This is a genomic window from Corallococcus sp. AS-1-6 (genome assembly GCF_020037015.1).
GTDB lineage: Bacteria > Myxococcota > Myxococcia > Myxococcales > Myxococcaceae > Corallococcus.
On record NZ_JAIQDE010000026.1, the window covers coordinates 111,076 to 152,277 of the forward strand.

38 protein-coding genes and 1 pseudogene are annotated in these 41,202 nt (G+C 71.8%); 18 read left to right on the forward strand and 21 right to left on the reverse strand.

The genetic code is table 11. The features are described 5' to 3' along the window. Positions 1-18 precede the first annotated feature (18 nt). The 4 genes from K8612_RS29655 to K8612_RS29670 form a co-directional block, all read right to left on the reverse strand. Entirely contained in the window at positions 19-633 is a 615-nt protein-coding gene (locus K8612_RS29655) for a glutathione S-transferase family protein (RefSeq protein WP_223744662.1), read from the reverse strand. After that, on the reverse strand, positions 630-1,505 hold the full coding sequence (locus K8612_RS29660) for an SDR family oxidoreductase (protein ID WP_223764732.1): 876 nt from the start codon (positions 1,503-1,505) through the stop codon (positions 630-632). Before K8612_RS29660 ends, K8612_RS29655 begins: the two co-directional genes overlap by 4 nt. 91 nt (positions 1,506-1,596) lie before the next feature. Beyond that, positions 1,597-2,160, reverse strand: coding sequence for a DNA starvation/stationary phase protection protein Dps (gene dps, locus K8612_RS29665; protein ID WP_223744664.1), 564 nt, complete (start codon positions 2,158-2,160; stop codon positions 1,597-1,599). Positions 2,161-2,324: 164 nt separating this feature from the next. Beyond that, a complete protein-coding gene (locus K8612_RS29670) occupies positions 2,325-3,695 on the reverse strand; it encodes an FAD-dependent oxidoreductase (protein WP_223764733.1) in 1,371 nt (456 codons plus the stop codon). A gap of 40 nt (positions 3,696-3,735) precedes the next feature. Between K8612_RS29670 and K8612_RS29675 the strand changes: the two genes are divergently transcribed. Further along, on the forward strand, positions 3,736-4,266 hold the full coding sequence (locus K8612_RS29675; protein ID WP_223764734.1) for a DUF4442 domain-containing protein: 531 nt from the start codon (positions 3,736-3,738) through the stop codon (positions 4,264-4,266). On the opposite strand, the gene K8612_RS29680 is transcribed toward K8612_RS29675, so the two are convergent. Further along, positions 4,267-5,409, reverse strand: a complete 1,143-nt coding sequence (locus K8612_RS29680) for a triacylglycerol lipase (RefSeq protein WP_223744667.1) — start codon at positions 5,407-5,409, stop codon at positions 4,267-4,269. A gap of 130 nt (positions 5,410-5,539) precedes the next feature. Between K8612_RS29680 and K8612_RS29685 the strand changes: the two genes are divergently transcribed. After that, the gene (locus K8612_RS29685; protein WP_223764735.1) at positions 5,540-7,618 is read left to right on the forward strand and encodes a S46 family peptidase; all 2,079 of its coding nucleotides are present in this window, start codon (positions 5,540-5,542) and stop codon (positions 7,616-7,618) included. Between the two features lie 3 nt (positions 7,619-7,621). On the opposite strand, the gene K8612_RS29690 is transcribed toward K8612_RS29685, so the two are convergent. Beyond that, positions 7,622-8,443 carry a hypothetical protein gene (locus K8612_RS29690; protein ID WP_223764736.1) on the reverse strand — a complete coding sequence of 274 codons (822 nt, stop codon included), beginning with the start codon at positions 8,441-8,443 and terminating at the stop codon, positions 7,622-7,624. A 306-nt stretch (positions 8,444-8,749) separates the two neighbouring features. Here K8612_RS29690 and K8612_RS29695 point away from each other — a divergent pair, with 306 nt between their 5' ends. Together K8612_RS29695 and K8612_RS29700 are read left to right on the forward strand one after the other, a co-directional pair. Next, positions 8,750-9,361: an adenylate/guanylate cyclase domain-containing protein gene (locus K8612_RS29695; RefSeq protein WP_223764737.1), complete on the forward strand. Its 612-nt coding sequence runs from the start codon at positions 8,750-8,752 to the stop codon at positions 9,359-9,361. Between the two features lie 38 nt (positions 9,362-9,399). Then, positions 9,400-10,050, forward strand: coding sequence for a glutathione S-transferase family protein (locus K8612_RS29700; protein WP_223764738.1), 651 nt, complete (start codon positions 9,400-9,402; stop codon positions 10,048-10,050). 1 nt (position 10,051) lies between these two features. Here K8612_RS29700 and K8612_RS29705 read toward each other — a convergent pair whose 3' ends face one another. The 3 genes from K8612_RS29705 to K8612_RS29715 all read right to left on the reverse strand — a co-directional run bounded on the left by K8612_RS29705 (position 10,052) and on the right by K8612_RS29715 (position 13,072). Continuing rightward, positions 10,052-10,651, reverse strand: coding sequence for an HAD family phosphatase (locus K8612_RS29705; RefSeq protein WP_223764739.1), 600 nt, complete (start codon positions 10,649-10,651; stop codon positions 10,052-10,054). A gap of 13 nt (positions 10,652-10,664) precedes the next feature. Then, a complete protein-coding gene (locus K8612_RS29710; protein ID WP_223764740.1) occupies positions 10,665-12,557 on the reverse strand; it encodes a methyl-accepting chemotaxis protein in 1,893 nt (630 codons plus the stop codon). Between the two features lie 77 nt (positions 12,558-12,634). Beyond that, the gene (locus K8612_RS29715; RefSeq protein ID WP_223744674.1) at positions 12,635-13,072 is read right to left on the reverse strand and encodes a host attachment protein; all 438 of its coding nucleotides are present in this window, start codon (positions 13,070-13,072) and stop codon (positions 12,635-12,637) included. Positions 13,073-13,479: 407 nt separating this feature from the next. Between K8612_RS29715 and K8612_RS29720 the strand changes: the two genes are divergently transcribed. Further along, complete coding sequence (locus tag K8612_RS29720) at positions 13,480-15,009, forward strand: serine/threonine-protein kinase (RefSeq protein ID WP_373692148.1); 1,530 nt, start codon at positions 13,480-13,482, stop codon at positions 15,007-15,009. Beyond that, complete coding sequence (locus K8612_RS29725; RefSeq protein ID WP_223764741.1) at positions 14,978-15,703, forward strand: tetratricopeptide repeat protein; 726 nt, start codon at positions 14,978-14,980, stop codon at positions 15,701-15,703. The genes K8612_RS29720 and K8612_RS29725 overlap by 32 nt, the downstream gene beginning before the upstream one ends. 56 nt (positions 15,704-15,759) lie before the next feature. Here K8612_RS29725 and K8612_RS29730 read toward each other — a convergent pair whose 3' ends face one another. The 3 genes from K8612_RS29730 to K8612_RS29740 form a co-directional block, all read right to left on the reverse strand. Continuing rightward, complete coding sequence (locus K8612_RS29730) at positions 15,760-16,293, reverse strand: FHA domain-containing protein (protein ID WP_223764742.1); 534 nt, start codon at positions 16,291-16,293, stop codon at positions 15,760-15,762. 89 nt (positions 16,294-16,382) lie between these two features. Continuing rightward, a complete protein-coding gene (locus K8612_RS29735) occupies positions 16,383-17,237 on the reverse strand; it encodes a RimK family alpha-L-glutamate ligase (RefSeq protein WP_223764743.1) in 855 nt (284 codons plus the stop codon). Between the two features lie 76 nt (positions 17,238-17,313). Next, complete coding sequence (locus K8612_RS29740) at positions 17,314-18,927, reverse strand: serine/threonine-protein kinase (RefSeq protein ID WP_223764744.1); 1,614 nt, start codon at positions 18,925-18,927, stop codon at positions 17,314-17,316. 239 nt (positions 18,928-19,166) lie between these two features. On the opposite strand from K8612_RS29740, the gene K8612_RS29745 reads away from it, so the two are divergent. Then, positions 19,167-23,777 carry an amidohydrolase family protein gene (locus K8612_RS29745; RefSeq protein WP_223764745.1) on the forward strand — a complete coding sequence of 1,537 codons (4,611 nt, stop codon included), beginning with the start codon at positions 19,167-19,169 and terminating at the stop codon, positions 23,775-23,777. Positions 23,778-23,914: 137 nt separating this feature from the next. Here K8612_RS29745 and K8612_RS29750 read toward each other — a convergent pair whose 3' ends face one another. The 6 genes from K8612_RS29750 to K8612_RS29775 all read right to left on the reverse strand — a co-directional run bounded on the left by K8612_RS29750 (position 23,915) and on the right by K8612_RS29775 (position 29,338). After that, entirely contained in the window at positions 23,915-24,559 is a 645-nt protein-coding gene (locus K8612_RS29750) for a TetR/AcrR family transcriptional regulator (protein ID WP_223744681.1), read from the reverse strand. A gap of 19 nt (positions 24,560-24,578) precedes the next feature. Continuing rightward, positions 24,579-25,835, reverse strand: a complete 1,257-nt coding sequence (locus K8612_RS29755; protein WP_223764746.1) for a metallophosphoesterase — start codon at positions 25,833-25,835, stop codon at positions 24,579-24,581. Between the two features lie 94 nt (positions 25,836-25,929). Next, positions 25,930-26,538, reverse strand: coding sequence for a hypothetical protein (locus tag K8612_RS29760; protein WP_223744683.1), 609 nt, complete (start codon positions 26,536-26,538; stop codon positions 25,930-25,932). A 257-nt stretch (positions 26,539-26,795) separates the two neighbouring features. Next, positions 26,796-27,848, reverse strand: coding sequence for an alpha/beta hydrolase-fold protein (locus tag K8612_RS29765; protein WP_223764747.1), 1,053 nt, complete (start codon positions 27,846-27,848; stop codon positions 26,796-26,798). 21 nt (positions 27,849-27,869) lie between these two features. Beyond that, the gene (locus tag K8612_RS29770) at positions 27,870-28,778 is read right to left on the reverse strand and encodes a TIGR01777 family oxidoreductase (RefSeq protein ID WP_223764748.1); all 909 of its coding nucleotides are present in this window, start codon (positions 28,776-28,778) and stop codon (positions 27,870-27,872) included. Then, positions 28,775-29,338 carry a peroxiredoxin gene (locus K8612_RS29775; RefSeq protein WP_223744686.1) on the reverse strand — a complete coding sequence of 188 codons (564 nt, stop codon included), beginning with the start codon at positions 29,336-29,338 and terminating at the stop codon, positions 28,775-28,777. Before K8612_RS29775 ends, K8612_RS29770 begins: the two co-directional genes overlap by 4 nt. Positions 29,339-29,463: 125 nt before the next feature. Here K8612_RS29775 and K8612_RS29780 point away from each other — a divergent pair, with 125 nt between their 5' ends. Genes K8612_RS29780 through K8612_RS29840 form a run of 11 tightly spaced genes read left to right on the forward strand, consistent with a single transcriptional unit; the run spans position 29,464 to position 39,821 of the window. Next, a complete protein-coding gene (locus K8612_RS29780; protein WP_223744687.1) occupies positions 29,464-30,552 on the forward strand; it encodes a polyprenyl synthetase family protein in 1,089 nt (362 codons plus the stop codon). 10 nt (positions 30,553-30,562) lie between these two features. Further along, the gene (locus K8612_RS29785; RefSeq protein ID WP_223764749.1) at positions 30,563-32,101 is read left to right on the forward strand and encodes an NAD(P)/FAD-dependent oxidoreductase; all 1,539 of its coding nucleotides are present in this window, start codon (positions 30,563-30,565) and stop codon (positions 32,099-32,101) included. Next, a complete protein-coding gene (locus tag K8612_RS29790; RefSeq protein ID WP_223764750.1) occupies positions 32,098-33,132 on the forward strand; it encodes a phytoene/squalene synthase family protein in 1,035 nt (344 codons plus the stop codon). The genes K8612_RS29785 and K8612_RS29790 overlap by 4 nt, the downstream gene beginning before the upstream one ends. Continuing rightward, positions 33,129-34,580, forward strand: a complete 1,452-nt coding sequence (locus tag K8612_RS29795) for an NAD(P)/FAD-dependent oxidoreductase (RefSeq protein ID WP_223764751.1) — start codon at positions 33,129-33,131, stop codon at positions 34,578-34,580. Before K8612_RS29790 ends, K8612_RS29795 begins: the two co-directional genes overlap by 4 nt. Then, the gene (locus tag K8612_RS29800) at positions 34,577-35,536 is read left to right on the forward strand and encodes a carotenoid 1,2-hydratase (RefSeq protein ID WP_223764752.1); all 960 of its coding nucleotides are present in this window, start codon (positions 34,577-34,579) and stop codon (positions 35,534-35,536) included. The genes K8612_RS29795 and K8612_RS29800 overlap by 4 nt, the downstream gene beginning before the upstream one ends. Then, the gene (locus K8612_RS29805; RefSeq protein ID WP_223764753.1) at positions 35,533-36,651 is read left to right on the forward strand and encodes a glycosyltransferase; all 1,119 of its coding nucleotides are present in this window, start codon (positions 35,533-35,535) and stop codon (positions 36,649-36,651) included. The genes K8612_RS29800 and K8612_RS29805 overlap by 4 nt, the downstream gene beginning before the upstream one ends. Next, the gene (locus K8612_RS29810; RefSeq protein WP_223764754.1) at positions 36,648-37,031 is read left to right on the forward strand and encodes a lycopene cyclase domain-containing protein; all 384 of its coding nucleotides are present in this window, start codon (positions 36,648-36,650) and stop codon (positions 37,029-37,031) included. The genes K8612_RS29805 and K8612_RS29810 overlap by 4 nt, the downstream gene beginning before the upstream one ends. Then, a complete protein-coding gene (locus K8612_RS29815) occupies positions 37,028-37,375 on the forward strand; it encodes a lycopene cyclase domain-containing protein (RefSeq protein WP_223744694.1) in 348 nt (115 codons plus the stop codon). The genes K8612_RS29810 and K8612_RS29815 overlap by 4 nt, the downstream gene beginning before the upstream one ends. Beyond that, entirely contained in the window at positions 37,372-38,049 is a 678-nt protein-coding gene (locus K8612_RS29820; protein ID WP_223764755.1) for a lysophospholipid acyltransferase family protein, read from the forward strand. Before K8612_RS29815 ends, K8612_RS29820 begins: the two co-directional genes overlap by 4 nt. Continuing rightward, a complete protein-coding gene (locus K8612_RS39040; protein ID WP_255672368.1) occupies positions 38,046-38,906 on the forward strand; it encodes a MerR family transcriptional regulator in 861 nt (286 codons plus the stop codon). The genes K8612_RS29820 and K8612_RS39040 overlap by 4 nt, the downstream gene beginning before the upstream one ends. 12 nt (positions 38,907-38,918) lie before the next feature. Then, positions 38,919-39,821 carry a MerR family transcriptional regulator gene (locus tag K8612_RS29840; RefSeq protein ID WP_223764756.1) on the forward strand — a complete coding sequence of 301 codons (903 nt, stop codon included), beginning with the start codon at positions 38,919-38,921 and terminating at the stop codon, positions 39,819-39,821. A gap of 15 nt (positions 39,822-39,836) precedes the next feature. On the opposite strand, the gene K8612_RS29845 is transcribed toward K8612_RS29840, so the two are convergent. The 3 genes and pseudogenes from K8612_RS29845 to K8612_RS29855 form a co-directional block, all read right to left on the reverse strand. Beyond that, positions 39,837-40,313 (reverse strand): hypothetical protein, encoded by a 477-nt coding sequence (locus K8612_RS29845; RefSeq protein WP_223764757.1) that lies wholly within the window; start codon positions 40,311-40,313, stop codon positions 39,837-39,839. 224 nt (positions 40,314-40,537) lie between these two features. Next, positions 40,538-40,912, reverse strand: coding sequence for a DUF2019 domain-containing protein (locus K8612_RS29850; RefSeq protein WP_223764758.1), 375 nt, complete (start codon positions 40,910-40,912; stop codon positions 40,538-40,540). Further along, a pseudogene (locus tag K8612_RS29855) lies at positions 40,909-41,202 on the reverse strand (hypothetical protein); the annotation flags it as partial. The gene K8612_RS29850 and the pseudogene K8612_RS29855, both read right to left, overlap by 4 nt.

Here is a 41,202-nt window from a genome sequence, read left to right on the forward strand (position 1 = left end):
GGATGGACACAACAGACGTCAGGGGATGTGCATGCCCCGCTGGACCGCGGGACGGCTGCCCACGCGGTGCAGGTACTGGAGGATGTGGGGCGTGTTGCTGAAGAGCTCCGGGAAGTAATCCCGCGCGCCCTTCAGCCACGGGTACGTGGCGATGTCCGCGATGGAGTACGTGGTGGCCAGGTAGTCCCGCGACGACAGTTGCTGCTCCACCACGCCCAGGATGCGCTTCGCCTCCGTCTGGAAGCGGTCGATGGCGTAGGGGACCTTCGTGGAGGCGAAGTGCCCGAAGTGGTTGAGCTGGCCGAGCATGGGGCCCAGGCCGCTCATCTGGAACATCAGCCACTGCGTCACCTCCGCCTTGCCGCGCGGATCCGTGGGCATCAGCCGGCCCGTCTTCTCCGCCAGGTAGAGCAGGATGGCGCCGGACTCGAAGAGGGTCAGCGGGCCCCCCTGCGCGTCGTGGTCCACGATGGCCGGAATCTTGTTGTTGGGGTTGATGGCCAGGTACTCGGGCTTGAACTGCTCCCCCTTCGTGATGTCCACCGAGTGCGTCTTGTAGGGGAGGCCCAGCTCCTCCAGGGCGATGGACACCTTGCGGCCGTTGGGGGTCTTGAACGTGTACAGGTCGATCATGCCTTCACTCCCGTGAGCTGCTCGCTCACCTGCCAGAGCCGCTCCGCGAGCGCGTCGTTCCGGGCGGCGGACGACGGCTTCGCCTTGCGGCATTTGATGAAGTACTCGCCGCTGACGCCCGCCACCTCCGGCGACGACGCCAGGTAGATGGACGTCCTCGCGCCCTTCTCCGGGGAGAGCATGAAGGGCCCGGCCAGCTTGACGAGGTGCTTGAAGACGCCCTGGCTGTTGTGCCCGAAGCCCGTGGCCACCACGCCGGGGTGCAGCGCGTTCGCCGTGACCTGCGTGCCGGCCAGCCGCTTCGTCAGCCCGCGCGAGAAGAGGATGTTGCTGAGCTTGGCGTTGCCGTAGACGCGGATGCCGTCGTAGCGGCGCCGCTCCGTCTGCGGGTCGTCCAGGAAGTCCGGGTACGCCAGCCGGTGGCCTTCCGAGGACACGTTGATGATGCGCGCCGGTCCGCTCGCCACCAGCAGGTCGCGCAGCAGGTGGGTGAGGAGGAAGTGGGACAGGTGGTTGGTGGCGAACGTGGCCTCGTAGCCGTCCACCGTCACCTGGCGCCGGTCGATGATGAGGCCCGCGTTGTTGATGAGCACGTCCAGCCGCGAGTGCCGGTCGCGGAACGCCTTCGCCAGGTCGCGCACGGACTGGAGCGAGGACAGGTCCGCGAGCAGCGACTCCACCGGGGCTCCGGGGGCGGCCTCGCGCACCGCGGCGACCGTGGCCGCCGTGCGGGCCTCATCCCTGCCGGAGAGCACCAGCGTGGCCCCCCGCCGCGCCAGCGCCTTCGCGGTCTCCTGGCCGATGCCACCGGTGGCCCCGGTGATGAGGCACACCTTGCCGTCGAGACGGTCTTCGGGAAGCCCTGCCGCCATGGGACGCGTCCTCCTGGAATCCGGGGACGCGTTCTATACGCTCCCCGCCCTCCCCGCGCAGGAGAACCCGCCAGGGAGGTGGGGCCGGACGTCAGGTGGTGGCCTGGCTGATGTCCTCGGCCTGACGGCCCCGGCGGCTGCCGCCCTTGGGGGGCATGGAGACCCCCGCGCGCGCGTCGCCGTTGAGGTGGCTCTCCAGGAACCAGAGGTCCTCCTCGGTCTCGCCCAGGGTCTGGGTGAGGAGGTCCGCGGTGACGGGGTCGTTCACGTCATCCGACTTGTTGATGCCGTCGCGGACGCTGGCGGCGTAGCGGCCCACGCGCTCCACGAGCGCGCGGATGTGGGCCTCGCCGTCCACGGCCTGCAGGTCGTACTCGGGCAGTTGGCTGTTGTTGGTGGCCAGGCGGATGGTGCCCTGGGCGTAGCCGCCCAGCGCGCCCGCGCGCTCGGCGTACGAGTCCGCGTGCTTGCGCGCGTGCTTGGCCACTTCGTCGAAGAGCAGGTGGCGGCTGTAGAAGTGCGTGCCCCGGATGTTCCAGTGGGCCTGCTTCACCTGCCAGTGCAGGTCGATGGCGTTGGCGAGCAGCGTGTTGAGCATGTCGATGAGCTCTTCGCGCGCGTCCTGGGGAAGGTTCACGTGGCTGGTCGTGTACATGGTCCTGCTCCCTCGTGGGTGGTGTGCGCGCGGCAGGCCGTCGGCATGACGTCGCGGCGCTTCCCACAGGGTGGGGATGGGCCGGGCCCTTGGCCATGGCGCGGCGTGCGTCGCCTGGCCGCCCGGCTGGCCCGGAGGGCGGGCTGCCGGGCGTCCTCCGGTGCTCAGCCCGCGTCGGGGGCGGTCAGTCGGGCGGCGACCTCCGTGGCCGCGCGCCCGCCGGACTCCACCGCGCCGTCCAGGTAGCCGCACCCTTCGATGGCCGTCTCCGTGCCCGCCCAGTGCACGCGGCCGAACGGCGCCCGCAGCGCGTCGCCCATGGCGGTGAGGGCGCCGGGGCGGGGCAGGCCCACGTAGCAGCCGGCGCTGAACGCCTCCTGCTTCCAGTCCAGCGCCGCGATGGCCACGGGCGACAGGGCCTGGGGGCCGAAGAAGCGCGCGAAGTCCGCGAGCGCCGCGCGATGAATCTCCTCCGAGGGGCGGCCGGTCCACGCGCGGGCGGTGTCGCCCAGGAAGAAGCCCACGAGCGCGGGGTGATGACCGTGGGGGCCGCAGTCGTCGAAGCACAGGCGCACCGGGCCCGCGTCGCTGACGGCCTCGCCGGACAGGCCCGCCTCGCGCCAGAAGGGCGTGGCGTAGGTGGCCACGACCTTGATGACGCTGCCCATGGGCATGTCCGCGTGCGCGCGGCGGCGGCCCGGCGGCAGGTCCGCGCCGAAGTCGATGCGCTCCGCGAGCGCGGGCGGCGTGGCCACCACCGCGTAGCGCGCGCGGAGGGTCCGGCCGTCCTCCGTGGTGGCGGTGACGCCGCGCGAGTCCTGGAGCAGGGCCTTCACGGGGGCGGAGAGGACGACGCGGCCCGGGGGCAGGCCCTCCGCCAGCCGCCGTGAGAGGGATTGCGCCCCGTCCACGAAGCGCTCCGCCTGGGCGCCGCCTTCAATCTCCGTCAGCGGCATGAGGCCGCCGTTGGAGTGCACGTAGGAGAGGAAGTGCAGGAAGGACAGCTCCGAGGGCTCCGCCGCGAACACCGCGCGGGTGGCGATGTCCAGCGCGGCGCGGGCGCCCCAGGTGGGCACGTGGCGCTGCTTCCAGTCCTCCACGGTGAGGGCGTCCCACTCGGCGCCCCTGGGCGCGGCGGCGGGCCTCTCCCGGGGGACGCGCTTCGCCAGGCCATCCAGCTTCCAGACGACGCGCTGCAGGTCCAACAGCGACAGGAGGGGCAGGGACGGGACCTTGCCCTGGTAGGTGCGGCGCTCGCCGCGCACCTCCAGCACCTTGGTGCCCTGGTGGTGCTGGGGGAAGCGCTGGAGGCCCAGGCCGTCCGCGAGCTTGAGCACGTGGCGCTGCCGGGGGCCCACCCACTGGCCGCCCAGGTCCACGAGCCCGCCGCCCAGCTCGCGGGTGAGGGTGCGTCCGCCCACGCGGTCGCGCGCCTCCAGCACGGCGACGGTGGCGCCGGTGCGAGCGATGTCCCGGGCCGCGGTGAGCCCCGCGACGCCCGCGCCGATGACGACCACGTCCGCGCTTTCACCCATGGTGCGGCGGACTCTACGCCGGAGGCGGCGGGTGGCTAGGATGCGCGCGGGACGTCAGACGGGAAGGGTGGAGGACCGGATGTTCGCGTTGGAGCTGGTGGAGAAGGTGCGGCAGGTGTCGCCGGGCGCGGCGAACGCGCTGACGACGTTGGCGGTGAAGAACATCGTCCCGCTGGCGAAGGCCATGGGCTACCGCGTGGACGAGGTGACGGACTCGCGCGTGAAGGCGACAGTGCCGCTGGACCGCAAGACGAAGAACCACGTGGGCAGCGTGTACCTGGGCGCCCAGGTGACGGTGATGGAGCTGACCATGGGCGTGATGCTCTTCCGCCGCTTCCCGCCCGGCCAGTACAAGATGCTGGTCAACCGCATGGAGGTCGCCTTCCACGCGAAGGCGAAGACAGCGGTGAGCGCGGTGTGCGAACCCGGAGAGGAGCTGCTCCAGAAGCTCGCGTCGGAGCTGCGCGCGACGGGCGACAAGGCGGAGGCGTGGATCCCGGTGCGCCTGTTGGGCACGGACGGCCAGTGCGTCGCCGAGTCCCGCTTCCTGGCCGTGTTCAAGCGCGGGTAGCTACCGCGGCGCTTCCTCCTCCATGAGGAAGTCGCCAATGGTCTTCCACATCGCCTCGAACTGGGGGCGGCGGAAGCCGGAGCCGGAGATGAGCCAGTCCACGTGCGGGGGCTGGTGCGCCGGCTGGTCGAAGTGGCCAATCGCATCCAGGTGGTCCGCGCGCACCGCCGCCAGCACGCGGCCGTACACCTGCGAGCGCGTGGGCACGATGCCGTCACACGCGGTGGGGCCGGGCATGGCGCCGTAGGCCTGCACCAGCGCCGCCGTCTGCGCGGGCGTGTGCAGGGGGAGCTGCGTGAGCGGCATCCGCTGCGTCTGCCCGTACACGAACGCGTAGATGGTGTGCGTGAGCTGCGCGTACGGGTCCAGGCCCGCCGCCAGCCGCGTGCGCAGGGACGGCGGCCGGGCCTGCGTCACCACGGAGCCGTAGCGCACGCCGGGCCGGTCATGCGTGCCGCCGTTGAACAGGTCGATGCCCTCCGGCGTGAGCTGGGGGATGAGCGACGTGTCACGGCCCACGTCCCACAGGAACTTCGTCACCGCGTCGCGCCGCTCGCTGGAGAAGTCCCCCAGCAACTGGTCGAAGAGCTGATCCAGCAGCGTGGCCTTCCAGCCCAACTGATCATCCGCCCGCGCCATCAGGTGCCCGAAGCGGAACACCACGCTCAGGGGCAGCCGGCCGAACCTCAGCACGTACATGGTGAACAGCGAGAGGAGCTTCAGCAGTTGCTGACCGAAGAGGCCCAGGAAGAACGTGGCCAGCGGCGTGCCCGCGTGGGGCGCGGACAGCGTCACCACGGAGCGCACGCGGCGCGCGAAGGGCTCCAGCTCCAGCGCGTCCGACACCTGCGCGCCGGGAGACACGAACAGCCGGGCGTCCAGCCCGCCGGTGGAGTGGCCCACCAGGTGGATGGGGCCGTCGTCCCCGGAGGCCGTCTCGCTCACGGCCTTGAGCAGGTCCGCGGTGCGCTGGCGGATGGAGGCCGTGGGGTGGGAGACGATCGTCACCACCTCCGCGTCGACTCCCCGGCGCGCGAGGTCCTGCTTCAGGAACTCGTACGCGTGGCCGAAGTAGAGGAGCTCGCCCAGGTTGGTGAAGCCGAAGAATCCAGGGACGAGGTAGACGTGGTGCTTCACGGACATGGGTCGCCCAGCATACCCCACGCTCCCGGGATGGGCTTGGAATACCCGGCGTCGCACGGGGTTGACGCTCGCCCGGCCGCATTGACAAAACCGGCCGCCCGTTTCCCCCAACCACGAAGGAAGACTCCCCGTGTACCGCAGACTGCTCGCGCTTGGCCTGCTGTCGTCCCTCCCCGCCGCGGCGGAGGAGGGCATGTGGACCTACGACGCCTTTCCCGCCGCCCAGGTGAAGAAGGCCTACGGCTTCGAGCCGACCCAGGCGTGGCTGGACAAGGTGCGCCTGGGCTCCGTGCGGCTCGCGGGCGGCTGCTCCGCCAGCTTCGTGTCGCCGGACGGCCTGGTGATGACCAACCACCACTGCGTGCGCGGTTGCATCGAGGAGCTGACGACCGCGAAGGACGACCTGCTGGCGAAGGGCTTCCAGGCGAAGACGGCGAAGGAGGAGCGGCGCTGTCCCAAGATTGAAGCCAACCAGTTGGTGGAGATGACGGACGTCACCGAGCGGATGAACGCGGCGACGAAGGGCCTGTCCGGCGCGGCCTTCAACACCGCGCTCAAGAAGGAGATGGCCGCGGTGGAGGGCGCGTGCACCACCGGCGCGGACGTGCGCTGCGACGTGGTGACGCTCTACAACGGCGGCAAGTACCAGCTCTACAAGTACCGCCGCTTCCAGGACGTGCGGCTCGTCTTCGCGCCGGAGTTCTCCATGGCGGCGTTCGGCGGGGACGCGGACAACTTCAACTTCCCGCGCTACGGCTACGACGTGTCCTTCGTGCGCGTGTGGCAGGACGACGCGCCGGCCAAGAGCCCGGACTACCTGCCGTGGGCGAAGGAGGGCGCGAAGGAGGGCGACCTGGTCTTCGTCTCCGGCCACCCGGGCGGCACGGAGCGCAAGAGCACGGTGGCGGAGCTGGAGTTCCAGCGCGACGTGGCGCTGCCCCAGACGCTGCTCCAGTTGGCGGAGATGCGGGGCGCGCTGCGCGAGTTCACCAGCGCGTCGCCGGAGCGCTTCCGCGTGGCGCGCTCCAGCCTGCGCGGCGTGGAGAACGGGCTCAAGGCCCTGAAGGGCCGGCAGGAGACGCTGGCGGATCCGGCGGTGCTCGCGCGCAAGCGGCAGGAGGAGGCGGAGCTCAAGAAGCGCATCGACGCGAACCCCCAGGCGAAGGCGCTGACGCAGGGCATGTGGGAGGAGACGTCGCAGGCGCTGGACGCGTGGCGCCGGATGATGAACGACCACCGCATGAAGGGCGCGGGGGACGCGTTCCGCTCCGACCTGTTCTCCTACGCCCAGGCGCTGGTGCGCGCGGCGGAGGAACTGCCCAAGGCCAACGCGGAGCGCCTGCGCGAGTACACGGACGGTCAACTGCCGGCGCTGAAGCAGCGGCTCCTGCGGGAGGCGCCCATCCCGGCGGAGCTGGAGACGCTGACGCTGACGTTCGGCTTCAACAAGCTGCGCGAGACGCTGGGCGCGGATGATCCGTTCGTGCGCCTGGTGCTGGAGAAGGAGGCCCCGGCGGACCTGGCGAAGGCGCTGGTGAAGGGCTCCCGGCTGGGCGACGTGAAGGTGCGCAAGGCGCTCTTGGAGGGCGGCAAGGCGGCGGTGGACGCGTCGAAGGATCCGATGATCATCCTGGCGCGCAAGGTGGACGCGGAGACGCGCGCGTCGCGCAAGCGCTACGAGGACACGGTGGAGGCGGTGCTCAAGCGCAACGGCGAGCGGCTGGCGAAGGCGTACCTGCTGGTGAACGGCACGGCGGGCGCCCCGGACGCGACGTTCACGCTGCGGCTCAACTACGGGCAGGTGAAGGGCTGGGATGACAACGGCAAGGCCGTGCCGGCGCTGACCACGTTCGGCGGCGCGTACGGGCGCGACACGGGCAAGGAGCCCTTCAAGCTGCCGGCGCCGTGGGTGAAGGCGAAGGGGAAGGTGCCGGACGCGACGCCGCTGGACATGGCGACGACCAACGACATCATCGGCGGCAACTCCGGCTCGCCGGTGGTGAACCGGGACGGGCAGGTGGTGGGGCTCATCTTCGACGGCAACCTCCCGTCGCTGGGAGGCCGCTACCTCTACGTGCCGGAGACGAACCGCGCGGTGGCGGTGCACGGCGACGGCATCATGGCCGCGCTGGAGCACGTCTACGGCGCGACCCGCGTGGTCCACGAGCTGAAGGGCGCGCAGGCGGCGCCCGCGGCTCCGGCGCGCTGAGGCTCAACGCGCCGAGGCGGAAGGAGACAGCAGCCCTTCCGCCTCCAGCGCGGCGCGCACCGAAGGGATGGAGCCCCGGTGCTCCTTGAAGCGCTGGAGGAACAGCCGCACCCAGTGCGCCGGCGGTTCCTGCTGTCCCCAGGTGCGGACGGCGTTGCCCCAGGGATGCCGCGTCAGGGTGTCCAGGAAGGGGAGCACGTCATGCAGGCCCAGCAGCGGCCGGTGCGGCGGAAGCCCCTGCCGGGGCCAGCACCCCTGGTTGCGCGGAGCGGATGCGGCGGTGTGGCGTCCTCGCAGGAAGCGGTTGAAGGTGCGGTGGCCCTCGGGCGCCTGGAGGAGCGCGCGCAGCAGTCGCGCCTGCTCCCCTCGATCCTCCAGGGCCCCCTTGCGCCACGCCTGCCTGCCCAGCCAGTGGCGATTGCGCCACGCCTTCTCGACGGGGTCCTCGAACGCGCTCGAGTGCTTCACGTGGCCCAGCGCGTGCTCGCCGATGACGCCCTGGGGCAGCAGGCCGCGCACGTGGCTCAGGCGGGACTCGCGCGGCAGGTGGCGCGTGCGCGCGGTGGCCCAGCGGATGAAGGGCATCACCTTGTCGCCAGCGCGCCGCCAGTCCACCTGCTGGCGGATGCGCGGCCCTTCCCACGGCGCGAGCGGCGGCACGTCCAGCTCCACGTCGCCGAACCGGCTCCACCGCGCCAGCGCCAGGCGGACCTCCTGTCGGGCCGCGCGGTGGATGTGCTCACGCGCCTCGCGTGATGGCTTCCGGTGCTTCGACGGCAGCAGCGAGCGCGCCATCTGCCGGACCTTCTCGTCTGAGTGGATCATCGCGCGTGGACCTTTCGTGGCCGCGCGGACGTGGCGCGCACCCATCACCTGACTCGCACTGGACGCACTCCCACCGCATCGCGTCGGGTGCAGGACAACCGCGGCACAGAACCTCCCGGGTGCTTGGTGCGTCGCGTCAGGAAGTCGTTACCGTGGAGTCGCGGACTTCAATCCGCCTCTGTCTTCGCACGGTTGCGTTCCCCGGAACGTCTTCCGTCCGGGCGCCTTCCCGGCGTGGTTGGGAGCCGGCGCCCGACGTGCGGTAGCATCTCGTTCGTCTCACGCCGGGGGGAGGGAGGATGCACGATGGTGGTGGAGGCCCCGGAGCCCCGGACGATGTCGGCCATCATGTTCACGGACATGGAGGCCCCCGCAGGTCAACGCTGGCGAGATGAGTCGCTACAACAAGCGCTGCATGAAGAGCACGGCCAACTGGTGCGCGGGCTGCTCGCGCGACACGGTGGCCGCGAGGTGAAGCGGATGGAGGAGGGCGGCTTCCTCCTGGAGTTCGAGTCGGGCCTGCCCGCGGTGGCCTTCGCGCTGGAGTGGCGCGCCGCCGTGGATGCCCGCAACCGGGCCGTCCCCACCGAGCGCCGGATGTCCGTCCGCGCGGGCGCGCACCTGGGCATGGTGGTGCACCGCGACGGCGACGTGTTCGGCGAGGGCGTCAACCTGGCGGCCCGCATCGAGTCCCTGGCGCGTCCGGGCACCGTCTACGTCAGCGAGACGGTGGCCGCGCAACTGGAGGGACGGCTGAAGGCGCCCCCCGTGAAGTTGGGCCGCAACGAATTGAAGAACATCCGGCTGCCGGTGGCGGTGTTCCGCATCGACTCGCCGGCGGAGGGCCGCGGCGAGCGGGCGCTCCTGTCGCGCGTGCGTTCACTGCTGGGCCGTAGGCGCGCGCGCGCGGACGGTTGAAGCTGACGGCCGGACGCGCGGCGGTATGGTGCCGCGCCATGTCCGAGCTCACCCTGGTCGTTGGTTCCAAGAACTACTCCTCGTGGTCGCTGCGTCCCTACCTGGCCCTGGCCCACACCGGCCAGCCGTTCCGGGAGGTGCTGGTGCCGCTGGACACGCCGGAGACGGCGGCGCTCATCGCCCTGCATTCGCCCAGCGGCCGGGTGCCGGTGCTCAAGCACGGCGACACGGTGGTGTGGGACTCGCTGTCCATCTGCGAGTACCTGGCGGAGGCCTTCCCGGAGGCGAAGCTGTGGCCGGAGGACCGCGCCATGCGCGCGATGGCGCGCTCGGTGACGTCGGAGATGCACTCGGGCTTCACGGCGCTGCGCACGAACCTCCCCATGGACCTCACCGCGCGCAAGACGGTGCCGGGGGTGGACGCGCCGGGCGTGCACGCGGACATCGCGCGCATCCAGGCGCTGTGGGCGGGCTGCCGCGAGCGCTACGGCAAGGGCGGGCCCTTCCTCTTCGGCGCCTTCTCCATCGCGGACGCGTTCTACGCGCCCGTCATCACCCGCTTCGTCACCTACGGCGTCCCGTTCCGCCCGGAGAACGCCGCGTACCGCGACGCGGTGCTGGGCCTGCCCGCGATGCTCAAGTGGACGGAGGTCGCCCAGGGCGAGCCGCCGCTCGCGCGCTACCGGTAGCTCACAGCCCCAGCGACTGGAGCCGCGCGTCGAACGCGGGCGCGTCCGTGAAGACGAACCCGCGCAGCCCCAGCGCGCGCGCCGCGTCCACGAACTCCGGCAGGTCGTCGAAGAAGACGGCCTCGTCCGGCGCGCAGCCCGCCTTCTGGAGCGCGAGCCGGTAGATGGCCGGCTCCGGCTTCACGTGCCCCACCTCGCAGCTCAGCACCAGCGCGTCGAAGCGCTGGAGCACGGGCAACAGCGGCTTCAGGTAGGCCACGTGCAGCGCGTTGGTGTTGGACACCAGCACCAGCTTCACGCGGCCCGCCAGCCCCTCCACGCGCGGCAGCACCGCGTCGTGCACCTGGAAGTGGCTGCTCCAGAGGGGCGCGAACTCCTCCATGGGCAGGTCCACGCCCAGCGCGCCGCAGACGTCCCGGCGGATGCCCTCCGCGTCCAGGAGGCCCCGGTTCGCCGCCGTCCAGCCCGCGCCGGTGAGCCGCCTCGCGGCCTCCTGGGGCTCCAGCCCGGCCCGCGCGGCGAGCCTCGCGAAGAGCAGCGCGTTGTCGTGGAACACCAGCACGTTGCCCAGGTCCAGCAGCACGGCCTTCACAGCGGACACGGTGGCTCCTGTTTCAGATGCGGTAGGCGCGCGCGACGCCTTCCATCTGGCTGGCGACTTCCTGCAGCCGCTTCGCCGCGCCGGTGGTGGACTTCAGGCTGGTCTGCGTCTCCGTCATCATGGAGGACAAATCCGTCACGGCGCTGAAGATCTGCGCGATGCCCGCGTTCTGCTGGTTCACCGCCCCGGCGATCTGCCGCGCCGCCGCGGCGTTGTCCTGGACGATGGTGGCCAGCTCCTTCAGGTGCTCGCCGCTGGTGCGCACCTGCTCCAGGCCCTCCGCGACGCTGGAGTGGCTCTGCTCCGTCATCTTCGCCGTGGAGATGATGGCGTGGCCCAGGTCCCCCAGGATGTCGCGCACCTTCTCCGTGGCCTGGATGGACTGGTCCGCCAGGTTGCGGATCTCGCGCGCCACCACGCTGAAGCCCTTGCCGTGCTCGCCAGAGCGCACCGCTTCGATGGCCGCGTTGAGCGCGAGCATGTTGGACTGGTCCGCCAGGTCCTTCACCGTCTGGGTGATGCCGCCAATCTGCTGCGTGCGCTCGTTGAGCTGCACGATGCGCATGGCCATCTCCCCGGACTGCTCGTGCAGCCCCTGGAAGCCGCCCAGGCTGTCGCGGATGGCGACCTCGCCCGCGCGGCCCACCTCCTCCGCGCGCGACGCCACGCCCAGCACCGTCTCCGCCTTCTCCGCGGCCAGCAGCGACGTCTGCTTGATCTCCTGCGCCGTCACCTGCGTCTCCTGGAGCGCGGCGGCCTGGCGGGCCACGTTGCGCTCCTGGACCTCGGAGGCGAGGTTCAATTCCGCCACGGTCTCGCTGAGGACGTGCGTGCCCTCCTGGAGGCTGGTGGCCGTCTCGCGCAGGTTCTTCATCATCTGCGCGAAGGCCTGCGTGAGCTCGCCCACCTCGTCCCGCCCCGCCTTCACCTCCATCTCCTGCGTGAGGTCGCCCTCCTTCACCACGCGGCGGACCACCTCGCCCAGCGCGCGCAGCGGCCGGGTGATGCCGCGCGCCAGCACCCACGAGCCCAGGCCCACCGCCGCCACGAAGAGGGCGGCCAGCCCCAGCACCAGCCGGCGCATCCCGTTGAGGGGCGCGTACGCCTCCGAGGGGTCCACCTGGGCGACGAACCTCCAACCGTCCCCCACGTCGCGCACCTCCGCGCCGTTCACCGCCGTCACGGCCACGCGGCCCGCGTCGTCATGCGCGCCCTGGCGCGTGTCGAACAGGGGGCGGCCGTCCGCGCCCTGGATCTCCAGCGAGAAGCTGGCGTGGCCGCGCAACTGGGCGCGGGCGAGCGCGGGCTTCACCAATTCCCCCACCTGGCCCCAGTCGAACGCGGCGAGCAGCACGCCCAGCCGCTGGCCGCGCTCGTCCATCACCGGCACCGCCAGCGGCAGCACGTGCACGCTGTAGATGGGGTCCTCCGCCTCCACGCCCTCCGCGGTGGTGGTGCCGGACTGCGCCTTCTGGAACCACGGCGCCTTGCGCACCGCCTCCGCGCTCCCGGCGTACGCCTCGCGCAGCGCGGGCGTGCTGGCGGAGACCGCCGCGCCGTCGTCGCTGAAGAGCACGATGCCGTTGAGGGTGAGGTAGCGCCGCTGGAGCAGCGACAGCATCGCGTCGCTCGCGGTGGGGTCCTTCGTGCGCAGCGCCTGGCGCAGGACCGGGTCCTCCGCCCAGCTATGCGCGCTCGACTCGCGCTCCGCCAGGGTGGACTCCAGCAGGTCCTTGAACCCCTCCGCCTCCATGCGGAGGGAGGCGTCGATCTGCGCCTCCGTCTGCTGGCGCATCAGCTTGTCCTGCAAGCCGGTCAGGGCCAGCAAGGGCACGCAGGACACCAGGGTCATGTACAGCAGCAGCCGCCCACGCAGCGTCAGGGACGGCAGTTTGGAAGAAGGCATGGCACGCCGGCGCGAAGAGGAGGACCCGGATTCCTATACCAGAACCCGGGCCCTGAACCCCCTGGCCGACTGGCTGCCTACAGCACGGGCACCCGGTCAGGCAGCTCGCGCGCGGGCAGGCTGGAGTAGTCCGCGTCCAGGTCCAGCCGCACCCGCTGCTTCACGCGCGTGCTCAAGAGCCCCCGGAGCATGCCCAGGAACCCCGGCGGGGCCGCGATGACCACCTGGTCGAACTGGTGCGAGTCCACGCCCCTGTCCAGGCGGGCGGACAGCTCCCGGGCGAAGCGCTCGTGCTCCAGTTGGCGCCGGCCGTCCGGCTCGTTCTCCGGCACCGGGCCGTGCAGCGTGCCCGCGTTGGGGTTGTCCGCCTGGTTGAACAGGTCGACGGGCTTGGCTCGGCTCTCGTCATGTTGGAATTGCTCGATGAGGTCCCACTTCTCCGCCTTCGCATCCGTGGCGAAGAGCCGGGCGCGACTCGCGTTGGCCACCAGGATCCAGAGCCTCTTGTCCGCCATCTTCACGCCTCCTTGTCTCTTGAGGGATGCGGAGCCCCACGGGCCCCGGCAAGCTTCCCCCAGCGAGCCGACTCCCCGTCGCGCGCAGACCAGACGGCCCGCCCGCCGCTTCCTTTGTGGAACGGGAACACTCCGCGTGCCCCCCGGTGCTGACGACCTCCGACCACGTTGACCCGCCGCATCCAAGCGGCGACCATCGTGCGCCGGGGGATTTGGACGGGAGTGGGCTGTATGGAGAAGTATTTCAATGTCCGTGGACTCACGGTGCGCGGTCGCCGCACATGCCACCTGTCCACGCGGCGCACGGCGGGTGAATCGTCACGTGCCGAAAGTTTTTCCACTTCTCGCGCGATAGATGCCCTCCCCTGGGTTGCAGGGTCGCCCCGTCATGGAAACCTGATCCCCCCATGGGCACCGACGACCTCCTCGCTCACACAGTCCTGTCCGAATCGGGTGACGCCGTGACCGACGGTGGCGGAGCGCCGCTCGTGATGTCTCCGAGCGGACAGGAGGCCCAGGAAGGGGCGGTGCTGGGCAACTACCAACTGGAGAAGCTCCTGGGCGAAGGGTCCATGGGGCGCGTGTTCCAGGCGCGGCACGTGCGGCTGGGCCGCCAGGTGGCGCTCAAGGTGCTCAAGCCGGAGCACGCGCGGGACAGCTCGTTCGTGCAGCGCTTCTTCCAGGAGGCGCGCACCGTCAATCAGATCAACCACGAGCACATCGTGGAGGTCTTCGACTTCGTGGACGAGTCGCCCGACGGGCACGTCTACTGCGTGATGGAGCTCTTGCGCGGGCAGAGCCTGGCGGCGCTCCTGAAGGAAGAGGGGCTGACGCTGGAGCGCGTGCAGCGCATGGGCGTGCAGGTGTGCGCGGCGCTGGGCGCGGCCCATCAGGTGGGCGTGGTGCACCGGGACATCAAGCCGGACAACCTCTTCATCACGCAGCGCTCCGGGCAGCAGGACTTCGTGAAGGTATTGGACTTCGGCGTGGCGAAGCTCATCACCACGCAGACGGGCGTGAGCCTCACCGGCACGCTGGACGGGACCATCATCGGCACGCCGGCGTACATGGCGCCGGAGCAGGCCGCCGGGCTGCCGGTGGACGCGCGCGCGGACATCTACGCGGTGGGCAACATCCTCTACGAGATGCTCTCCGGCCACCCGCCCTTCCAGGCGTCGGCCTTCGGGCAGTTGGTGGTGCAGATCATCACCCAGCCGCCGCCGCCGCTGCCGTCGCACCTGCCCTCGGGCGAGCGGGTGCCGCAGGAGCTGGCGCAGTTGGTGATGCGCTGCCTGGCGAAGGAGCCGGAGGGCCGGCCGCAGCAGTTGGCGGAGGTCACCACGGCGCTGCTCCTGATGCCCACCGCGCCGGATCCGGAGCCGCGCACGGAGCCGCTGGTGGAGGAGGCGGAGCGGCCCACCCTGCGCATGCGGGTGCCGGGCCTGCTGCGCTCCCGGCGGCTCCAGGTGTCCGTGGGGCTGGCGGCGCTCGCGCTGGTGTCCGGCCTCACCACGTGGACGGGGCTGCACTCGATGCGCGCGTCCCGTGCCGGTGAGGCTCCGGAGGCGGTGGCGTCCGCCTCGGAGGCGGCCGGGCAGGGGACGCCGGTGGCGGGCGCTGCGGACCCGGTGACGCTCACGGTGCACTCGTCGCCGCCGGGCGCGAAGGTGGTGCGCGTGGACACCGGCGAGGAGCTGGGCGTCACGCCGCTGACGAAGGCGCTGAGCCGGCAGGCGGTGCCGCCACAGTTGCGTGTGGAACTCGCGGGCTACGTCCCGCTGGAGCGGGCGGTGGAGCTGAAGCAGGATGCCGCCGCCGCGGAGCTGACCGTGCCGCTCGTCAAGGCGAGCGCGGGACCGCGCCGCGCCCCCGCGCGTGCGCCAGGCCGCAAGGGAGGAAGCCGGGATGCGGTCATTGATCCGTTCGCGTCGCATTGAGCCCAGGGCCCTGAGCCTGGCGCTCGCGCTCGCGCTGGGGACGCCGGTCCCGGCGGTGGCGCAGGACGCGGCGGCGAGCGCCACGGAGGACGCCGCGCGGGAGCGGTTCTCCGAGGGCAACCTGGCATACGACCTGGGCGAGTTCGACCGGGCGCTCAAGGCCTTCAGCGAGGCGTACCGCCTCAAGCCGCTGCCCGCGTTCCTCTTCAACATCGCGCAGTGCCACCGGCAGTTGAAGAACCCGTCGCGCGCGGCCTTCTTCTACCGGCGCTACCTGTCGCTGTCGCAGGAGGAGCCGGCCAACGCGGACGTGGTGCGCGAGCTCATCGCGGAGATGGACACCCAGGCCCGCGTCCAGGAGGAGCAGCGCCTTGAGCGCGAGCGCTTCGCCAGGGACCGCGAGCTGCAGAAGGCGCGGGAGCAGGCCGCGCTGGCGGAGGCGCGCGCCAACGAGGCGAGGCTCGCCGCGAATCCGCCCGTCGCGCCGGAGCACAACGGGGCCTCCCAGGCCCTGGCCATGCAGGTGCCGGACGCGTCCGTGAAGACGGCGGAGGCGGGCCCTTCCAAGCCGTGGACGCGCCGCTGGTACGTCTGGGCGGGCGCGGGCGCGGTGGCGGTGCTCGCGGGCGGCGCGGTGTGGCTCGCCACGGCGCCGAATCCCCGGGACACGACGCTCGGCACCGTGGGGCGGTAGGCGGCTTCCCGGAGCCGCCAGGGCGTTCGCGACACGCCCGGCGGAGCGGCGGGCCTTCAGCGTGACGGTGGCGTGGCGGCCTGCGCCAGCACCTGCGCGGCGATACGGCCGATGCGCGCGTGGAACGACGGGGCGTCGTGGAAGGTGAGGCGCACGTCGCCCACCTTCAGCTCGTCGCCCGTGCGCAGCAGGCGCGGCGCTTCCGCCTCCAGCGCCTCGCCGTTCACCGTCACCGGCCGGGACTGCGCCAGCCGCTCCACCTTCCAGCCGCCGTCCGGCGTGGAGTGCAGGGCGAACTGCTCGCGCGACACCGTGGCGTCGTTGACCACGAAGGTGTTGTGCGACGCGCGCCCCAGCTTCAGGGGGCCGCGGTCCGCCACCCCCATCAGCTCGAAGCACAGCGCGTCGCCCGCGGGCAGGCAGTCGCGCAGGTCCATCATGGGCAGCCGCGTGGCCGCCACGTTCTGCTCCTCGGGGACGTTCCACGCGCCCGCCTCCCACACCAGCCAGGCGTGCGGGTACTTGGCGTTGAACTTCTCCTGGAGTGCCATGTGCTGCCGGATGAGCAGCGAGAGCAACAGGGCTCGCATGGCCCAGTCATAACCCCATCCGCCGCTTCCGCGTCGCCCTGACGGCTCCACAGGTGTCCACGAGTGGGCGAATGGGCGGGCCCGGAAGGCTACAACCGGGCAACGACGGCCTTCGCCATCCGCTCCGCCGCGCCCGCGTCCATGGGCAGGAAGAGGCACGGCTCCGTCACCTCCACCTCCTGCAGCCGGGTGCGCCCCTCGTTGTCCGTGGCCACGTCCACGCGCGCGTACAGCAGCCGGGCGCCCCCGGACGCCTCCATCACCTCGTGCGCCATCCGCGCCTCCGCCGCGTCCTCCGGCGTGAAGCCGTGCGGCTCCGCGAAGCCCCGGGGCGCGGTGGTCAGCGTGGGCGGGCGGCGCACCGCGTGGCTGAAGACGCCGTTGAAGAAGATGTACGAGCGCTCGCCCTCCGTCTCGAAGGCGCGCAGGTAGGGCTGCACCATCACGTCGCCCTCCTTCGCCAGTTGGGCCACCTGCGCGCTCGCGTCGTCCCACTGCTCGCGCCGGACGATGAAGACCTTGAGCCCCCCAGCGGCCACCGCGGGCTTGAGCACCACCGCGTCCCAGCCGCGCTCGCGCGCCGTCGCCGCCACGTCCAGCGTCCCGCCGGGCGGCACCCAGACGGTGGGCGTCAAGGGCAGGCCCCGCGCCTCCAGCGTCTTCAGGTAGCCCTTGTGCGTGTTCCACCGGAGCACGTCCGCCGGGTTGAACAGCCGCGTGACGCCGCCCACGCGGTCCGCCCAGGCGATGAACTCCTCGCGGCGCAGGTGGCTGTCCCAGGCGTTGCGCACCACCGCCGCGCGCACGCGGCTCCAGTCCACGGAGGGGTCGTCCCAGATGACCGGCCGCGCGTCCAGGCCCAGCGCCCGGAGCGCGGGCACCAGCGGCGCGTCCAGCGGGTTCAACTGTGGCAGTCCGGCGTAGGTGATGACGGCGATGTCCAAGGCGGCGGGCTCCAGGTGATGGGAAGCGCGCCGCCTTCTAACGCGCTCCCGCGCCCCGCGCAGCCGCGCCCCGGGTTCAGGCCGAGCGCGCCAGCGGGGGATTCGGCTTCCCCACGGCCGCCGTCTCCACGGTCTCCTGCGTCAACTGCTCCGCCAGCGTCTTCGCCTCGCGCACCACCCGCGCCAGCTCCGCCTGCCCGTGCGGGAAGGGGGCCGCGGGGCCGTCCAGCGCCAGCAACTGCTGCCGCAGCGCCGCGCCGTTGGGCGTGCGCTTCGCCGGGTCCTTCTGGAGCAACTGCATGACGATGAGGTCCAGCGCCAGCGGCACCGCGGGGTTGAGCTGCGAGGGCGGGACGACCTCCTGGTCCACCGCCGCGCGCAGGAGCACCTCCTCCGAGTGGCCGCTCAGCGCGCGCCGGCCGGTGAGGGCCTCGTGCAGCGTGAGCCCCAGGGCGAAGAGGTCCGCCCTCCCGTCGATGTCCTTGCCCATGGCCTGCTCCGGCGCCATGTAGCCCAGCTTGCCGCGCACGCTGCCCGCCACCGTGAGGTTCGCGCGCACCGCGTCCCGCGCGATGCCGAAGTCCGACAGCTTCACCTCGCCAATGCGCGACACCAGGACGTTGGGCGGGTTCAGGTCGCGGTGGACCAGCCGCAGGGGCACGCCGTCCGCGCTGGTGCGCCGGTGCAGGTAGTCCAGCGCGGACGCCAGCTCCGCGGTCAGGAACGTCGCGGCGGCCAGGGGCAGCGGCCGGCGGTTCTGGGGCTTGAGCAGCGCGCTCAAGGGCAGCCCGTCCACGTACTCCATGGCCAGGAAGTACGTGCCGCCGTGGCGGCCCAGGTCGAACACCTGGACGATGTTGGGGTGGTAGAGCGACGAGCACAGCTCCGCCTCGCGCCGGAACATGGTCACGAACGCCGCGTCGTCCGCGTACGACGGCAGGATGCGCTTGAGCGCCACCTGCTTCTCGAAGCCGCCCTCCGGCGAGTACGTGGCCCGGTACACCTCCGCCATGCCGCCCGCGCCCACGCGCTCGTGCAGCACGTACTTGCCCATGACCTCCTGTTCGCGCAGCGCCGCGAGCGCGCTCCGCGTGCGCTCCAGGAAGTGCCGCGCCAGCGTCGCCGTCAGCGCCCCCGTGGCCACGAAGAAGAACGCGCGCACGCAGATGAACAGCGGCGCCAGCGTGACGAGCGGCTCCTCCGGCAACAGCGGCCGCACGAAGCCGAAGTAGAGCGCCAGGTACTCCGTGGCCACCAGCGCGCCCGCGGCCAGCCCCAGGCGCGGGTTGCTGCGCAGGCCCGCCAGCGTCACCAGCGTGCCCCAGATGACCAGCGTGGGCGCGGTGAGCGCGTAGACCGGGCCCTTGAAGTGCAGGTCGAACGCCAGCACCACCGCCGGGATGCTCACCTCGATGAACACGTTCAGCCACGGGATGGCCGGGTGGAACGCGCCGGAGCGCAGCACCCACCACATGCAGCCGTAATAGCCCGACAGCACCGTGGACAGCCCCATCAGCGCCAGCGTCAGGTCCCAGCCCATCGCGGGCCCCAGCGCCGCGGCCACCACCACGCAGATGGCCGACAGGATGCTCATGAAGCGCGCCACTGACAGCTCCCGCGCCTGCGCGTCACGGCGCAGGTGCGCGTCCAGGAAGCGCGACACGGTGCTGGATGGATTCCGGGTAATCATGTCCCCCCACTCTAGAACGTGGCAGGACGCGTCATCCGCCTGCTCCCCCACACGTTGGGTGTGTTCCTACCACACCTTCCGCCACACGGTAGACCCTTGGGCCCCCACGAAGTGGACTTCAGGGGTCAGGTATCGCTGAAATGTTGCACCCCCGTTCCACGCCGCATGCGAGGCACGGCGGGCTTTCCTCGTCGCACCCGTTCCTTTCTTCACGGCACTGCCTTCGGGCAGGAGGCTTCATGCGCAGCTCCCCCCGTCTATTGCTCGCCGCCCTGGGCGCGGTCCTTCTGTTGGGCAGTGCCTGTAGTTCCGATCCAGAGGTCAACGCGGTCTGCGGTGACGGAAAGAAGGAAGGCGCCGAGCAGTGCGATGACGGCAACACGGTGGGCGGGGACGGGTGCGAGGCGAACTGCACCCTGCCGGGGACGAAGTGCGGCGACGGCGTCCTGGCGCCCCCGGAGGCGTGTGACGACGGCAACACGGTGGGCGGCGACGGGTGCGAGGCGGACTGTACCGTCACGCCCACCCAGATGACGCAGTGTTGGCCCACGATTCCCGCGCCGCTTTCGAACGGCGCCACCTGCGAGGTGACGAAGGCGGGCACGGCGGGGACGCTCCTCACCGGCATCGTGCTCAAGGACGGCGAGACGCTGGCGGGCGGCCAGGTGCTGGTGGACGCCCAGGGCGTCATCACCTGCGCCGCGTGCGACTGCTCGCAGGCGGCCGGGGCCGCGGAGGCCACGGCGGTGATGTGCCCCCGGGGCGTCATCTCCCCGGGCCTCATCAACCCGCATGACCACATCACCTACCCGGGCGCGCCGCAGGCGAGCACCAGCGCGGAGCGCTACGAGCACCGCCACGACTGGCGCACGGGCAACAACAAGCACACCCGGCTGACCAACCCGTCCAACTCCAAGGCGGACGCCATCCGCTGGTCGGAGCTGCGCCAGGTGATGGCGGGCACCACCTCCATCGCGGGCGCGGGCGGACAGGCCGGCTTCCTGCGCAACCTGGACGTGGGCAACAACAGCGGCGTCCCGCTGCAGGAGGGCCTGGCGGAGCCGTGGGCGGACTCGGACACCTTCCCGCTGAGCGACAGCAGCGGCACCACGCTGACGGACTCCTGCTCCTACGCCTCGTTCCCGTCCTCGGCCACCCTCACCAGCCGCATGTCCGCGTACCTGCCGCACATCGCGGAGGGCATCGCCGCCACGGCGCAGAACGAGTTCCGCTGCCTGTCCACGGGCGCCGGCAACGTGCTGTTCCCGCGCTCGGCCATCATCCACGGCGTGGGCCTCACCGCGGCGGAGATTTCGCAGATGGTGGCGCACGGCACGGGCCTGGTCTGGTCGCCGCGCTCCAACATCTCGCTGTACGGCGACACGGCGATGGTGACGACCTACAAGCGCATGGGCGCGTCCATCTCCCTGGGCACGGACTGGATCCGCTCCGGCTCCATGAACATCCTGCGCGAGCTGCGCTGCGCGGATCACCTCAACACCACGCGCTACGCCAAGACGTTCACGGACGAGGACCTGTGGCGCATGGTGACGACCAACGCCGCGGACGTGGTGGACTTCTATGAGCGCGTGGGCCGCATCGCGCCGGGCAAGATGGCGGACCTGGCCATCTTCCGGGTGGGCACGAACATGGCCTCGCCCTTCCGCGCGGTCATCGCCGCGGAGCCGGCGGACGTGGTGCTGACGATGCGCGGCGGCAAGCCGCTCTACGGCGACCAGGCGCTGGTGGACGGCCTCAAGGGCGCGGACACCTGCGACACGCTGACGGTGTGCGGCGCCCAGAAGGCCGCGTGCGTGAAGTCGGAGATTGGCAAGACGCTGGCGGAGTTCCAGGCCTCCCCGGACACGCAGGGCCTCTACCCGCTGTTCGCGTGCGGCACCCCGGAGAACGAGCCCACCTGCGAGCCTTCGCGCAGCGCGGTGAACACCACCTTCCCGGTGGCCGCCGTCAACGGCTCCACCGTCTACACGGGCGTGGCGAGCGCGGCGGACGCGGACGCGGACGGCATCGAGGACGCCGCCGACAACTGCCCCGCCATCTTCAACCCCGTGCGCCCCATGGACAACGGGCGGCAGTTGGACACGGACGGCGACGGCGTGGGTGACGCGTGCGACCCGTGCCCCCTGGAGGCGGGCACCACCGCGTGCCAGGCCTTCCGCGGCGAGGACGACGACCACGACGGCGTGCCCACCTGGAAGGACAACTGCCCCTTCGTGGCCAACGCGGACCAGAAGGACACGGACGGCGACGGCAAGGGCGACGTGTGCGACGGCTGCCCGAATGACGCGGCCACGTGCGAGGTCGCGGACCCGTCCGACTTCGACTACGACGGCATCACCACCCCCACCGACAACTGCCCGCTGGTGGCCAACCCGGACCAGAAGGACACGGACGGCGACGGCGTGGGCGACGCGTGCGACGCGTGCGGCGGGACCATCACCGCTGGCGTGTGCGCCACCTCCGTCTACGACGTGAAGACGACGCCCCGCTTCGGCAACCTGTCGCTGGTGGGCAGCAAGGTGGCGGTGGACGACGTGGTGGTGACCGCGGTGGATGCGAAGGCGACGAACGGCTACTGGGTGCAGGTGGCGAACTACCCCTCGGGCCAGGGCGCGGACAACTCCGGGCTCTTCATCTACAGCGCCAAGGCCGCGGTCGCGGTGGGTGACAACCTCCGCGTGGAGGGCACGCTGACGGACTACTTCGGCCTGCTGGAGGTGGTCGACGCGAAGGTGACGAAGCACAGCGCGGCCAACCCGCTGCCGGCCCCGGTGGTGGTGCGCACGGAGGACGTCCGCACCAACGGCCCCCGGGCGAAGGCGCTGGAGGGCGCGCTGGTGGAGGTCCGCGACGTCTTCACCACCCGCCTGGAGAACACCAAGCGCGAGTTCATCGTGGACGAGAACAAGGCCGGTGACCCGGCGGCCTCGGGCCTGATGGTGGCGGACCAGGCCTTCGCCTACCCCACGCAGGTGCTGGGCAAGGAGTACACCGCGCTGCGCGGCGTGCTGAACTTCACCTTCAGCGACCACAAGCTGCTGCCCCGGAGCGCGGCCGACATGGTCATCCCGCTGCCGCCGCTGCCGGCGTTGACGGGCTTCACGTCCGGCGGCTTCGCGCGCGTGGGCGGCGCCCAGGCGATTCCCCAGCCCCTCACCGTGACCATGGCGAACGCCTACCCGGTGGACGTCACCGTGAACGTCACCTCCAGCGACGCGGCGGCCCTGGCCGCGGTGGGCGGGCAGGTGGTGATTCCGGCGGGCCAGACGAGCGCCACGGTGGCGCTGGACGCGAAGGCGCAGGCGGCCTCGGTGACCCTCACCGCGACGCTGGGCGCGTCCTCCCAGACGGCCACGCTGCGCGTGCTGGGTGCGACCGAGGCGGCCATCGCCACGGACCTCACCCCGGCGACGCAGGGCATCGCGCAGGGCGGGACCGCGCGCTTCACGGTGACGTTCGACCGGCCGGTGCCGGCGGGCACCACGCTGGACGTGACCGTGGCGCCCGCGGGCTTCGGCACCATCACGGCCCAGGCCGTGACGGCGGACGCGCTGACGGCCACCTTCGACGTGACCGTGGACGAGGCCAGCACCGGCTCCGGCACGGTGACGCTGGGCTCGCTGAGCGCCACGGTGAACGTCATCACGGACGTGCCGCGGCTCGTGTCGCTCACCCCGTCCACCGCCACGGTGAACGCGGGCGCGGCCCAGATGTTCACGGTGACGCTGGAGTCCGCTCCGGCGGAGCCCGTGCAGGTGCTGCTGGCCCTGGCCTCGCCGGCCACGCCCTTCGGCGCGCTGTCCGCCACGTCGGTGACGGTGGGCGTGGGCCAGACGACGGCGACGGTGACGTTCACCGCCGCCGCGGACGGGGAGGGGACGGGCGCGGTGTCCGCCTGGCTCAACGGCATCACGCGGTCGGCGGAGCTGACCGTGCTGCCTCCGCCCGCGAAGCTGGCCACCGTCACGCCGGACACGGTGACGGTGACGGTGGGCAAGACGCAGACGTTCACCGTCACGCTGGACCGCAAGGCCCCCGCGGGCGGCGCGGCCGTGGACGTGGCGTTCGCGCCCGCGGAGCTGGGCTCGCTGTCGGCCTCCTCGGTGACGGTGCCGGAAGGCCAGACGACCGCCACGGTCGTCTTCACCGCCACGGAGGCCACGGGCGCGGGCCAGCTCACCGCGTCCTACCAGGGCGTGACGAAGCAGGCGGCCGTGACGGTGGCCGCGGTGCAGGGCCACGTCGTCATCAGTGAGATCTCCGGCCAGGGCCTCACCGTGAACGCGGACGACTACATCGAGCTGTACAACCCGACGGACGCCGACGTGAACATCACCGGCTGGAAGCTGCTCTACCGCACGGCGAGCACCACCAGCACGACGACGAACTTCACGGTGCTGGCCACGCTGCCCGCCGCGACCATCAAGGCCCACGGCTACTACCTGGTCGCCGCCAGCGGCTACTCCACGTCGGCGGTGCCCGCGGACCACCTGTGGGGCAACACGGACATCTCCGGCTCCACGGGCAACGTCCGCCTGGGCACGGCGGACGTGACGGTGGACCCCACGTCCGCCACGGGCGTGGTGGACACCGTGGGCTTCGGCAATGGCCGCACGGTCGTGGAGGGCGCCGCGGCCCCCGCGCCCGCGGGCAAGGGTGGCAGCATCGAGCGCAAGGCCCGGGCGACCTCCACCGCCGCGACCATGGGCGTGGGCGGCGCGGATGAGCTCGCGGGCAACGGCCAGGACTCCGACAACAACGCGGCGGACTTCCTGCCCCGCACCGAGCGCCAGCCGCAGAACTCGTCGAGCCCCACCGAGATGCCGTAGTCCCGGCATCCCGCCCCGCTCTCCTCACCCGGGGGGAGCGGGGACGAAGGCCTCCCTGAAATGAAGACGCCCGGTCCCCCGCGTGGGGGACCGGGCGTCTGTTCTTCCGGGCCGCCCGGCCCGGTGGGCTCAGCGCCTCAGCCCAGGGGGCCGCGCACGTGGAGGCCGCCGGAGAGGATCATGTCCAGCGACGCCATCAGCGGGTCGTAGCTCACCATGCCGCGGTACAGGTTGTGGTGCAGCAGGATGCCCAGGTAGCCGCCCATCATCGTGTGGGCCATGTGCACCGGGTCCACCTCCTGCCGGAACTCATTGCGCTTCTGGCCGTAGCGGATCATCCCCGCCAGCACCGCCACGTAGAGGGAGATCTTCTCGCGCAGCGCCTCCGCCACGCGGTCGTTGGACTCCGCGGACTCGGCGGACAGCATCCCGAAGAAGATGCCGTATTCGCGGTGGTAGCGCAGGAACTGCGACGTGCGCGACACCACGAACACCAACTGCTCCCGTCCGGACAGGACGCGGCGCTCGGCGAGCAGCGGCGCGAACTCCATCAGGTAGCGCTGGTGCAGCTCATCGATGGCCGCCAGCAGCAGGTCTTCCTTGGTGGGGAAGTGCCAGTAGAGCGCGCCCGGAGTCATCCGGATGGCCTTCGCCAGGTCCGACATCGTCGTCGACAGGTAGCCCCGCCGGGCGAACAACGTGATGGCGGCCTCCAGGATTTCGACCCGCGTTCGCGCGGCCCGCTCCTGTTTGATTTCGCGCTTCGCAGGTTCCTTGCTCATTTCCAGGTAAATCTACACCTCACGCCAGGAGCGTCACCTTAACGATTTCAGACGGAGCGGCGACGCGCAGGGGCGGGCCCCAGAAACCGGTGCCCCGGCTGACATAGAGGTGCTTGTCGCCGTCCTGGAAGAGGCCGGCGTCGTGCTTCCAGATGGCGGAGACGGCCACGGTGAACGGGAAGAACTGCCCGCCGTGGGTGTGGCCGGACAACTGCAAGCCCATGCCCGCCTTCGCGGCGACATCCCAATTGGATGGTTGGTGCGCGAGCAGCACCGCGGCGCGGTCCGGCTGGCGGCCCTGGAGGGCGGCGTCCAGGTTGTAGCCCCGGGGCCCGCTGCGCATGGACCAGTCGTCCACGCCCACCAGGTCGAACGCGCCGCCCGCGTCGCCAATCGTCACGTGGCGGTTGCGCAGCACGTTGATGCCCAGCCCGGTGAGCGCGTCCGCCCAGGTGCTGGCGTTCCAGTAGTACTCGTGGTTGCCGGTGATGAAGTGCGTGCCCGCGCGGGCCTGGAGGTTCTGGAGCGCGGCGACGGAGTGGCGCAGGTCCGCCACCGTGCCGTCCACCAGGTCGCCGGTGATGGCGACCAGGTCCGGCTTGAGCGCGTTGGCCCGCCGCACCAGCTCGTCCATGAAGCGCCGCTGGATGACGGGCCCCACGTGGATGTCGCTCATGTGGACAAGGGTGAAGCCATCCAGCGCCCTGGGCAGGCCGGGCAGCCGCACCGCGATCTCGTTGACCACGGGCGGATGGAAGGCGCTCCACATGCCGTAGCCCGTGAGGCCGCCCGCCGCGAGCACCGCGCCGCCCGCGGTGGCCCGGGCGAGGAACCTGCGGCGCTCTTCATCCACGGGGGGCACGTGGGAATGCGCGGGCGGCACGGTGACGGCCAGGTCCGCCAGCGACGGCGGCGCGGCGGGGTCCGGCGCGGGCGTGGCGAGCGGCGCGGCGACGCCCCGGTGGCCTCGCGTGCGCGCCACGAGCCAGCGCACCGCGCCCATCAGCACCAGGAAGAGCAGCAGGTAGACGGCGACGCCCATCCACGTCCACGCGAACACCGCGACGATGAACGCGGAGGGGATGATGCGCGTCACCACCCAGGACAGCAGCAGCGGCACGCACAGCGCCGTCAGCAGCACCTTGCCAGTCGCGCGCCAGGCTCGGCTCGTGGACGTGTCACGGAAGAGGCGCCGGTACAGGTAGACGTGGACCCAGACCGACGCGACGCTGACGAGGAGGATGAACAGGATGATGCGCAACGGGCTTTCCACCATGGGAGGCCCATCCTCGCGCGCGCGCGCCCCGGCGCAACCGGCATGCGCGTGAAGAAGCGTGAAGCGGGCCGGGAGCCCGGCGTCCGGTACCCGGCTACTTGCGGGTGGTGCCCAGCGCGGCGCCGATCTGCTGCCACTCCTGGGCGTAGGTGCCACGGGAGAAGGCGCGCAGGTCGTCGCCGGTCACCGTGCCCCGGGAGAGCGCCGTGTCGAGCGCCTTCACGATGGCGTTCTTGTGCGGCTGCTCGACGTACGGGTTGTCCTCACGGAAGACCTCGCCGAAGAGCGTCTCCAGGCGGCCGTCCTGCTTCAGCCGCTCCACGATGCGGTTCTGCGACACGGGCGCGTCCGCGTGCGCGTGCAGCATGGCGGAGGCGATGCCGCTCTGCGCGTCCGCGTCCGGGAACTCCTCCAGCAGCCCCAGCTCCATGTCCGCCTGGGCGATGGACTCCGCGTCCGCCGGCGAGGGCGGGGCCTTCACGGCCGGCGTCTGCGCGGGCGTGGGGCGGGAGGAAGCAGGGGCGGGGCGCGCGGGCTCGAAGTCGCTGCGGCCCTGGAAGGAGCGCACGTTGGCGTTGGCGGGCGTCCGGCCCTGCGCGGCCCCCGGCTTCGTGTCGCGCGTGACGTCGCTCCGCTCGGACCGCTCGAACTCCGAGCGCTTCGGGGGAAGGGACGGGCGGTTGCCACCATCGACGCGAGACATGAGGGGACTCCAAGCGCGGGGGAAGGCCCGTCGCGGTACTCGCGCCGGGTTGCGCACCTACATCCGTTATCGGTCCGTCCTTCCCCCGGGTTGCGTAGCCCCCCGGTCCACAAGCCCCGCCCGGCCGCCCGCCTGCCGCGTCACGGGGCCCTCCCAATCCTGGATCATCCGGCCTTGGCCGCCTTCTGGATGAGCCAACCCCTTGATTCCAGGGGGCTTTCATCCTGGACGGAAATCCGGCGCTTCGCCGCGACGCGTCACCCGGCGGGCGAGAAGATTTCTTCCAGGCCGGCCGGGAGGCTCGCCTGCCACGCGGGGTAATTATGGCCTCCGCTGTAGGGCCGGTACGTGGCGCGGTGCCCGGCCGCCTGGAGGAGGGGCAGGAGGCGCTGGTTGCCGTCCTGGAGGCCCTCGAAGCGGCCGCAGTCCATCCAGACGTGGAGCGGCGGCTGGCCGGTGCGCCGGGCCAGGTCGAAGACGACCATGTCGGTGCCTTCGATGGAGAAGGCGCCGGACTGGGACAGGACGCGGCCGAAGACGCGTGGCAGGCGCTGGGCCGCGTAGAGCGCCATCAGGCCGCCCAGCGACGAGCCCAGCACCGCGTGCGCGCCCGGCGTGCGCTGCTCATCCACCAGCGGCAGGTGCTCGCGGGCCAGCGGGAGCACGCGCTGGTGCAGGAAGGCCACGGTGGCCTCGCTGCACGCGTACTCGGTGGTGCGGGCCGGGCCGCCGTTGGACACGAAGGCCATGGCCACCGCGCGCATGCGGCCCGCGGCGACGAGGTTGTCCACCACCACGGGCAGTTGGATGCGCCGGAGGTAGTCGTCGCCGTCCAGCACCACCAGGAGCGGCACGGGGCCCTTCACGGGCGACGCGTAGAGGGCCACCGCGCGCTTGGTGCCCACGGCCCACTCGTGCGTCGCCACCGCGTGGCGCGTCACGCGGCCCTTCGGCACGTTCCGGATGCGCCTGCCTGGCGGGGTCGCTTCGCCCTTCGGCATCCAGAAGCAGTGGTTGAAGCCGCCGAAGCCGTTGTCGGAGCGGCGCGGGTTGAAGGCGTCGCGCACGCGGCGGCCCTTCGCGTCCTGGAGCGCGTATTCGACGTAGGCGTCCTCGGGCAGCGCCAGCGAGCGCGCCCACAGCCCCTTGCCCACGCGCTCCAGCGGCAGGGGCGTGCCGCGCCAGTCCTGGAAGTCCCCCTGGAGGAAGACGGGGCGGGGGCCCTTCCACACGAAGGTGGCGGTGTCTCCGTCGATGAGCGGCGTGCCCTCCTTGCGCGCGCGGGCTTCCAGCGTCCGGGTGTCGTCCATGCGTGGCTCGCTCCGTGGGGGTCAGGGGGACAGCAGGTCGCGCAGCGCGCCGGTCAGGTCGGGGTGGCGGAACTGGAAGCCCGCCTCCAGCGCGCGCCGGGGCATCACCCGCTGGCCCTCCAGCGCCACGCGCGCCATCTCCCCGAAGCGCGCCCTGAGGACCAGGCCCGGCACCGTCAGCGCCGCGGGCCGCTCCAGCACCGCGCCCAGCGTGTGCGCGAAGGTCGCGTTGGTGACGGGCTCCGGCGACGTGGCGTTCACCGGGCCGGACAGCGTGGGGTGCTCCAGCGCGAAGCGCATCAACTGGAAGAGGTCTTCCCTGTGCACCCAGCTCACGTACTGCTGGCCGTGGCCCACCTTCGCGCCCGCGCCCATGCGGAACACCGGCAGCATCCGGTGCAGCACGCCGCCCGCCGGGTGCAGCACCACGCCGATGCGCAGGCGCACCGTGCGGATGCCCGCTCCTTCCGCGCGCAGGGCCTCCGCCTCCCAGCCCTGGCACACGTGGGCGAGGAAGTCGTCGCCGGGCGCGTCCTCCTCCGTCAGCGTCTGCCCCGCCCGGGCGCCGCCGTAGAAGCCCACCGCCGACGCGCAGACGAAGTGCCGCACGGTGCCCGCCTGCTTCATGGCCTCCACCAGCACGTGCGTGCCCTCCACGCGGCTCTGGTGGATGCGGTGCTTCGCCTCGTGTGTCCAACGTTGGTCCACCGGCTCCCCGGCCAGGTGCACCACCCCCTCCGCGCCCGCGAGCGCGTCCGGCGACAGCGGCGTGCTCCCGTCGAAGTAGGAGCCCGTCACCCCGGCGGGCAGCCGGCCGAGCGCGTGTTCCACGTTCCGGCTGAGCACGTGCACCGTGTGGCCGGCCTCCAACAAACCTTGAACAAGGCCTGGACCGAGGAAGCCGGTGGCGCCCGTGCAGGTCACCCTCAAGGGTGGACCTCCTTCTCCCGCTCCGCGGTCAGGTCCTGGCCCACCAACTGGCTCAGCGCGGTGAAGAAGCGGGCCTGCTCCTCCGGCTTCATGCGGCCGGAGTGGCGGTAGACCGGCGTGCCCTCCGCGTCCAGGAGCATCACCGTGGACGTCTTGGTGGGCAGCTTCAGGGGCGCCTGGCCCAGCGTGCCCTTCAGGTCCACCAGGATGGGCACGCCTGCCTTCTTCTCCTCGTCACGCACGTACGACAGGGCGATCTCCCGCGCGGGAAAGAAGTCGTATTTCTCCAGGTTCGCCACCGCGACCACGAACGCGCTCTCCAGCAGGCCGCGCTCGCGTCCCCGGTTGAACAGCTCTGCCTTCAACGACGCGTTGAGTGTCGTGGAGTCCTTGTCCTCGTAGAAGAGGATGACGGGTTTCCCACGCCAGCGCGCCAGTTGGGTCCGCTCTCCACTGGAGGTGCTTAACGTCGCGTCCACGGGCTCCGGCTCCGGAGGGGCGCCGCCCGCGCTCCCCGCCGCCAGGGTCACCGTCAACGCGCCTGCGATCCACGCCTTCATTGGGAGTCTCCGTGTACAAGGTTTTTGCAAACCTTAGACATAGCCTTGACAATCTCTGGACGCAAACGCTACCTCTAGGGGCGAAGGCTGCTGCCGCCGTGCTCCCGACTTCGGAGATCCGCTGTATGGCCACCCTGCTTTCCAACGTGCAGCAGACCTCCGCCGGAGCCGCCCCCCCTGAACACGCCTGGCTGCAGCTCGTGCAGGCGCAGGTGGAGGCCGCGCTCGCCCAGTTGTTCGAGCTGCCGGACGAACAAGCCCTGGACGCACGTTGGACACACGCGGCGGCGCAGGCGAGGGCCTATGCGCTGCGGCCGGCGAAGCGGCTGAGGCCGGCGCTGGTGCTGGCGGGGCACGGGCTGGCGCGCGAGAGCACCGCGGTGCCGCCGGGGCTGTGGCGCTTCGCCGCGGGGCTGGAGCTGTTGCACACGTTCCTGCTCATCCACGACGACGTGGCGGATCAGGCGGAGCTGCGGCGGGGCGGGCCGGTGCTGCACCGGATGCTGGCCCCGGGCCGCCCGGGCGAGGACCTGGCGGTGGTGATGGGGGACCACCTCTTCGCGCGCTCGCTGGAGGCGATGCTGGAGTCGGGGCTGGCGGGCGCGTCCAGCGTGGCGCGCTACTACCTGGGCGTGTGCCGGCACACGGCCGCCGGGCAGTACCTGGACCTGGACCTGGCGCGCGTGCCGCTGGCGGAGATGTCGCTCTTCCAGACGCTGCGCGTGGCGCACCTCAAGACGGCGCGCTACGGCTTCTGCGCCCCGCTGGTGTGCGGCGCGATGCTGGGCGGCGCGGACGCGGGGCTCCTGGAGGGCCTGGAGCGGGTGGGGCGCTCGGTGGGGCTCGCGTACCAGTTGCGCGACGACCTCATCGGCCTGTTCGGCGACGCGGCCGTGGCGGGCAAGGCCTCCGACGGCGACTTCACGCAGGCCAAGCGCACCTTCCCGGTGGTGGCCGCGTACGTGCGCGCCACGCCCGCGGGCCGCGAGGAGCTGGAGCGGCTGTGGGCGCTGCCGGTGGAGCGCAAGGACGACGCGGCGCTCGCCCGCGCGCGGGAGCTGGTGGAGCACTTCGGCGGCCGGGCGGCGTGTGAGCGCGCGGTGGAGCGGGCGTCGCGTTCGGCGCGGCGGAGCCTGCAGGCGCTGCCCAACCCCCATGGCCTGAGGGACCTGCTGGACTCCCTCATCACCCGGCTGTCGCGCCGCGCTTCCTGAGGACACCGTCATGAGCGCACAGGGCAAGCGGGTGGTGGTGGTGGGCGCGGGGGTGGGCGGACTGGCCGCGGCGGCGAGGCTCGCGCGGCAGGGCTTCGACGTCCAGGTCTTCGAGAAGACGCACGGCCCGGGTGGCCGGTGCAACCAGCTCCGGGTGGACGGGTTCACCTGGGACGTGGGCCCCACCATCGTGCTGATGCCGGAGGTGTTCGAGGAGACCTTCCGCGCGCTGGGCCGCCGCATCGAGGACTACCTCACGCTGGTGCGGTGCGACCCGAACTACCGGGTGCACTTCCGCGACGGCTCGGACGTCACCTTCACGTCCGAGCTGTGCACCATGGGCCGTGAGCTGGAGCGAATCGAGCCGGGGTGCTTCCAGCGCTACCTGGCCTTCATGGCGCAGGGCCGCGAGCAGTACCGCATCAGCCTGGACCACTTCGTGGGCCGCAACTTCAACGGCGTGAGCGACTACTTCTCCCCCGGCGTGCTGGCGAAGATCTTCAAGGCGCGCGCGCACCGCCGCATGTACGCGGACGTCAGCCGCTACTTCCAGGACGACCGGCTGCGCGCGGCGATGACGTTCCAGACCATGTACCTGGGCGTGTCCCCCTTCGAGTCGCCCGCGGTGTACGGCCTGCTGCCCTTCACGGAGCTGGGCGTGGGCATCTGGTTCCCCAAGGGCGGCCTGTACGCCATCCCGCTCGCGCTGGAGCGGCTGGCGCGCGAGGAGGGCGTGACGCTGCACTACGGCCAGGCGGTGGAGCGCATCCTCACCGAGGGCGGGCGCACCACGGGCGTGCGGCTCGCGGGCGGCGAGGTGGTGGCCGCGGACGCCGTGCTGTGCAACGCGGACCTGCCGTACGCGTACGAGAAGCTGCTGGATCCGAAGGACGCGCCGTTCAAGCGGGGGGAGAAGCTGCGCTTCACCTCCAGCGGCTACATGCTCTACCTGGGCATGAAGAAGAAGGTGCCGGGCCTGCTGCACCACAACGTGATGTTCGGCCGGGACTACGCGGGCTCGTTCGACGACATCTTCCAGCGCTTCCGCGTGCCGGAGGACCCCAGCTTCTACATCAACGTGCCCTCGCGCACGGACCCGTCGCTGGCGCCGGAGGGGAAGGACTCGCTCTACGTGCTGGTGCCGGTGCCGCACCAGCACGCGGACCTGGACTGGAAGGTGGAGGGCCCCAAGGTGCGCGCGAAGGTGTTCCAGCGCATGGCGGAGCTGGGCTACCCGGACCTGGAGAAGGACATCGAGGTGGAGCGCGTCTTCACCCCGGATGACTGGGCGGGCACGTACAACCTGGCGCGCGGGAGCGCGTTCGGGCTGGCGCAGAACTTCTTCCAGATTGGCCCCTTCCGTCCGGCCAACGTGGACCCCCGCGTGAAGAACCTCTTCTTCGTGGGCGCCTCCACGCAGCCGGGCACGGGGCTTCCCACGGTGCTCATCTCCGCGCGGCTCGTCACCGAGCGACTGACGGAGTGGGCGCACAAGCAGGGCGTGGCGCTGTCGCCTCGCGCGGGCGCCCCGGTGGAGGTGGCGGCATGAGCGTCACCGAGTCGTCAGCGCTCATCGCCCGGGGCTACCAGCGGGCCCGGGTCGTCACGCGCCACCACGCCAAGAGCTTCTTCTTCGCGTCGTACCTCCTCTTCGGACAGCGGCGGAAGGCGGCCTTCGCGCTGTACGCCTTCTGCCGGCGGCTGGACGACCTGGTGGACGCGGGCGAGAGCGCGCTGCCGGGCGAGGCGCCCATGGCCCTGGCGACGCGGCTGGCCCGGGCGCGCGAACGCGTGGCGCAGGTGTACCTGCCGCTGCCGGAGCTGGCCTCGGAGGAGCTGGGCCCGCCGTCCGCGCGCCAGCCCTCCGCGGACGCGCCGTCGCCGTGGGACCCGAGCGAGTTCGCGGCGCTGCGCCACACCATCCACCACTACCGGATCCCGGAGCAGCCCTTCCAGGACCTCATCTCCGGCATGGAGATGGACCTGACGAAGGTCCGCTACGACACGTGGCAGGAGCTGGACCTGTACTGCTACCGGGTTGCAGGTGTGGTCGGGTTGATGCTGACGCCGGTGCTGGGCTGCGAGGACTCGCGCGCGGTGGAGCCGGCGGCGGACCTGGGCCGCGCGATGCAGCTCACCAACATCCTGCGCGACGTGCGCGAGGACCTGGAGCGCGGCCGGGTGTACCTGCCCTCGGAGGAGCTGAGCGCCTTCGGCATCACCGAGGACGACCTGCGCGCGGGGCGGGTGGACGCGAAGTGGCGCGACTTCATGCGCTTTCAAATCCAGCGCGCGCGGGCGTACTACGCGCGGGCGGCGGCGGGCGTGCGCTACCTCACCGGCTTCGGCAGCCAGCGCATGGTGCGGCTGATGGGCGCCATCTACGGCGACATCCTGCGGGACATCGAAGCGCGGGATTACGACGTCTTCAGCGGCCGGGCCCACACGACGACGGGTCGCAAGCTGGAGCTGGCGGCGACCGTGTTCCTGCGGCCCCGCGCCGCGCTGCCGGACGCGCCCCTGGCCCTGCCGTCCGCGCCGGTGCCGCTGCTGCCCACGGGCACGGGAGGCTCGCGATGAAGGCCTCGCGCGTGGCGGTGATTGGCGGCGGCATTGGCGGGCTGACGGCCGCGGGCCTCCTGGCGAAGGAGGGCCACGCGGTGACGCTGTTCGAGGGTGGCCCGTCCCTGGGCGGCAAGGCGCAGGCGGTGATGGTGGAGGGGCTCACGCTGGACACGGGGCCCACGCTGCTCACGCTGCCGGCGCTGGTGCGCGGCACCTTCGAGCAACTGGGCGCGCTGGACCTGCTGCCGCCGTTCACGGAGCTGGAGCCGCAGTGCACCTACCACTTCACGGACGGGTGCGGCTTCACGGCGTACAAGGACCTGGAGCGCATGGCGGAGAGCGCCGCGGAGCTGCGCCCCGTGGAGCGCAAGGGCGTGCACTCCTTCTACGCGGAGGCCGCGGCCATCTGGCGCGCGGCGGGCGAGCCCTACCTGGAGGCCCCCTTCGAGGGCATGGGCGGCTTCATGGCGCGCGTGGCCCGCAGGGGCATTGGCGCGATGCTGGCGGGGATGAAGCTGGACACGCTGCACGCGCTGGCGGCGAAGCACTTCCAGACGCACCACCTGCGGCAGTACGTGGGGCGCTTCGCCACCTACGCGGGCGGGTCGCCGTACGCGTCCAGCGCGGCGTTCGCGCTCATCCCGCACATTGAACATGCGTATGGCGTGCACCACGTGCGCGGCGGCATCGGCGCGCTGGTGGAGGCGCTGGGGCAGGCGGTGCGGCGGCTGGGCGTGACGGTGCACCTGGACACGCGCGCCCGCTTCGAGCGCGTCACGGGAGGCTACCGCGTGGAGCCGGTCGCGGAGCTGTTCGACAGCGTGGTGGTGAACGCGGATCCGCTGGCGTCGCTGCGCCGCGAGTCGGAGCCGCTGTCGCTGTCCGGCTTCGTGCTGCTCCTGGAGGTGGAGGGGCGCACGGCGGTCCCGCACCACGCGGTGATGTTCGGCGGGGACTACCGCAAGGAGTTCGACGAGCTCTTCGCGGGCCAGCTCGCCGCGGACCCCACGGTGTACGTCTGCAACCCGTCCGCCACGGACTCGAGCATGGCGCCGCCGGGCCGCACGGGGCTGTTCGTGATGGTGAACGCGCCGGCCATGCCGCTGGAGGAGGGCAGGGCGGAGCAGGCCCGGCGCGACTGGGAGTCCGGCGCGGAGCGCGTGCGCGAGCAGATGTTCGAGAAGCTCGTCCGGCACTACCCGGCGTTGAAGGGGCGCGTGCGCGTGGTGGGGCAGCGCTCGCCGGTGGACCTGGCGGCGCGCGGGGCGCCGGGTGGTTCCATCTATGGCTTCCTGCCGCACGGCCGCTTCGGTCCGTTCCGCAGGCCGCGCATCCGGGGCGGAACGCCGGGGCTGTTCTTCGCGGGCGGCGGCACGCATCCGGGCGGCGGGGTGCCGCTGGTGATGCTGTCGGGCCGGTTCGCGGCGCAGATGGCGTCCGCGCACCTTCGGGAGGTCGCATGAAGTCCGTGCTTGCCCAGAACCTCCTGTCCGGCGCGGCGGAGTCCTGCGCGCTGCCGGCGCTGCCGGACATGGCGGGGGCGTACCGCTGGTTCTACGCGGACGTGAGCGCCGGGCCGTACAGCGCGGTGTGCATCTTCATGCTCGGGTCGTTGTTCTCGCCGCGCTACTCCGTCGCGGCGAGACGCGGAGGCCACCCGCTGGCGTACAGCGCGGTGAACTTCGCGCTCTACCACCAGGGTGTGCGCAAGTTGTGGGTGCTGAGCGAGTACCCGCGCGTGGAGCTGCAGGGGCCGGGGCGGCTGCGCATCGGCAAATCCACGCTGACGCACGCGGTGGATGGCACGGTGCGCATGGAGGTGGATGACGGGACGGCGCCGTGGGGCCGCCCGGTGCGCGCCAGCCTGACGTTGCGTCCGCTGACGGGGCGGGGCACGGAGGTGCAGCTCATGCCGGGCCTGCCGCACTACTGGCAGCCCCTGGCGCCCCGGGCGGAGGCCCGGCTGGAGGTGTCCACGCTGGGCGTGACGGCGGAGGGCCTGGGCTACCACGACACGAACCACGGCCAGGAGCTGCTGGGCGCGCGGCTGTCCGGCTGGCACTGGGCGCGCACGCACCACGCGAACCACACGGTGGTGGACTACCACCTGCCGGACGGCGTGGCGCCGGTGCGCATGGTGGCGGGGGCGAATGGCGTGGTGTGCGAGCGCGGCCCGAGCCCCGAGGCGCGTCCCACGAGCCTGACGGGCTGGGGGCTGCGCGTCCCCGCGGAGCTGCACACGGGCAACGAGGTGGTGGGCGCGCCGCGCCTGCTGGAGTCGTCGCCCTTCTACGCGCGGCTGGAGTCGAGGCGGGACACGCTGGACACGATGGGCGAGGTGGCGGACTTCCGCCGCTTCCACTCCCCGTTCATCCGCTGGATGGCGCACTTCCGCACGCGCATGGGAAGGGCGGCATGAACGCGCTCGGCTTCTTCACGCTCGGGTGGACGGTGATGGCCGGTGGCTTCAGCGCGGTGGCGCTGGCGCGGCTGTACCGCCGTGCGCCCGTGACGGCCACGGGCGCGCTGCCCTCCGTGCTGCTCCTGCGCCCCGTGGACGCGCCCACGCCGCTGGAGCTGGACAACCTGGAGCTCCCCATCGACTACGCGGGGCCACTGGAGCAGGTGGTGCTGTCGCCGTACCGGCCGCGCCTGGCCGAGGGCGTGCGCTGGCTCCCGAGCGACCCGGTGTGCCCCAACCGCAAGGTGGGCCACCTGCTCTACGCGCTGGAGACGCTCGATGTCCGCGGGCGCGTGGTGCTCGCGGTGGACGCGGACGTGGCGGTGACGGGCGCGCTGGTGAGGGGGCTCGCCGCTCCGCTCGTGGCCGGCGCCGCCTTGAGCACCGCCGCTCCCACGCCGGTGGGCGCGGTGGACGCGGCGGGCCGCGCGATGGCGGGGCTGCTCCGCTACACGCACCACAGCTTCCGCGCGCTGCACGCGATGAGCGCGGGCGCGCAGGCCGTGTGCGGCAAGGCGCTCGGGCTGTCACCGCGCGCGGCGGAGGAGCTGGCCGGGCTGTCCGACCACATCGGCGAGGACCTGGAGCTGGCGAAGCGGCTGCACGCGCAGGGCCTGGACGTGGCGCTGTGCCCCGCGCCCGCCTGGGTGCCCGTCGCCAACGGGACGTCCTGGCGGGTGCCGCTGGAGCGCTTCACGCGCTGGATGCAGGTGCTCGCGAGCCACCGGCCGGCGCTGTATCCCACCGTGCCGCTGCTCTTCACGCCCACCGTGCCCCTGCTGCTGCTCGCCGCGTGGCTGCAGGAGCCCGCCGTGTGGAGCGCGGTGGCGGCGCTCGTCGCCGTGCGCACGCTGCTGTCGCTGCGCCTCGCCGCGTTGAGCCGCGTGCCCTCGGAGGCGGACCGGGACCACGCGCTGACGGACTGGGTGCGGGGGGAGCTGCTGCTGCTCGCGGCCTTCGCGGCCTCGCTGACGCGGCAGGGACGGGTGACCTGGCGCGGCCATACCTACGCGCTGGAGGCTGGGGGACGCATGGTGCGGGTGGTGTCGCAGTGGAGTGGAGGCCCGGGATGACCTACGCGCGCTTCCTGGGCCTCTTCGTCGTCCTGCCCATCCTGTTCCTGCTCGTGCGCTACCGCCGCACGCTGTCGTGGCGGGGGCTGGCGCCCATGGGCCTGCTGCTCATCATCGTCTACGCGGCCACGTCGCCGTGGGACAACATGGCCGTGAAGTGGGGCCTGTGGGGCTTCGACCCGGAGCGCATCTGGGGCGTGAAGCTGGGCTACCTGCCGCTGGAGGAGTACCTCTTCTTCGGCCTCCAGACGCTGCTCGTGGGCCTGTGGGCGCGCGACCGGCTGGAGCGCGTGCTGGCGAAGAAGCCCCGGCCCGTGGCTCCATCGCGGGAGCCCGTCCGCGCGGAGCGGACCCTGGAGCCTTCCGAGGTGTCGCCATGATGGAGACGCGCTGGGCGTACCTCATCCACCTGCTGGGCTGGACGCTGCCGGTGATTGCCATCCAGTTGGTGGCGCTCGTGATGCACTACAAGGCCCGCTCGGGGGAGGTGCTGCGCGCGGTGCTGCCCCCGGCCCTGGTCGTGGGCGTGTACCTGTCCATCGCGGACCACCTGGCCATCTCCACCGGCATCTGGAACTTCGGTGAGGGGCGCCACGTGGGCGTGTACGTGGGCGCCGTGCCGCTGGAGGAGATCCTCTTCTTCCTCATCACGAGCGTGCTGGTGTCGCTGGGGCTCGCGCTGTTCACGGCGCTCCTGCGGCTCAGGGAGGCTCGGGCGTCTTGATTCGCGCGGCCAAGGGTGGGCCCTTCGGGTGGGCGGTGGACCGGTACATCGGGTGGAAGGTCCGCTCGACGTTCCGGGGCCTGTGGGTGCGCGGCGAGCTGCCCGCCGACGGCGTGGGCCGGCTCGTCTACCTGAACCACACCAACTGGTGGGACGGCTTCGTGCTGCACCAGCTCTGCCAGGTGGCGGGCTGGGACGGCTACTGCCTCATGGACGAGGACAACCTGCGCCGCTACCCCTTCCACACGAAGATGGGCGCCTTCAGCATCCGCAAGCAGGACGCGATGTCGTCCCTGTCCTCGCTGCGGTACGCGAAGGAGCTGCTGCGCAAGCCGAACGCGGCCGTGTGTGTCTTTCCGGAAGGCGAGCACCGGCCCTTCGGAGTCCACCCGCTCCAGTTGGAGCGCGGCGTGGAGCTGCTGGCCCGCGTGGCGAAGGCGGAGTGCGTGCCCATCGCCATCCGCTACGCCTTCTTCGAGCACGAGCGGCCGGACGTGTTGCTGGAGGTGGGCGAGGTCCACGAGGCCGGGCCGCTCGCGCGCTTCCAGAGCGGGCTGGAGGCGGTGGTGCGGCGCGTGTCCGAGGTCACGAGCCTGGAGGGCTTCACGCAGAAGCTGTCGGGGGCGCGAGGCGTGGCGGAGCGCTGGGACCGCGCGAGAGGCCTGGGCCCATGAGCCTGCGCATCCGCACCATCGCCCGGCTCACGGGCATCCGCGAGGCCACCCTGCGCGCCTGGGAGCGCCGCCATGGCTTCCCGCGCCCGGAGCGGAGTGAGAACAACTACCGCGTCTATTCACGCGACGAGTTGGAGGCCGTCCGCCGGGTGGCGAAGCTGATGGAGGAGGGGCTCTCGGTGAGCGAGGCCATCGCCCAGGTGCGGGACGAGCCCCGGCCCTCCGCGCCGTCCGGGTCGCGGCGCATGGAGCGCTTCTGGGCGGCGGTGATGGTGCTGGACGCGGAGGGCGCGGACGCGGCGTTGTCCGAGGCCCTGGACGGGCTGGACGCCACCACCTGCTGCGACACCGTCCTCATCCCGCTGCTGCGCGAGATGGCCTCGCGCCTGGACGTGGCGCGCGAGCACATGGCGTCCGCGCTGGTGCGGCAGCGGCTGCGGATGCTGCTGGCGGGGATGGAGCGCGTGGGCGACGGGCCCAGGGCGCTGCTGGCCTGTCCGGCGAAGGACCACCACGAGGGGGGGCTGCTGGCGCTGGGGTTGCACCTGAAGGCGCGGGGGTGGCGGGTGACGCTGCTGGGCGCGGACACGCCCTCGGAGGCGTTGGAGGGGGCGTGCATGCAGGTGCGCCCGGACGTGGTGGCGCTGTCGTTCATCCGCCACCGGGATGCGGACGATTTTGTCGAGGTGTTGTCCGGAGTGATGCATGCGTGCGCGCCGGTGCCGGTGGTGGTAGGCGGGCCCGGCGCGAGGGAGCACCTGAAGACGCTGTTCACCCTGGGCGCGCAGTACGCAGAGTCCGCGGACGAGTTGATCGCCGTCTGGAATCAAGCAAGGAACGCGCAGAACCGACCGTGAAGCACGCACACCATGGCTGAGCGCACCTATCGCATCCACATCGCCGCGGAGCTGTCGGGAGTCCGCGTGGAGCTCATCCGGGCCTGGGAGCGCCGCTACGGGGTGCTCGAGCCGGAGCGCACGCCCGCGGGCTACCGCGTCTACACCGACCGCGACGTGGCCCTGCTCAAGCGGCTCAAGGCGCTGACGGACGAAGGCGTGGCCATCAGCGAGGCGGCGAAGCTGGTGCCCCAGTTGCGCGCGGAGCTGGAAGCGGCGCCCCCTGCGCGCGCGGAGGGCTCCGAGTCGCGCACCGGGGCGCAGCCGGAGAGCTGGCGCGCGGCGGTGCTGGCCGCGGCCGAGGCGTACGACCAGCCTCGCGTGGCGCGCATCCTGGATGAGGTCCTGGCGGCGCTGCCGCCCGTGAAGGCCTTCGAGGACGTGCTGGTGCCGGTGCAGCGCGAGGTGGGCGAGCGCTGGCACGCGGGGACGTTGACGGTGGCGCAGGAGCACCTGGTGACGCAGGTGGTGCGCGAGCGGCTGGTGAGCCTGCTGCATGGCTCTCCCAGGGGAGGGCGCAGGCACGCGGTGCTGGCGTGCTTCCCGGAGGAGGAGCATGAGATTGGCCTGTTGGGCGTGGCGCTGCGGCTGCGGCACGCGGGCATGCGGGTGACGCTGTTGGGGCAGCGCGTGCCGGCGGAGGGGCTGGGCGAGACGGTGGCGCGGGCAAAGCCAGACGTGGTGGGTTTGTCGGCGGTGACGAACCGGGGCGCCACGGTGTTCGAGGACGTGCTCACGCGCATCCGGGATGCCGTGCCCCAGGGGCTGCCCCTGTGGGTGGGAGGCCCCGCGGCCCAGGCGCACGCGGACGTCTGCGAGCGCCTGGGCGTGAGGCTCTTCACCCACGAGGACGACTGGACGCGGATGGCGGGCTGAGCGCCGCCGCAGGCGTCACTCCCGGCAGAGCGGGGGCAGTGAGCGGGCCAGACCGACGGCCGCGTCCACCTGCCCGAGCGCGGTGGTGAGGGCCTGCTGCGCGCCGCCGGGGTTCCCCGCGAGCACCGCGCTGGTGGCATCGCGCAGGCTGCTGACGCCGGAGGTGACCGTGGCGAGCGGCGCGCGGAGGTCCGTCGTCATCGCGGAGGGCGCCAGCAGCGCCAGGGCCGCTTCGGCCTGGGTGACGGCCAGGAGCGCGGCGGTGTTCTGCTGGGCCGCCGCGAGGAGGGCGAAGACGTTCCTCGAGGACAGGGCATTGGCGGTGGTGGCGGCCGCGGTCTGCGCCGCGTTCACGGCGACGGTGACGGCGGTGATGGCCACGGCCTCCGCGGAGTGGGTGTTCACGCACTGCTGGGATTGCGCGGAGGCCGGCGCGACGTAGAGGGCCACGGTCAGGACGGCGGCGGACAGCCAGTTCTTGCGGAGGGTCATGGGGATGTCGGGGGAATGGGGGTTGGAGGAAGGGGAAGCGGGACAGCAACGAATAGCTGGGTCCGCCCCTCCACTCCGTCAATCCATTGCGGACTCCGGGGCGAGCGGCTGTGTCTCCGAGGACGCGGGCGCTGAAGGCGCCTCCACGTTGTCAGGAAGCCACACCTGTCTTCTCAATGCGTGAGCACTCCTGTCGCGTCGGTCTGGGCGGCATTGGGATGGTTCTATTCTTCCAGAGGAAGCGTTCCGTCCTTCCAAGCGCGCAGGGTCATCGCCGCACTGACACTCAGCATCGTCGGCGGCGGCATCGACAACAGGGCGAGCGCACGTTCAGCCTCGCTGGGGGCGAAGCGCAGGGCGGCCGTCGCGGCCCAGTACCGGGTCCCCGGCTCCGGATCGGTCAGCAATCCCAGCAGGCCTTTCTCCGCATCGGGCCCGCGGTTACGCAACTCCTTCCTGACGGATGCCGCGAGAAGGTAGTCCTTGTTTGCAGCCCGAGTGTCGCGCGCATTCAGTAGGCGACCATGCCTGGCTGAAACCTCGCGAAAACGCGCAATCAACTCTTCTGTCCCCAGCACCTTGAGGTCACGTGCTTTCATGGGATGGCTCCGAAGTCCTTCAGGGTTTGCAGTCCAAAGGCGCGCTGCTGCGCGTAGGATTGCGTCCGAAGCCAATCCCGGACGATCTGTCCTCCGGAGACAGCCTGTCTGGAGGAATAGTATGAGCTGACCATTTTGTGGAGTTGCTCATCGATCGCGATGACATTCTCTGTGTTGTGTATGGCCTCGGATCCAAAGCGCTGCACGTTTCCGGGCGTCTGTTCGACGATGTGGTGCCATTGTTTCCCGCTGCCTGCTGGCCCCATTGCCTTCTTGAAGCCACTGAAGGA

Excerpts from the sequence above, each read along its gene's own strand:
- K8612_RS29740 (WP_223764744.1), bottom strand. The coding sequence starts at position 18,927 with ATGATTACCCGGAATCCATCCAGCACCGTGTCGCGCTTCCTGGACGCG.
- K8612_RS29745 (WP_223764745.1), top strand. The coding sequence starts at position 19,167 with ATGCGCAGCTCCCCCCGTCTATTGCTCGCCGCCCTGGGCGCGGTCCTT.
- K8612_RS29675 (WP_223764734.1), top strand. The coding sequence starts at position 3,736 with ATGCGCGCGGGACGTCAGACGGGAAGGGTGGAGGACCGGATGTTCGCG.
- K8612_RS29670 (WP_223764733.1), bottom strand. The coding sequence starts at position 3,695 with ATGGGTGAAAGCGCGGACGTGGTCGTCATCGGCGCGGGCGTCGCGGGG.
- K8612_RS29845 (WP_223764757.1), bottom strand. The coding sequence starts at position 40,313 with ATGACCCTCCGCAAGAACTGGCTGTCCGCCGCCGTCCTGACCGTGGCC.
- K8612_RS29765 (WP_223764747.1), bottom strand. The coding sequence starts at position 27,848 with ATGGACGACACCCGGACGCTGGAAGCCCGCGCGCGCAAGGAGGGCACG.
- K8612_RS29810 (WP_223764754.1), top strand. The coding sequence starts at position 36,648 with ATGACCTACGCGCGCTTCCTGGGCCTCTTCGTCGTCCTGCCCATCCTG.
- K8612_RS29815 (WP_223744694.1), top strand. The coding sequence starts at position 37,028 with ATGATGGAGACGCGCTGGGCGTACCTCATCCACCTGCTGGGCTGGACG.
- K8612_RS29730 (WP_223764742.1), bottom strand. The coding sequence starts at position 16,293 with ATGCGAGCCCTGTTGCTCTCGCTGCTCATCCGGCAGCACATGGCACTC.
- K8612_RS29660 (WP_223764732.1), bottom strand. The coding sequence starts at position 1,505 with ATGGCGGCAGGGCTTCCCGAAGACCGTCTCGACGGCAAGGTGTGCCTC.
- dps (WP_223744664.1), bottom strand. The coding sequence starts at position 2,160 with ATGTACACGACCAGCCACGTGAACCTTCCCCAGGACGCGCGCGAAGAG.
- K8612_RS29695 (WP_223764737.1), top strand. The coding sequence starts at position 8,750 with ATGGTGGTGGAGGCCCCGGAGCCCCGGACGATGTCGGCCATCATGTTC.
- K8612_RS29700 (WP_223764738.1), top strand. The coding sequence starts at position 9,400 with ATGTCCGAGCTCACCCTGGTCGTTGGTTCCAAGAACTACTCCTCGTGG.
- K8612_RS29720 (WP_373692148.1), top strand. The coding sequence starts at position 13,480 with ATGGGCACCGACGACCTCCTCGCTCACACAGTCCTGTCCGAATCGGGT.
- K8612_RS29805 (WP_223764753.1), top strand. The coding sequence starts at position 35,533 with ATGAACGCGCTCGGCTTCTTCACGCTCGGGTGGACGGTGATGGCCGGT.
- K8612_RS29785 (WP_223764749.1), top strand. The coding sequence starts at position 30,563 with ATGAGCGCACAGGGCAAGCGGGTGGTGGTGGTGGGCGCGGGGGTGGGC.
- K8612_RS29690 (WP_223764736.1), bottom strand. The coding sequence starts at position 8,443 with ATGATCCACTCAGACGAGAAGGTCCGGCAGATGGCGCGCTCGCTGCTG.
- K8612_RS39040 (WP_255672368.1), top strand. The coding sequence starts at position 38,046 with ATGAGCCTGCGCATCCGCACCATCGCCCGGCTCACGGGCATCCGCGAG.
- K8612_RS29680 (WP_223744667.1), bottom strand. The coding sequence starts at position 5,409 with ATGTCCGTGAAGCACCACGTCTACCTCGTCCCTGGATTCTTCGGCTTC.
- K8612_RS29715 (WP_223744674.1), bottom strand. The coding sequence starts at position 13,072 with ATGGCGGACAAGAGGCTCTGGATCCTGGTGGCCAACGCGAGTCGCGCC.
- K8612_RS29710 (WP_223764740.1), bottom strand. The coding sequence starts at position 12,557 with ATGCCTTCTTCCAAACTGCCGTCCCTGACGCTGCGTGGGCGGCTGCTG.
- K8612_RS29790 (WP_223764750.1), top strand. The coding sequence starts at position 32,098 with ATGAGCGTCACCGAGTCGTCAGCGCTCATCGCCCGGGGCTACCAGCGG.
- K8612_RS29775 (WP_223744686.1), bottom strand. The coding sequence starts at position 29,338 with ATGAAGGCGTGGATCGCAGGCGCGTTGACGGTGACCCTGGCGGCGGGG.
- K8612_RS29840 (WP_223764756.1), top strand. The coding sequence starts at position 38,919 with ATGGCTGAGCGCACCTATCGCATCCACATCGCCGCGGAGCTGTCGGGA.
- K8612_RS29655 (WP_223744662.1), bottom strand. The coding sequence starts at position 633 with ATGATCGACCTGTACACGTTCAAGACCCCCAACGGCCGCAAGGTGTCC.
- K8612_RS29800 (WP_223764752.1), top strand. The coding sequence starts at position 34,577 with ATGAAGTCCGTGCTTGCCCAGAACCTCCTGTCCGGCGCGGCGGAGTCC.
- K8612_RS29750 (WP_223744681.1), bottom strand. The coding sequence starts at position 24,559 with ATGAGCAAGGAACCTGCGAAGCGCGAAATCAAACAGGAGCGGGCCGCG.
- K8612_RS29850 (WP_223764758.1), bottom strand. The coding sequence starts at position 40,912 with ATGAAAGCACGTGACCTCAAGGTGCTGGGGACAGAAGAGTTGATTGCG.
- K8612_RS29760 (WP_223744683.1), bottom strand. The coding sequence starts at position 26,538 with ATGTCTCGCGTCGATGGTGGCAACCGCCCGTCCCTTCCCCCGAAGCGC.
- K8612_RS29780 (WP_223744687.1), top strand. The coding sequence starts at position 29,464 with ATGGCCACCCTGCTTTCCAACGTGCAGCAGACCTCCGCCGGAGCCGCC.
- K8612_RS29725 (WP_223764741.1), top strand. The coding sequence starts at position 14,978 with ATGCGGTCATTGATCCGTTCGCGTCGCATTGAGCCCAGGGCCCTGAGC.
- K8612_RS29795 (WP_223764751.1), top strand. The coding sequence starts at position 33,129 with ATGAAGGCCTCGCGCGTGGCGGTGATTGGCGGCGGCATTGGCGGGCTG.
- K8612_RS29755 (WP_223764746.1), bottom strand. The coding sequence starts at position 25,835 with ATGGTGGAAAGCCCGTTGCGCATCATCCTGTTCATCCTCCTCGTCAGC.